This is a genomic window from Streptomyces sp. DSM 110735, assembly GCF_016482685.1.
GTDB lineage: Bacteria > Actinomycetota > Actinomycetes > Streptomycetales > Streptomycetaceae > Streptomyces.
Window position 1 is genome coordinate 570278 of record NZ_JACYHF010000001.1, and the last position, 42334, is coordinate 612611.

Here is a 42334-nt window from a genome sequence, read left to right on the forward strand (position 1 = left end):
GACGCCCGCGATCTGCACGCGGGCCGCGTCGACCCCACCCGCTACCGGGGTCTGGTCTTCCCCGGCCACGACGAGTACTGGTCGGTGCCGATGCGCCGGGCCGTGGAGAACGCCCGCGACCACGGCACCTCGCTGGTCTTCCTGTCCGCCAACACCATGTACTGGCAGGTGGAGTTGGCGCCCTCCGCGTCCGGTGTCCCGGACCGGCTGCTGACCTGCCGCAAGCGCAAGGGTCCCGGAAAGCCGGTGCTCTGGCGCGAGGTCGACCGACCCGAACAGCAGCTCATCGGCATCCAGTACGCGGGGCGCGTCCCCGAACCCAGCCCCCTGATCGTCCGCAACGCCGACCACTGGCTGTGGGAGGCGACCGGCGCCCGCGAGGGCGACGGCATCGAGGGACTGGTCGCGGGCGAGGCGGACCGCTACTTCCCGCGCACCGCCCTCCCCGACAACGAGGAGCGCATCCTCCTCGCGCACTCCCCCTACCTCGACGGCGACGGCGTGAAGCGCCACCAGGAGACCTCCCTCTACCGCGCCCCCTCCGGCGCCTGGGTGTTCGCCTCCGGCACCTTCGCCTGGTCCCCGGCGCTGGACCGCCCCGGCCATGTGGACCCCCGCATCCAGCGGGCCACCGCCAACCTCCTGGACCGCATCTGCAAACGCGACTGACCACCCGGACGACACCCGCTGCGCCGTATACGGGAGAATCGAGGCAGTTGGACAGAACCACGGGGAGGAACCGTGTCCGGATTCGTAGAAAAGCCCGAGCCGACCGAGGTTCCGGGTCTGGTGCACCTGCACACCGGCAAGGTGCGCGACCTGTACCAGAACGAGGCGGGCGACCTCGTGATGGTCGCCAGTGACCGCATCTCCGCCTACGACTGGGTGCTGCCCAGCGAGATCCCCGACAAGGGCCGCGTCCTGACCCGGCTCTCCCTGTGGTGGTTCGACCAGCTCCGCGACCTGGCGCCCCACCACGTGATCAGCACCGAGCTGCCCGAGGGCGCCCCCGCCGACTGGGAGGGACGCACTCTGGTCTGCAAGTCGCTGCGCATGGTCCCGGTCGAGTGCGTGGCCCGCGGCTACCTCACCGGCTCGGGTCTCGCGGAGTACAAGGAGTCCCGCACGGTGTGCGGACTCGCCCTGCCCGAGGGTCTGGAGGACGGCTCGGAGCTGCCCGGACCCATCTTCACCCCGGCCACCAAGGCGGAGGTCGGCGAGCACGACGAGAACGTCTCCTACGAGGAGGTCGCCCGTCAGGTCGGCGCCGAGACCGCCGCCCAGCTCCGCCAGGCCACCCTCGCCGTGTACTCCCGCGCCCGCGACATCGCCCGCGAGCGGGGCATCGTCCTCGCGGACACCAAGTTCGAGTTCGGCTTCGACGGGGACACCCTCGTTCTCGCGGACGAGGTGCTGACCCCGGACTCCTCCCGCTTCTGGCCGGCCGACCAGTGGCAGCCGGGCCGCGCCCAGCCGTCGTACGACAAGCAGTTCGTGCGCGACTGGCTGACCGGACCCGACTCCGGCTGGGACCGCACGAGCGAGCAGCCCCCGCCCGCGCTGCCCGAGGAGGTCGTGGCGGCGACCCGCGCCAAGTACATCGAGGCGTACGAGCGCCTGACCGGCACCCGCTGGTAACGCGAGAAGCCCCCGGTGAGAACCGGGGGCTTCTTCATGGAGCGGACGACGAGGCTCGAACTCGCGACCTCAACCTTGGCAAGGTTGCGCTCTACCAACTGAGCTACGTCCGCAGTGCGCCGTGGCGCGGAGCCAACTATACCCAACCCCGCTCCCGTGCGAGACGCACCGCCGCGTGCCGGTTCTCCGCGCCGAGCTTGGTGACCGCCGAGGAGAGATAGTTCCGCACGGTCCCCGGCGACAGCGCGGCACGGTCCGCGATCTCCGCGACCGGCGCCCCGTCGGCCGCCAGCTCCAGCACCTCCGCCTCCCGCGCCGTCAGCGGGGAGTCCCCGGCGGAGATCGCGTCGGCGGCCAACTCCGGGTCGACGTACCGCTGTCCGGCGTGCACGGTACGGATGATCTCCGCGAGCCGCTGGGCGCTCACCGTCTTCGGCACGAACCCGCGCACTCCGGCGGCGAGCGCCCGCTTCAGATGCCCGGGGCGCCCGTGTCCGGTGACGATCAGCACCCGGCAGCCCGGCAGTTCGGTGCGCAGTGATGTGGCGACCCTCACACCGTCGGCGCCCGGCATCTGCAGGTCCAGCACCGCCACGTCGGGCCGGTGCGCCCGCGCCATGGCCAGCGCCTCGGGACCGCTCGCCGCCTCCGCGACCACCAGCAGATCGTCCTCAAGGGAGAGCAGGGCGGCCAGCGCGCCCCGGATCAGATGCTCGTCGTCGGCCAGCAGCAGCCGTACCGGTCCGTTCACGGGGCGACCTCGCTCACGTGCCGTACCTCCGCCGCCGGGACCGTACGGCACAGCGGCACCTCGGCCACCAGCCGGAACCGGTTCCCGTCCACCGGTCCCGCCTCCAGCGCGCCGCCCACGGCAGCCAGCCGCTCGCGCAGCCCGGCGAGCCCCGAGCCGCCGCTCGCGGACGGCTCGCCCACGCCGTCGTTCTCCACCGTCAGCACCGCGCGCCCCTCGCCCACTCGCACCGCGACGGCGCAGCGCCGCGCGTCCCCGTGCCGCAGCACGTTGGTGGCCGCCTCGCGCACCACCCAGCCGAGCGCCGACTGCACGGACGCGGGCAGCTCCGCCGTCTCCGCACGCACCTCGCAAGTGATCCCGGCGGCGGTCAACACCCCCTGTGCACCGGCGAGTTCGACGGCGAGGTCGGCTTCGCGGTAGCCGCGTACGACCTCGCGGACCTCGCGCTGCGACTCCTGCGCGATCCGCTGCACCTCGATCATCTGCTCCACCGCCTCCGGCCGTCCGCGCCGGGCGAGTTGGACCGCCAGCTCGCTCTTCAGGGAGATCACCGAGAGGTTCCGCCCCAGCACGTCGTGCAGATCCCGCCCGAACCGCAGCCGCTCCTCCGCGACCGCGAGCCGCGCCTCGGTCTCCCGGGCCCGCTCCGCCTCCCAGAGCACGGAGAGCGTCCAGGCGCCGCACCGGCACGCGGCCAGCGGGAAGAGGGCGCCGAAGACGGCCACCAGAGCGGTGCCGAGGATGCCGGTGCCGTCCGGGTGGGCGAGCCCGAACACCGCCGTGAGCAGCACGGTGAGCACCGCCGCCACCCGCAGATAGGCCCGCACCGGCATCACCATGCCGTACAGCAGCCCGAACGGCATGAGGGCGGCGCCGAGCGAGAGCTTGACCGCCACCGGCTCGGCGCCGTCCAGCGCGGCCAGCGCCAGGGTCAGCGCGAGCGTCACGAAGAGCAGCGCCCAGGAGACCCACAGCGCCCGCCCCGGCAGCTCGCCGCGCCCGAGGTAGTGGTCGAGCGCGGGGCGGGTGAGCCGGTTGGCGTCCGCGCACTGGAGCGCGCCCGCCACGAGGAGCAGCGCGCCCAGGACGAGCGGCACCGGCGTGTGGCGCACCCCGAGGACGACGGGCTGCAGCATCCACACCAGCGCGAGCAGCCACGGCGTCAGGTACCACATGACGACGGTCGTCAGCTCGACCCGCTCCGCCTTGCTCCGCTCCCGCCAGTGCCGTTGCCGCAGTCGCCGCGCGTGCCCGAGCATCCCCGCTCCCCCCCCCAAGTCACCGGCGCGGTTCCCAGCGGAACCACCGGTGTACAGCAAACACGGCCACGACGACCCAGGCCAGCGCGCCCGCGACAGCCGTCCCCGCCTGGTACGCGCTCATCGAACCGGTCAGACCGCCGCTCACCAGCCGCAGCGCCGGGGAGAGCGGCAGGAACGCGCAGACCCGGGCGAGTCCGTCGGGCATCACCTCGGCGGGGAACATGATCCCGGAGCCGATCATCGAGACGAACACCAGCGGCAGCGCGGTGACCTGGGCGCTCTCCACGCTCCGGGTGAAGGAGGCGGTCAGCGCTGCCAGCGCGGCGCTCAGCACCAGCCCCGCGAGGACCCCCAGCACCGTCAGATACGGCGCCTTCGGCGGTCCGGTGCGCAGCAGTACCGCGCAGCCCGCGCACAGCAGCAGCGCCTGGGCGAGACCGAGACTCACGGCGGGCACGGCGGTGCCGGTGAGGATCTCGGCGTCGGACAGCTCGCCCGTGCGCAGCCGCTTGAGGACGAGTTCCTCGCGGCGGGCGACGTAGGCGTTGACGAGCGCGGTGTAGACGGCGAACAGGAAGGTGAAGCCGAGAGCGGCGGTCAGCATGACCGCGCCGATCGTGAGCCCCGCCTGCCTCAGGTGCATCGTGTTCACCGCCCCGCGCAGGCTGAACGGCACGGTGAGCGGCACGATCAGCGCGGTGAGCACGACACCCCGATTGCGTCCGAGGAGGGCGAGTTCGGCCCGCGCGAGCGCGGTGAGCCGCTGAGCGGACGAAGGGCTCCGGTGCTCCGCCGCCGTGATGACCGTCCCGCTCATGCCGCCGCCTCCCGCTCTCCGGCGATCCCGAGGAACGCCTCTTCCAGTGAGGCGGGGCGCACGTCCAGTCCGTGCAGGTCGACCCGGTTCCGTTCCGCCCAGGTCAGCACCCCGGTGGCGGCGCGCTGGAGTTCACGGGTGCTCAGCCGGACGGTCCGTCCGCTGACCTCGTGTCCGCACACGCCGAGTTCGTCCAGCGGCGGCAGATCACCGGGGAACCAGCCCTCGGGCAACCGGAAGGAGATGCGCGCGGGCCGGTCCGCGGTGACCTCCGCCGGGGTGCCCGAGGCGGCGATCCGCCCCTCGTGCAGGATCGCGAGCCGGTCGGCCAGGTCCTCGGCCTCGTGCAGATAGTGCGTGGTGAGCAGCACGGTGGTGCCCGCGTCGCGCAGGGCGCGCACCAACTCCCAGGTGTCCCGGCGCCCTTCGGCGTCCAGCCCGGTCGTCGGCTCGTCCAGGAACAGCACCTCGGGATCGCCGAGCAGGGCGAGCGCCAGGTCGAGGCGGCGCCGCTCGCCGCCGGAGAGCTGCTTGATCCGTACGCCGCTCTTCCCGGCGAGCCCGACCCGCTCCAGCACCTCCGCCTCCGGTCGCGCCCCGCTGGTGCAGCCCGCCCACAGGCGGGCGGTCTCCGCGACGGTGAGATCGGTGGGGAAGCCGCCCTCCTGGAGCATGACCCCGGTGCGGGGACGTACGGCGGCACGCTCGCGGTGCGGATCACGACCGAACACCCGCACCCGGCCGCCCGCCGGACGGGCCAGCCCCTCCAGCAGCTCGACGGTCGAGGTCTTGCCCGCGCCGTTGGTGCCGAGCAGGGCGAAGATCTCCCCGCGGTCCACGGAGAAGGTGACGCCCCGCACCGCCTCGAATCCGGTGCCGTAGACGCGCCGCAGGTCGGTGACCTCGATCACGTGCTCTTGCTCGTCGCTGTCCATGAGTTCAGCGTCCCGGCGACGGGCGCGGATCGGCAGTGCGCGCTGTCATCACCGGGGATGACAAATGTCAGAAGGGCGAGGGCATACGAAAAGACCCCGGTCCAGTGGACCGAGGTCTTTTTCCCGAGCGGACGACGAGGCTCGAACTCGCGACCTCAACCTTGGCAAGGTTGCGCTCTACCAACTGAGCTACGTCCGCACTGCTCCCGACCGGCTCCCACCGATCGGTGCGAGCACCAGCCTACCTGATCCAAAAGGATGCTTGTGACCGGTGCCAGAGCGGGTGACAGGAATCGCACACTGCGCCTCCCCCCTGGAAGGGGGGTGTTCTACTACTGAACTACACCCGCACGGTCCTCGGGATTCGGCTTTTCGGCCTTGCCCCTCGGCGTGCTCCAGACATTAGCCGATCGGCAGGGGGGTAGCGCAAGTCGGTTCCCCCTGCGGACAGGTGAGCGACTCTCAGGGCCCGGTGGCCGGGCCCCGAGGAACCGCCACGGCTCACTGGGCGGCGCTGAACGCCTCGTAGACCTTCTTGGGGATGCGGCCGCGCGCGGGCACGTCCATCTTGTTCGCCTGCGCCCAGGCGCGGACCGCCGACGGGTCGGGGGCGACCTCGGTCTGCTTGTACGCCTTGCCCGAGCGGGCGCGCTTGCGGCCGGCCTCCACGTAGGGCGCGAGCGCCTTGCGCAGTTTCCTGGCGTTGGTTTCGTTCAGGTCGATCTCGTACGACCTGCCGTCGAGCCCGAAGGCGATCGTTTCCGCCGCTTCCGAGCCGTCGATGTCGTCAAACAGAGTGACCACGACTTTTTGCGCCACGAATATCGGTCCCTTCGTGCGGCACGTTGATACGGCTCACCGGCTACGACATGCCGAGTATCCGCTATTGCCAATTCATTTGTACAGCGCTCGGCAATGAAAGGGGAAGACCCACTAAAACCGCCCGCGTGTCCGCCTTCAATAGATGTCGCGCACGGACTGGAGAACTTTCCCAGAAATTTTCGCGGGCGCACGTCTTCGACACCCGATCGTGATGCGGGTCACGTACTTTCCTCCAACTCTACTCGCGTAGAAATTTTGTACGGGTAGTCTGAAGGAACCTGCTCAGCACCACACACCGGGAGTGCCAGTGGCACGCGTCGTAGTCGACGTCATGCTCAAGCCGGAGATCCTCGACCCCCAGGGCCAGGCGGTCCAGCGTGCGCTGCCGCGTCTGGGTTTCGAAGGGATCTCGGACGTCCGCCAGGGAAAGCGATTCGAGCTGGAAGTAGCGGGACCGGTCGACGAGGCCGCGCTCGCCCGCATCCATGATCTTGCGGAATCCTTCCTCGCCAACACCGTGATCGAGGACTTCACCGTCAAGGTGGAAGAAGTCGCGGGAGCGGCGGAGTGACCGCTCGTATTGGTGTCGTCACATTTCCGGGAAGCCTCGACGACCGTGACACCCGGCGCGCGATCACGCTCGCCGGTGCCGAACCGGTCGCGCTGTGGCACAAGGACAAGGACCTGAAGCAGGTCGACGCCGTGGTGCTGCCCGGCGGTTTCTCCTACGGCGACTATCTGCGCGCCGGGGCGATCTCCCGCTTCTCGCCGGTGATGGAGTCCGTCATCGAGCAGGCGAAGGCCGGACTTCCGGTCCTCGGTATCTGCAACGGCTTCCAGATCCTCACCGAGGCGCATCTGCTGCCCGGCGGGATGCTCGGCAACGACCACCTCCACTTCATCTGCCGCGACCAGAAGCTGCGGGTGGAGAACGCGGAGACCTCGTGGACCGGCGACTACCGCCAGGGCCAGGAGATCCACATCCCGCTGAAGAACATGGACGGGCGGTACGTCGCCGACGCGTACACGCTCGACCGACTGGAGGCGGAGGGCCGGGTCGTCTTCCGCTACCTGGACGTCAACCCCAACGGCTCGCTGCGCGACATCGCCGGCATCACCAACGAGGCCGGGAACGTCGTCGGCCTCATGCCGCACCCCGAGCACGCCGTCGAGCCGCTGATCGGAACCGGCCGCACCGACGGTCTTCCGTTCTTCACCTCGATCCTCAAGAAGCTGGTCAACGCATGAGCCGGACGCCTCTGGACACGGTCGAACACGCGACCGCCACCCCTGACGTCGAGCTGCCCTGGGCCGAACTGGGCTTGAAGAAGGACGAGTACGAGCGCGTGGTCGAGATCCTCGGCCGCCGCCCGACCGGCGCCGAGCTGGCCATGTACTCGGTGATGTGGTCCGAGCACTGCTCGTACAAGTCCTCCAAGGTCCATCTGCGCCAGTTCGGCGAGAAGGCGCCCCAGTCGGACGCCATGCTCGTCGGCATCGGTGAGAACGCCGGTGTGGTGGACGTCGGCCAGGGCTACGCGGTCACCTTCAAGGTCGAGTCGCACAACCACCCCTCCTACGTCGAGCCGTACCAGGGCGCCGCGACCGGCGTCGGCGGCATCGTGCGCGACATCATCGCCATGGGCGCCCGCCCGGTCGCGGTCGTGGACCCGCTGCGCTTCGGCGCCGCCGACCACCCCGACACCAAGCGCGTGCTGCCCGGCGTGGTCGCCGGAATCGGCGGCTACGGCAACTGCCTGGGTCTGCCCAACATCGGCGGCGAGGTCGTCTTCGACGCCTGCTACCAGGGCAACCCGTTGGTCAACGCCGGTGCCATCGGCGTCATGCGGCACGAGGACATCCACCTCGCCAAGGCGTCCGGCGCGGGCAACAAGGTCATCCTCTACGGCGCCCGGACCGGCGGCGACGGCATCGGCGGCGCGTCGATCCTGGCGTCCGAGACCTTCGACGACGCCAAGCCGTCGAAGCGTCCCGCGGTGCAGGTCGGTGACCCCTTCCAGGAGAAGCTGCTCATCGAGTGCACCCTGGAGGCGTTTAAGGAGAAGCTCGTCGTCGGCATCCAGGACCTCGGCGCGGCGGGTCTGTCCTGCGCGACGAGCGAGCTGGCGTCCAACGGCTCCGGCGGCATGCGCGTCACCCTGGACGACGTACCGCTGCGCGACTCCACGCTCTCGCCCGAGGAGATCCTCATGAGCGAGTCGCAGGAACGCATGTGCGCGGTGGTCGAGCCCGAGAAGGTCGACCGCTTCCTGGAGATCTGCGAGAAGTGGGACGTCATCGCCACCGTCATCGGTGAGGTCACCGACGGCGACCGGCTGGAGATCTTCTGGCACGGCGGCAAGATCGTCGATGTCGACCCGCGCACCGTCGCCCACGACGGTCCGGTCTACGAGCGTCCCTACGCCCGCCCCGACTGGCAGGACGCCCTCCAGGCCGACGACGCGAACAAGCTGCCCCGCCCGGCCACCCCCGAGGAGCTGCGCGCGCAGGTCCTGAAGCTGGTCGCGTCGCCCAACCAGGCGTCGAAGAAGTGGATCACCTCGCAGTACGACCACTTCGTGCAGGGCAACACCGTCCTCGCCCAGCCGGAGGACTCCGGCATGATCCGCGTGGACGAGGAGACCGGACTCGGCGTCGCCATCGCGACCGACGGCAACGGGCGCTACGCCAAGCTCGACCCGTACACCGGCGCGCAGTTGGCGCTCGCGGAGGCGTACCGGAACGTGGCGACGACCGGCGCCAAGCCGCTTGCCGTCTCCGACTGCCTGAACTTCGGCTCGCCCGAGGACCCGGCGGTGATGTGGCAGTTCGCGGAGGCCGTGCGCGGTCTCGCCGACGGCTGCCTCCAGCTCGGCACCCCGGTGACCGGCGGCAACGTCTCCCTCTACAACCAGACCGGCGAGGCGGCGATCCACCCGACCCCGGTGGTCGCGGTCCTCGGCGTCATCGACGACGTCGCCCGGCGCACCCCGGTCGCCTTCCAGGAGGAGGGCCAGCTCCTCTACCTCCTTGGCGACACCTCCGAGGAGTTCGGCGGCTCGGCGTGGTCCCAGGTCGTCCACGACCACCTCGGCGGGCTGCCCCCGAAGGTCGACCTGGAGCGGGAGCGGCTGCTGGCCGAGATCCTGATCTCCGCCTCCCGCGACGGCATGATCGACTCCGCGCACGACCTCTCCGACGGCGGTCTGTTCCAGGCCGTGGTCGAGTCGGCGCTGCTCGGGGGGAAGGGTGCGCGGCTGATCGTCCCGGACGGTCTGGACGCGTTCACCTTCCTCCTCTCCGAGTCCGCGGGGCGCGCGCTGGTCGCCGTACCGCGCTCGGAGGAGCTGCGCTTCACCGACATGTGCGGCGCGCGGGGGCTTCCGGCCACGCGCATCGGTGTCGTGGACGGCGACTCGGTGGAGATCCAGGGCGAGTTCGCCCTCTCCCTGGCGGAGCTGCGCGAGGCGCACGAGAACACGATTCCGGCGCTGCTGGCGTAGGGACCCGGAGGTGACGGAGGAGGCTCCCCGCCCGAGGGCGCGGGGAGCCTCCTTGTTCCTACGGGGTCACGGTTCCTACGGGGGCACGCCGCCCGGGCGCCCGTCGGCTCGGGTGCCGCATAGGCTCACCGCCATGCCCCCGGCCAAGAAACGCCCCCGCAGGTACGACCCCGCCAAGACCCGCGCGGCGGTCCTCGCCCAGCTCGGTCATGTGCGGGACGCCGTACGGGACCTCGACTCCGAGCCGGTGCGTGCGCTGACGGCGACGGTCGCCGCGTCTCTCTCCGAGGTCGGGCACGCCGTAGCCCGCTCGACCGGCGCGAAGCCGACGCTCACCCCGGCGGAGTGGTTCCTGGCACCGGGAGCGCGGCCGGGTGCGTCGGATTCCCCGTTGGCGGAGGTAGAGGCACGCCTCCGCGACCTCCTCGACACCCACCCCGCCGGACACCCCGTGGACGTCGGCTCCGGTGTCATGACCCTCGACGACTTCCTCGTCACCCGGCTCGTCGACCTGGTCCTGTGCGCCGACGACCTCACCACCCGCGGTCTCGACGTCCCCCTCGACCGCCAGGCTCTCGCCGCCGCCACCCGCGTCCTCGCCGACACCCTCGCCCTGAAGTCCCCCGGCGCCTCCACCGAGGTCCGCGTACCCCCCTACGCCGTCGTCCAGTGCGTCCCGGGTCCCCGCCACACCCGAGGCACCCCGCCCAACGTCGTGGAAACGGCTCCCCTGACCTGGCTCCGCCTGGCCACCGGACGCCTGACCTGGCCAGACGCCCTCGCCCGCGCCGAGGTGAGCGCGAGCGGAGAGCGCGCGGACCTCTCGGGACTGCTCCCACTGCTGCCGTAGCGGCAGCCCGCGCTCGCCGGGCCGTGGCGGAAGTCCGCGCCAGGCGAATGGTGGAGATCCGCGCCCGTCGGGCCGTCGCGGAATCCGCGCTTGCCCAGCCGTGGCGGAAGCCCATGCCGGGTCGGACCGTGAGGCTGCCCGGCTGCGGTGGAGCCGTGCGTGGGCCCACTGCTGTGGGGCTCCGCCCGCCTGGCCGTAGTGCAAGCCCGGGTCGCTGGCCGTTTCGCGAGCCGCGCAGGTGCGGCTGTGGCGGACGCCGCGCCTCTTGGGCTTGGGGGAATCCGCGCCTGACCAGCCGCAGCGGAAGCCGTGCCGTCGGGCGCTGGCGGAACCTCCCGCTCGTCGGGGTGTGAGGGGCTGCGCCGGTCGAGTCGTCGCGGCTCCCGCCCCGTGTCCAATGCGCGCCGGCCTGCGCCAGCCGGACCGCACCGGAGGCATGCGCCCGCCGGGCCGTAGTGAACCCCGGCTCGCTCGCCGTAGCGGAAGCCCGCACCCGCTCAGCCGCGGCAGCCCCCCCGCCCCCGAGCCGTAGCGCAAGCCCGAGCACCGTCGGTCCGCGGCGGAACCGTGGCCACCCCGGGCGGGGACCCGCGCTCACCCGTCCGCCGCGGAACCTCCAGCCGTCCGCCCGCGTCGAACCGGTATGTATCGGCACAAGCAGCGCATGCATCTGACAGCGGTCGCCGTGCTCGTCCCGCTGGCGGTGGGGTGTGGGACCGAGGGGGCGGGGAGCGGGTCGGTGGGACCCGAGCAGCCGGTGACCGGGGTGGAGTGGCGGGTGGACAGCATCACCGCGTCCAACGCCACGCTCCGCGCCCCCGCCGGAGCCCGGTTGCGGGTGGAGGAGGACGGGAGCGCGGGCGGGAACCTCGGGTGCAACAGCTTCGGCGCCCGGGCGACCGTGCGGGACGACCGGATCGCGTTCGGGGCGCTGCGGACGACCAAGATCGCCTGTGACCGCCCCCGGATGACCTTCGAGCGGGCGCTCGCCGCCGCGCTCGACCGGCAGACCCTCACCGCACGCACCGAGGACGGGAAACTCACGCTCACCAGCGGTCACGGGGAGCGCGTGAACCTCACCCGGATCACGCCCGATTGATGTGCGACACCTCACTCGGGACACCCCGGCGGAGCCGCCCCGGACGCCCCGAAGCACCCCGCCGCGCCGGAAGTCGTCCGATACGCACCGCTGTGACCAGGCGAAACGGAAAAAGCACCAAGGTGATCGCGCGTCCGGGTTCGGCAGCCACTACGTATCCCCAATTCGGAGCAACGGTCGGGCTCGCCTACACTCGGAGCCGTGCCACGTGGTGACGGTCGACTCAATCACGATCTGCTTCCCGGCGAGAAGGGCCCCCAGGACGCTTGCGGCGTCTTCGGTGTCTGGGCGCCTGGCGAAGAGGTCGCAAAGCTCACGTACTTCGGGCTCTACGCCCTCCAGCACCGGGGTCAGGAATCCGCGGGAATCGCGGTCAGCAACGGCTCCCAGATCCTCGTCTTCAAGGACATGGGCCTGGTCTCCCAGGTCTTCGACGAAACCTCGCTCGGTTCGCTCCAGGGTCACATCGCGGTCGGACACGCCCGCTACTCGACCACCGGCGCCTCCGTGTGGGAGAACGCCCAGCCGACGTTCCGCGCCACCGCGCACGGTTCGATCGCGCTCGGCCACAACGGCAACCTGGTCAACACCGCGCAGTTGGCGGAGATGGTCGCCGACCTGCCCAAGGACACCAACGGCCGCTCCACCCGGGTCGCGGCCACCAACGACACCGACCTGCTGACGGCGCTGCTCGCCGCCCAGGTCGACGAGGACGGCAAGCCGCTCACCATCGAGGAGGCGGCACACCGCATCCTCCCGCAGGTGAAGGGCGCCTTCAGCCTCGTCTTCATGGACGAGCACACGCTGTACGCCGCCCGCGACCCGCAGGGCATCCGCCCGCTGGTCCTCGGCCGCCTGGAGCGCGGCTGGGTCGTCGCCTCCGAGTCCGCCGCCCTCGACATCTGCGGCGCCGCTTACGTCCGCGAGATCGAGCCGGGCGAGTTCATCGCCATCGACGAGAACGGTCTGCGCACCTCCCGATTCGCGGAAGCGAAGCCCAAGGGCTGTGTCTTCGAGTACGTCTACCTGGCGCGCCCGGACACCGACATCGCCGGGCGGAACGTCTACCTCTCCCGCGTGGAGATGGGCCGCCGCCTCGCCAAGGAGGCGCCGGTCGAGGCCGACCTGGTCATAGCCACGCCGGAGTCCGGAACCCCGGCCGCCATCGGATACGCGGAAGCCTCCGGCATCCCCTTCGGCAACGGTCTGGTGAAGAACGCCTACGTGGGCCGCACCTTCATCCAGCCCTCGCAGACCATCCGCCAGCTCGGCATCCGGCTGAAGCTGAACCCGCTCAAGGAAGTCATCAAGGGCAAGCGCCTGGTCGTCGTCGACGACTCGATCGTGCGCGGCAACACCCAGCGGGCCCTGGTGCGCATGCTGCGCGAGGCGGGCGCCGCCGAGGTCCACATCCGGATCTCCTCGCCGCCCGTGAAGTGGCCCTGCTTCTTCGGCATCGACTTCGCCACCCGCGCCGAGCTGATCGCCAACGGCATGACCATCGAGGAGATCGGCACCAGCCTGGGCGCCGACTCGCTCGCGTACATCTCCATCGACGGCATGATCGACGCGACCACCATCGCGAAGCCGAACCTGTGCCGCGCCTGCTTCGACGGCGAGTACCCGATGGAGCTGCCCGACCCGGAGCTGCTCGGCAAGCAGTTGCTGGAGACCGAGCTGGCGGCAGGAACCGCCGCCACCGCCGCGGCCGACGCCATCCGGCGTCCCTGAGCTGCGCCGTCAGAGCCGTACGACAGGAAAGTTCTCTCAAGTCATGTCCTCTGAGACCACGGGTGCCAGCTACGCGAGCGCGGGCGTCGACATCGAGGCGGGCGACCGCGCGGTCGAGCTGATGAAGGAATGGGTCAAGCGGACGCGGCGCCCCGAGGTCCTCGGCGGCCTCGGCGGCTTCGCCGGGCTCTTCGACGCCTCCGCCCTCAAGCGCTACGAGCGCCCGCTGCTCGCCTCCGCGACCGACGGCGTCGGCACCAAGGTCGACATAGCCCGGCGCCTCGGCGTGTACGACACCATCGGTCACGACCTGGTCGCCATGGTCATGGACGACATCGTGGTGTGCGGCGCCGAGCCGTTGTTCATGACCGACTACATCTGCGTCGGCAAGGTCCACCCCGAGCGGGTCGCGGCGATCGTCAAGGGCATCGCGGAGGGCTGTGTGCTCGCCGGGTGCGCCCTGGTGGGCGGCGAGACGGCCGAGCACCCGGGTCTGCTGGGCGCGGACGACTTCGACGTCGCCGGTGCCGGTACGGGCGTGGTGGAGGCCGACCGGCTGCTCGGCCCGGACCGTATCCGCGAGGGTGACGCCGTGATCGCCATGGCGTCCTCCGGTCTTCACTCCAACGGGTACTCCCTGGTCCGCCACGTCCTCCTGGAGCGCGCCGGACTCGCCCTGGAGACGGAGGTCGCGGAGCTGGGCCGCACGCTCGGGGAGGAGCTGCTGGTGCCCACGAAGATCTACTCGCTGGACTGCCTCGCGCTCACCCGCACCACCGAGGTGCACGCCTTCTCGCACATCACCGGCGGCGGTCTCGCGGCGAACCTGGCCCGGGTGATCCCGGACGGGCTGCACGCCACCGTGGACCGCTCCACCTGGACCCCGGGCGCGATCTTCGACCTCGTCGGCCGCACGGGCGACGTGGAGCGCCTGGAGCTGGAGAAGACGCTGAACATGGGCGTCGGCATGATGGCGGTCGTACCCGCCGAGTCCGTCGAGGCGGCGCTGACCACGCTCGCGGACCGCGGCGTGGACGCCTGGGTGGCCGGAGAGATCACCGCCCGGGACAGCCGTACCTCGGGCGCCGAGCTGACCGGGGACTACGCGCGCTAGAACACCTGTAGGGCGGGCTCCCCGCAGGGCGCCCGCCCTCTGTGGTGCGCGGACCGCACCGACCGTTTCACCGGCAGCACAGAAGCCGGTCGGTGGCAGTGCCACCGACCGGCTTGATGCTCAGTGCAAGGTCAAGCGCCGCGACGGTGTTGTGAGGGACCGTCGTCCTCGTCCTCGTCGTCGTCCTCATAGAGGTCGGCGTAACGGGAGTAGAGGTCGTCCTCGTCATCTTCATCGTCCTCGAACGGCTCGCCGTTCGGCGGCTGGCTCGAAGTCGATGCGCCCAGTTCACTGGCCAGCCGTGACAGGTCAGTCCCACCGCTGTTGTACTTCAGCTGGCGGGCGACCTTTGTCTGCTTGGCCTTGGCCCGGCCGCGCCCCATGGCTCGACCCCCTCGGTGACGGGGCTCAACGGCCCCAGAGTCTGACACGCGTTCATGATCTGGAACGGACTCTCCGCAGAGATGCCGGTCCGTAGGGCTTCCACGGTACCTGAGCCCGCGCCCATACGGTACGTCGCCCGCAGCACGCGCGTGTGCACAGGACCCTCGAGGAGCCCTGTCCTCGCTGGTCAACGGCGATTTTAACCACTTATCGGGGGACGACCCGCCGGTGGAAGTGAGAGTTCTCTCCAAGTTGCCTCCGGCGGGTACCGCCCGCCCGTGCGGCCGGGCACCCGGCCCGGGACCCGCACGGGCGCGAATCGGCCGGTACGGAGCCCCCGTGGGTCAGCGCGTCGCGCGGGCGTCCGCCATGCGCCGCTCGGCGATCCGGTCGGCCGCGGCGGCCGGCGGAATGCCGTCTTCCTTTGCGGTCGCGAAGATCTCCAGCGTGGTGTCGAAGATCTTCGCCGCCTTCGCCCGGCACCGCTCGAAGTCGAACCCGTGCAGTTCGTCCGCCACCTGGATCACCCCGCCCGCGTTCACCACGTAGTCGGGGGCGTAGAGGATGCCCCGGTCCGCGATGTCCTTCTCCACGCCCGGGTGCGCGAGCTGGTTGTTGGCCGCGCCGCAGACCACCTTGGCGGTCAGCACCGGCACGGTCAGGTCGTCCAGGGCGCCGCCGAGCGCGCAGGGGGCGTAGATGTCGAGCCCCTCGACGCGGATCAGCTCGTCCGTGCTCGCCACCGCCGTCACCCCCTCGGGGTACTGCGCGAGGATCCCGCGTACCGCGTCCGGGCGTACGTCCGTGAGCACCACCTCGGCGCCCTCGGCGCGCAGATGGCCCACCAGATGCCGGCCCACCTTGCCGACGCCCGCGACGCCGACCCGGCGCCCGCGCAGCGAGGGGTCGCCCCACACGTGCTGCGCGGAGGCGCGCATGCCCTGGTAGACGCCGAAGGCGGTGAGCACGGAGGAGTCGCCCGCGCCGCCGTTCTCCGGGGAGCGGCCGGTGGTCCAGCGGCAGGCGCGGGCCACCACGTCCATGTCCGCGACATAGGTGCCGACGTCGCACGCGGTCACGTAGCGCCCGCCGAGCGAGGCGACCATGCGGCCGTAGGCGAGCAGCAGCTCCTCGCTCTTGTCGCGCTCGGGGTCCCCGATGATCACGGCCTTGCCGCCGCCGTGGTCGAGACCGGCCATCGCGTTCTTGTACGACATCCCGCGCGCGAGGTTGAGCGCGTCGGCGACGGCGTCCGCCTCGGTGGCGTACGGGTGGAAGCGGGTGCCGCCGAGGGCGGGGCCGAGGGCGGTGGAGTGGAGGGCGATGACGGCCTTGAGGCCGCTGGCGCGGTCCTGGCAGAGCACGACCTGCTCATGGCCGCCCTGGTCCGAGTGGAAGAGGGTCCGCAGGACGTCGGTGGATGCGCCGGTTGCGTAGGTCACGGTGGTGACTCCTGTGCGTGTAGCGGCGGGCGGGACCGGGGTGGTCCCTGGGGTTTCCCCACACTTTTGGCCGTGGGGGTGGGTGGCGGGGTGGTGCCACGCGGCCGTTGGGCCGCAAGGCTGAGCGTAGAGCCTGCTCGCGGCCCGTATCCGGGGTACGCCGGGGATCACTCTTCCGTGCCCGCGCGGCTGCCCGTCGTGGCACGATGCGCAGTGGTTCCGAGCCGGACCCGGCGGGGGTTTCGAGCCGGGCGCGAGGGGGAGGGAGGGAGCGTGCCCAAGGTGTCCTCCGTGGTCGTCCCCTATGCCGCGTACCTGCGCGTGTACGAGCCGCTGGCCGCCTTCCCGGAGCCCGAGCGCACCCACTGGGCGCGGTACGCCCGACGGCGCGAGCGTCCCACGTACCAGGACGAGCTGCGCCGCTCGCTGGCCGACCTGCTGCCGACGCCGCCGGTCGCGGTGCCGGTGCACGAGAGCGCGGACGCCTTCGTGACCGAGGTGGACGGCGTCCTGTGTGTCTGCCCCTGGCGCACCCGGCTGCGCGGCTGGCAGGCGCTGGCCGCTCTGGGCGAGGAACTGCCCCGGACGGTGCTGGACGCGGTCCTGCCCCCGCTCGTGCGCGAGCAGGCCGCCCAGGACTACGAGCGCTGGCTCGTCCGCAACCCCGAGGCGCGCCCCTGGATCCGCACCGCGACCTGGCAGGTGCCGCTCAACTGGTTCGTGCTCGTCGGCGACGAGGAGCGGCGCTTCGAGAAGGGCACCGGCGAGGTGCCCCCGCTGCTGCGCTACCGCACGCCGATGGTGCAGGCGCGGCGGCGCGTGGCGCGGGCGCTGCGCACCCTGAAGGACGCCGTCGAGGAGGGCCCGCTGATCGACGGGCTGGTGGACGTCGGCCGCTGGCTGGAGGAGTTCCACCCCCGCTCTCTGGTGGAGCTGGACTACGGCGGTCTGGTCCACGCGGTGCCCGCAGGGGCGCTCGAGGACGACCACTCGGCGGCGGACGTGGCCGCGGGCATCGACGCGCTGCGCCGGGGCGACGGTCCGGCCGCGGGGCGGGTCTACGGTCGCCTGGTGCGGCGCTGGCGTGCGGTGCGGGACCTGCGGTCCGCGAACTGATCGCGGTATCCGTACATCTGGGCGAACTGATCGCCGTGTCCGTACGTACTCCTTGATGACGGCGCATCCCGAACAGGCGAGAAGTGACGCAGATCACGGTCGAAATGGCCTCGAACAGCGTACGGTCTGTGGACTTGACTCATCTGACGGGATGTTGGTCCCGATCCGGGCTTTTCCCATCAAGGGTGATGGACGGCACTTACGCGGCTCTTGCGTCTCTTGCCGCTCCTCATGCCAAAATAGGACAAGGAGCCCGGGGAGGGCTCCGTCTGTCCATCTGTGCTCCACTATGGGCGGAATCTCAGCATTGCACGCTTTGGGGGGTCCGGTGCCTCCTGATCGCCGAAGTGACTGATCGTCACATCGGCGTGACTGTCCGCTATGGCATGGTCCATCGGCTTCCGTCGCTGATGAACACCTGGGAGGGCAATTCCATCGGTTTGGCCGACGCGGCTGGACAGATGGTGTAGTTGTAGTGCCGAGGACAAGCCGTTCGTCCTATAACCGACTCGACTCGCGTCCGCCATTTCGGGCAACGCGGGTCAAGGTGCAGAATTTAGAGGAAAGAACCGAGAACGTCGGTTCTCCCGAGGAGGCCGCTCATGACCGCTCGCACCCCTGATGCCGAGCCGCTGCTGACCCCGGCTGAGGTCGCCACCATGTTCCGTGTCGACCCCAAGACGGTCACGCGGTGGGCGAAGGCCGGCAAGCTCACGTCGATCCGCACGCTCGGCGGGCACCGCCGCTACCGCGAGGCGGAGGTCCGCGCCCTGCTCGCGGGCATCCCGCAGCAGCGCAGCGAGGCCTGAACAACTCCATAACCGGGCAGAACGACCGAACCCCAACTGGTCGGGGCGCCCGAACCCTAGCTCTGAACGACGCGGGACCTGCCCCAACAGGCCCCCCGCCCAAGCCGATTCACATGCTTGAGTAAGTGGCACAGGGTGCGTCGTAGATCGCGCTGGACTCCGCCGGGTCCAGCGCGATCTTTTTTGTGCCCTTGAGCGGACCTTCCTGATCCTCCGTGAGCGCCCTTGTCGGGGTTGTGTCGGAGTCTGGGGAGGAGTGTGGGAAGCGCCGTGCGGGACCCGTGAGGCAGGTGCAATTGCACATATTAAATTGACCCGTTGTAGGACACCGGTAAGAACCCCACTTTCAAAAAATCATGCCGTGACTCCCGTCACAGGGCAGGCGTCTTGTTGCCACCGGCATGTGTGCGCTATTGGGATCGCGCGCCCCATCAGCCCTTGTGGGAACGGGTGTTGGGGTTCTCGTCCGGTTCCTCGGTGGGGGCGTCGCTGTGCGCGTCCGGGTGCGCGTCCGTGTCCATGGCGAGGCGCTGGAGGCGGTGGCAGACGGGACAGTGCCGGGTGGCGTGCCGATAGCCGGAGGCGGCCGACAGATGCGCCCTCAGGAGCGCCCGCGTCGCGTGCCTGGCCGATGCCGCCATCCGTCACCTCCGGAGGCCGCACGGGAAAGACGGCCTGCCTTCTGGGTACCGAGCCCGGCACGTGCCGTCAAGAGCGCCGGGAACGACGAAAGGGCCCCCTCGCGGGGGCCCTTCCTCACTGCGGTCCTGACGGGATTTGAACCCGCGGCCTCCACCTTGACAGGGTGGCGAGCACTCCAAACTGCTCCACAGGACCATCTCTCGCGGCACTCGCTGCTGCGTTGTGCTGCGAGAAGGACTGTACACGAGGGTGGATGTCCTGGTCGAACTCACCCTCTGTGCGCGGCTCGTCACGCCATGGCTACGGCGCCAGGGCGTCGATCGCCTTCACGATCCGCTTGTCCGAGACGGGGTACGCCGTGCCCAGCGCGTGGGCGAAGTAGCTGACCCGCAGCTCCTCGATCATCCAGCGGACGTCCAGCACCTGCCGGGGCACCGGCCGCCCCTGCGGGAGCTGCTCGAGCAGCCAGGCGTACTCGTCGCGCATCTCCTGGACCTTCTCCATGCGGGAGGTGTCCCGCTGGACGTTCGTCGGCATCTGCTGCAGACGCCGGTCGGCGGCCACCAGGTACCGCATGAGGTCCGGCAGCCGCTTCAGCCCCGCCCAGGTCACGAAGCCGGGCTTCACCAGGGCGTCCAACTGCTGCCGTACGTCCGTCAGGTTGGCGAGCAGCACCGGGCTCTTCACCGACTTCAGCCGCCGCTCGGCCGCCTGCCACGCCGCGAGCACCTGCTGGACCTGGCCGACCGCGCGCACGGTGGTGTCCACGATGTCGGCGCGCACCTTGTCGTAGAGCTTGCGGTACGACTCCTCGTCCCACACCGGGCCGCCGAAGTCCGCGATCAGCTTGTCGGCGGCGGCCATCGCGCAGTCGTCGAAGAGTGCCTGCACGGAGCCGTGCGGGTTGGCGGAGAGCGCCAGCTTCTGGGCGTTCGTCAGCTTGTCGGAGGCGAACTTGGCCGGGTTGACCGGGATGTTGCGCAGGATGAGCCGGCGCGTGCCCTTCCACATCGCCTCGGCCTGCTCCTCCTCGGTGTCGAAGAGGCGCACGGAGACCGTGTCGCCGTCGTCCACCAGGGCGGGATACGCCTTGACCGGCTGTCCGGCCCGCCTGGTCTCGAAGACACGGGTGAGCGAGCCGATCGTCCAGTCGGTCAGACCCGAGCGCTCCAGCGACTCCCCGCCCTGCCGGGAGGCGGTGGCCGCGGCTGCCTGCGAGAGCGCCTGGCGGGCCTTCGGACGCAGTTGGAGCTTCAGCGCCTCCAGATCCTTGTCCTCGGCCAGTTTGCGGCGCCGCTCGTCGACGATCCGGAAGGTGACCTTCAGATGCTCGGGCACCTTGGACCAGTCGAAGTCGGCGGCTTCGAAGGGCACGCCGACCATGCGCTTCAGCTCGCGCGCCATGGTGGTCGTCAGCGGTTCCTGGAGGGGGACCGCCCGCTCCAGGAACTTCTTGGCGTAGTTGGGCGCGGGGACGTAGTTGCGGCGGATCGGCTTGGGCAGCGTGCGGATCAGCTCGGTGACGACCTCCTCGCGCAGACCCGGGATCTGCCAGTCGAAGCCCTCGTCGGTGACCTGGTTGAGCACCTGGAGCGGGATGTGCACGGTCACGCCGTCGGCGTCCGCGCCCGGCTCGAACTGGTACGTCACCCGGAACTTGAGGTTTCCCTGGTGCCAGGTGTCGGGGTAGTCGTCCTTGGTGACCGCCTCCGCCGACTCCCGGATGAGCATCTCGCGCTCGAAGTCGAGGAAGTCGGGCTGCTCGTGCCGCTTGCGCTTCCACCAGGAGTCGAAGTGGGCGCCGGAGACGACGTGTTCGGGCACGCGCTGGTCGTAGAAGTCGAAGAGCGTGTCGTCGTCCACCACGATGTCCCGGCGGCGGGCGCGGTGTTCCAGCTCCTCGACCTCGCTGAGGAGCTTGCGGTTGTCGGCGAAGAACTTGTGGTGCGTGCGCCAGTCGCCCTCGACCAGCGCGTTGCGAATGAAAAGTTCGCGGGACAGCTCGGGGTCGATCCGGCCGTAGTTCACCTTGCGCTGGGCGACGATCGGGACGCCGTACAGCGTCACCTTCTCGTACGCCATCACGGCGGCTTGATCCTTCTCCCAGTGCGGTTCGCTGTACGTCCGCTTCAGGAGGTGCCCGGCGAGCGGCTCGACCCACTCGGGCTCGATCTTGGCGTTGACGCGCGCCCAGAGGCGGGAGGTCTCCACGAGTTCGGCCGACATCAGGAACTTCGGCTGCTTCTTGAAGAGCGAGGAGCCGGGGAAGACCGCGAACTTGGCGTTGCGGGCGCCCAGGTACTCGTTCTTGTTGCCGTCCTTCACGTCCTTCATGCCGACGTGGGAGAGGAGCCCCGCGAGGAGGGAGACATGGATGCGGTCGGCGGGGGCGTCCTCCTCGCCTATGCGGATGTCCATCTGCTTGGCGACGGTGCGGAGCTGGGTGTAGATGTCCTGCCACTCGCGGATGCGCAGGAAGTTCAGGTACTCCTGCTTGCACATCCGGCGGAAGGACGAGGAGCCGCGCTCCTTCTGCTGCTCGCGGACGTACCGCCACAGGTTGAGGTAGGCGAGGAAGTCGCTGGTCTCGTCCTTGAAGCGGGCGTGCTGCTGGTCGGCCTGGGTCTGCTTGTCGGCGGGGCGCTCGCGCGGGTCCTGGATGGACAGGGCGGCGGCGATGACCATGACCTCGCGGACACAGCCGTTCCGCGCGGCTTCCAGGACCATGCGGGCAAGGCGTGGGTCGACCGGCAACTGGGCGAGCTTGCGACCGGTGTCGGTGAGGCGCCTGCGGGGGTCCTTCTGCGCGGGGTCGAGGGCGCCGAGTTCCTGGAGGAGCTGTACGCCGTCGCGGATGTTGCGGTGGTCCGGCGGGTCGATGAAGGGGAACTTCTCGATCTCGCCGAGGCCGGCCGCGGTCATCTGGAGGATGACGGAGGCGAGGTTGGTGCGCAGGATCTCGGCGTCCGTGAACTCCGGGCGGCTCTCGAAGTCGTCCTCGGAGTACAGCCGGATGCAGATGCCGTCGGAGGTACGGCCGCAGCGGCCCTTGCGCTGGTTGGCGCTGGCCTGCGAGATCGCCTCGATGGGCAGCCGCTGGACCTTGGTGCGGTGGCTGTAGCGGCTGATGCGGGCGAAGCCGGGGTCGATGACGAACTTGATGCCGGGGACGGTCAGCGAGGTCTCGGCGACGTTGGTCGCGAGCACGATCCGGCGGCCGGTGTGCGGCTGGAAGACGCGGTGCTGCTCGGCGTGCGAGAGGCGTGCGTACAGCGGCAGCACCTCGGTGAATCTGTACTTCTTCTTCTCCAGCGCGTCGGCGGTGTCCCGGATCTCGCGCTCGCCGGAGAGGAAGACGAGGATGTCGCCCTTGCCCTCGGCCATCAGCTCCTCGACGGCGTCGGTGATCGCGGTGATCTGGTCGCGGTCGGCGTCGGAGGAGTCCTCCTCCAGGAGTGGCCGGTAGCGCACCTCGACGGGGTACGTCCGCCCGCTCACCTCGATGATCGGGGCGTCGCCGAAGTGGCGGGAGAAGCGCTCGGGGTCGATGGTGGCCGAGGTGATGACGACCTTGAGGTCGGGGCGCCTCGGCAGCAACTGGGCGAGATAGCCCAGCAGGAAGTCGATGTTGAGGGACCGCTCGTGCGCCTCGTCGATGATGATCGTGTCGTAGGCGCGCAGCTCGCGGTCGGTCTGGATCTCCGCGAGGAGGATGCCGTCCGTCATCAGCTTCACGAAGGTGGCGTCCGGGTTCACCTGGTCGGTGAAGCGGACCTTCCAGCCGACGGCTTCGCCGAGCGGGGTCTTCAGCTCCTCCGCGACGCGCTCGGCCACCGTCCGGGCGGCGATGCGGCGGGGCTGGGTGTGCCCGATCATGCCGCGCACGCCCCGGCCCAGCTCCATACAGATCTTGGGGATCTGGGTGGTCTTTCCGGAGCCGGTCTCACCGGCGACGATGACGACCTGGTGATCGCGGATGGCGGCCGCGATCTCGTCCTTCTTCTGGCTGACCGGCAGTTGTTCGGGATAGGTGACGGCGGGCACACGGGAGCGCCGGGCGTCCATGCGGGAGGCGGCCGTGCCGATCTCGCCCTCGATCTCGGCGAGGACGGCGGCGCGGGCCTCCGGCTTACGGATCTTGCGCGCGCCCTCGAGCCTGCGTCCGAGCCGGTGCGCGTCGCGCAGCGACAGCTCGGTCAGTCGGGAGGCGAGGGCGCCCGGGGCGGGGGCGGGATGCGTAGACATACGCGGTCCAGGATCTCACCTCGGGGAAACAGCGCGCGAACGATTTGCCGCCCAGGCGCCCGGGGCGCCCCGGCTCCTGTCGCCGGGGTCGAGCGGAGGACGGGTCCGCGCACGGGCCCGTCCTCCTGGTTCGGCAGGTGCGCCGCCCGGCTCAGCAGCTTCGCTGTCCGGACCTGAACCCGGACCCGTACCCGTCCCGGTAGCCGTTCTGGTAGTCCCAGCGGGGATCGATCGGCAGCGACCGGACCGGGAACTGACGGTGGCCGTCGTTCCAGCGATGGCAGGTGCGCTGACCGTCCCGGAACCCGGACCTGAATCCGTCCCGGAAGCCGTCCTGGTAGTCCCTGGGCGAAGCCGGGAATCGGGTCGCCGTCCCGGTCTGTGTGGTGGCGGGGGTCGCCGAGGCGACCTGCTGGAAGGACACCGGAGCGAGAACGACGGCTGCGGCTACGAACATCGAGCTGAACACAGCCGTCCGCTGTCTTTTCGTGACGGGCATGGGCGCTCCCTCGGGGTGATTCCGACGAATGGCCGTATTTCACTGTGGCCCCGGTCCGGGGACCCCGCAACCGCGTGCCATGACAACTCCACGGCATACGAAAACACCCCCGCCGGAGACTCCGGAGGGGGTGTCGGCCCTGGTGAGGGCGGTTGTGGCTGGGGCCGGGGTCGAACCGGCGACCTATCGCTTTTCAGGCGATCGCTCGTACCAACTGAGCTACCCAGCCACGAGGTTTCACGTGAAACCTCAGCGGTCCTGACGGGATTTGAACCCGCGGCCTCCACCTTGACAGGGTGGCGAGCACTCCAAACTGCTCCACAGGACCAGGCGCTGTGTACGACAGTGTCGCACACGGTTGCGGGTCTTCCCAACGTGATTCCCACCCGCTGTGAGGTGCGCATCTGTTGGGCTGACGTCGCTGGAGAAGCGTATCAGAGCACGGGGGGTGCTCCGAAAACGTGCCGGGAGCGCGAGAGGACGCCGGGACACGCTGGAAAACGTGGGGAAACGCCGGGGAACGCGAAAACCCGCCCTGGATCAGGACGGGTTTCGTGACAACTCTGCTGTGGTGCCCCCAACGGGATTCGAACCCGTGCTACCGCCTTGAAAGGGCGGCGTCCTAGGCCGCTAGACGATGAGGGCTATCGGCCCGCCGTGGGCGCTTCGCAGCGCGTCGGGGACGTGAGCAGCATAGGGGATGTCCAGTGGTATCGGCAAAACGCTTTACGGCGAGGAGCGAGGGCGACGGGCACCTCACTTCTTGGCCAGATGGCGGCTGACCTCGGCCGTCGTCCGTCCCAGACCGCCGAGTTCGATCTCGTCCCACGCCTGGAGCCTGCGGGTGTCGCGGTCCAGGTAGAGGATCGACGCCTCGACCGGCGCCGGGTACTGCCCCTCGACCGCGCGCAGCCCGCTGCCGCCGGTCGAGCCCTCGCGGCGCAGCCGGGTGCCCAGCGGCAGGATCTTCGATCCCTCGGTGTGCAGATGACCGCAGAGCACGAGCGGCACGGTGCCGTCCGTCTCCTGTGCCGCCACCGGCTCGTGCGCCACCGCGATGTCCACCGGCGTGCCCTTGGCCCGCTGGTCCCGCAGCGCCGAGGCGAGCCGCGCCCCCGCGAGACGCTCGGCCGCGTCGCCGCCGGTCGGCCGGGAGCGGTCGGGCGTGAACTGGGGGTCGCCCATGCCCGCGAACCGCACTCCGCCGGCCGTCGCGGCGCGGCCGTCGTCCAGGACGTGCACGTTCTTCATGTGCTCCAGATAGCGCTGGGTCGCTTGGGAGTCGTGGTTGCCCCTGACCCACACATAGGGCACGCCCAGATCCTCGATCGGGTCCAGGAAGCCGTTCTCCGCCGCCGTGCCGTGGTCCATGGTGTCGCCGGAATCCACGATGACGCTCACCTTGTACTGGGTCACCAGCGACTCGATGATCTTCCAGCTCGCCGGGTTGAGGTGGATGTCCGACACGTGCAGCACCCGGATCGTGGAGGGGTCGGGCTGGTAGGCGGGGAGCGTGGACGCGACGTCGTACAGCTTCGTCACGTTCGTCACCAGGCGGGCCAGCTCCTTCTGGTACACGTCGAACTCGCTGACGATGCTGCGCGCGTTGCCCACCACCGACGGCGCCGAGGAGAGCAGCCCGGAGAAGCGGGGCTCCAGTACCGAGCGCGGGTTCCAGGTGGCGTAGGCGGAGATGCCCGAGGCGGCGAGCAGGGCGAGGGCCAGTCCGCCGGCCGCGAGCGCGCGACGGGGCCTGCGGTAGACGGCGAGGCCGAGGACCGTGGCGCCGGTGACGACGGCGACCGTGGAGCGCAGCGCGAGGTCGAGCGTGCCGTGCTCGATGTCGTCGGTGACCTCCTGCTGGAGTCCCGAGAGCCGCTCCGGGTGGTCCACCAGCGCCTGGGCGCGCACCGGGTCCAGTTGGTCCACGTCGACGTCCAGGCGGAGCGGGGCGACATGGCTGTCGAGGGTGAGCGCGCCCAGCGGCGAGACGTTGATCTTCGTGCCGCCGCTGAGGGAGGGACGCAGCGCCATGGTGGTGTCCATCGGGCCGACCGGGGCGCGGACGTTGCCGACGACCAGGAGCCCCAGCCAGGCGCCGGTGAGCACGACCGTGACGAGCCCGAGCGCCCGCAGCCAGGGGCGGCGCCGGGCGGCGAGGGCGAGGAAGGGGAGGCGGCGGTCTTCTGTTGTCCGGTTCCGGCGGCGGAGCGGGGCGGCGGGGACGCGGGGCATTGGGGCCGTATGCCCAGCGGCGCCACGGGATATGCGGGACGCCGGGCGACGCCCCGGTCCGGCTCGGCGCCGACCGGGACCCCGGCTCACGCCCCGGTTCAGCCCCAGCCCAGCTCGTGCAGCCGGGCGTCCTCGATGCCGAAGTGGTGGGCGACCTCGTGCACGACCGTGACGGCCACCTCGTGCACCACGTCCTCCTGCGACGCGCAGTACCGCAGGGTCGGGCCCATGTAGATCGAGATGCGGTCGGGGAGGACCCCGGCGTACCACTCACCGCGCTCGGTGAGCGGGGTGCCCTCGTAGAGTCCGAGCAGTTCCGGGTCGTGGGCGGGCGGCTCGTCCTCCACGAAGACGGCCACGTTGTCCATGACCCGCGTCAGTTCCGGCGGGATCCGGTCCAGGGCCTCGCTCACCAGCTCTTCGAACCTGTCGCGTGTCATCTCCAGCACACCGCCATTGTCGGGGACGGACGGCCGGTTCGGCGGGTAAGGGTGAGCGGGCTCGAACAACGGGCGTGTCCTCTTGCGGGCGGCGGGAGTTGGAGAGGTCGACTCCTTCCCTTGTTCCGGAGGTGGCCGCCGTGCGCCCCAAGTACGTACCCGTCCGTCTGGTCGTCACGGTGCTGGCCGCCGCCGCTGCCACTGGCTGCGTGCGCGTGGGGGAGGACGCGGGACCGTCCCGGCCCGAGCACTCGGCGGGGCAACGCCACGGCGGTGTGCCGGGCGGCGCCCCGGTCGCGGGCGGCGGCGGGCAGGGGTACGAGGAGGCGGCGGGGGACGACAAGCACGGGCACGGCGGCAAGAAGAAGCCGGGCGAGTCGGCCTCGGCGTCCGCCAGCGCCTCCGGCAAGCACGACCGCTCGGCGGCGCCGTCGAAGCCGGGTCAGACCGTGCACCCGGGCGAGCCCGCCCCGACCAACGTGCCGCCGACCCCGCCCGCCAGCTCCGCCCCGCCGGAGCCGCCCGCCTCCAGCCCGCCCCCGCCGGAGTCGCCGACCCCGCCCGCCGAGCCGTCCTCCTCGGCGCACGAGGACCCGGGACCGCAGTTGGTCGAGCGGGTGCCGGTTCCGGCGGTCGCGGTGGCGGCGTAGAACGCGGTCGCGGGGGTGGGCGGGAGGCGGTCTCGGCGGGGGCGCGGAAGGCGGTCGCAGTGGGGGCGTGGAAGGCGCCCCGTGCGCGGCTTTTCGGGGTCGCGCAGGGCCCTCACGAGCGGGTTTGCCTTCGGGGGTGGGGGGTGCGTATGGTGGTAGATCGTTTGATCCCATTTGCCCGGCGCCATCGCAGAGCGCGCCGTGTGGCGCGTACTCTCCTTTGCCGTGACGGACCGCATTGAGGCGGTTGTGTTGTGCGAATCACGGAGTTGACGGGCGCGTGCCGAGAGACTCCGGAAGGTTTCGCATTCGCATGTCCGTTTCCAGTACTGACCAGTTCGTCGCGCCCGAGAGCCCCGAGAACGAGGCCGCTCTCGTCGACGAGACGAACGAGGTCACCGGTGTCGTCGAGATCGACGACACCACCGACACCCCCCAGATCACCTTCGCCGACCTCGGTCTGCCCGAGGGCATCGTGCGCAAGCTCGCGCAGAACGGCGTCACCACGCCGTTCCCGATCCAGGCAGCGACCATCCCGGACGCCCTGGCCGGCAAGGACATCCTCGGCCGTGGCCGCACCGGCTCCGGCAAGACCCTCTCCTTCGGTCTGCCCACCCTGGCCACGCTGGCCGGTGGCCGCACCGAGAAGAAGCGTCCGCGCGCCGTCATCATGACGCCGACCCGCGAGCTGGCGATGCAGGTCGCCGACGCCCTCCAGCCCTACGGCGACGTCCTCGGTCTGAAGATGAAGGTCGTCTGCGGCGGTACCTCGATGGGCAACCAGATCTACGCCCTGGAGCGCGGCGTCGACGTCCTCGTCGCCACCCCGGGCCGCCTGCGCGACATCATCAACCGCGGCGCCTGCTCGCTCGAGGACGTCCAGATCGCCGTCCTCGACGAGGCCGACCAGATGTCCGACCTGGGCTTCCTGCCCGAGGTCACCGAGCTGCTCGACCAGGTCCCGGCGGGCGGTCAGCGGATGCTGTTCTCCGCCACCATGGAGAACGAGATCTCCACGCTGGTCAAGCGCTACCTGAACAACCCGGTCACGCACGAGGTCGACAGCGCCCAGGGCAACGTCACGACCATGTCGCACCACATCCTCATCGTGAAGCCCAAGGACAAGGCGCCGGTCACCGCCGCGATCGCCTCCCGCAAGGGCCGTACGATCATCTTCGTGCGCACCCAGCTCGGTGCCGACCGCGTCGCCGAGCAGCTCCGCGAGTCCGGTGTGAAGGCCGACGCCCTGCACGGCGGCATGACCCAGGGCGCGCGCACCCGCACCCTGGCCGACTTCAAGGACGGTTACGTCAACGTCCTGGTCGCCACCGACGTCGCCGCGCGCGGTATCCACGTCGACGGCATCGACCTGGTCCTGAACGTCGACCCCGCGGGCGACCACAAGGACTACCTGCACCGTGCGGGGCGTACCGCCCGCGCGGGCCGCACCGGCACCGTCGTCTCCCTGTCGCTGCCGCACCAGCGCCGTCAGATCTTCCGTCTGATGGAGGACGCGGGCGTCGACGCCGGGCGTCACATCATCCAGGGCGGCGACGCCTTCGACCCGGAGGTCGCCGAGATCACCGGCGCCCGCTCCATGACCGAGGTCCAGGCCGAGTCGGCGGGCAACGCCGCGCAGCAGGCCGAGCGCGAGGTCGCCCAGCTCACCAAGGAGCTGGAGCGCGCCCAGCGCCGCGCCGCCGAGCTGCGCGACGAGGCCGACCGCCTCGTGGCCCGGGTCGCCCGCGACCGCGGCGAGGACCCGGAGGCCGCCGTCGCCGAGGCGCAGGCGTCCGCCGAGCAGGCCGTCGCCGAGGCGTCCGTCGAGGCCGAGCGTCCGGCTCCGCGCGAGACCGAGCGCCGTGACGACCGCGGTGGGCGTTCCTTCGACCGCGACCGCCGTGACGACCGCGGTGGCCGTGGGTTCGAGCGCCGTGACGACCGTGGCGGTCGTGGCGGTTTCGAGCGCCGCGACGACCGGGGTGGCCGTGGCTTCGAGCGCCGCGATGACCGCGGTGGCCGGGGTTTCGACCGTGACCGCAACGACCGTGGCGGTTTCGAGCGCCGCGACGACCGCGGTGGCCGTACCTTCGAGCGCCGTGACGACCGTCGTGACGACCGTGGCGGCCGTGGCGGTTTCGAGCGCCGTGACGACCGTGGTGGCCGTTCCTTCGACCGCGACCGTGGCAACGGCGGCGGCTCCTTCGAGCGCCGTGACGACCGCGGTGGCCGTGGCTTCGAGCGCCGTGACGACCGTGGCGGCTTCCGCCGCGACGAGCGCACCGGTCACCGGGGCAGCGACCGCCCGTTCAACCGCGAGCGCCGCGACGACCGTCCCGGCTTCCGCACCGGCGGCCACGACCGCCCGTACGGCCGCCGCGACGACCACCGGGGCAACACCGGCGGCTCCTCCTCCTTCGGCCGCCGCGACGACAAGCCCCGCTGGAAGCGCAACGGCTGACGGCACGTGAGCCGAGCCCAGCCAGGCTGGGCCGAGCTGCCGAAGGGCCCGTACGGATTCGTTCCGTACGGGCCCTTCGGCGTACCCCGGCGCGGTGTGGGCCGCCGTACCCCGCGCGGTGTTCCTCGCCCGGCAAAGCACTGGTCATGAATCTGTCAGGAACGCATGTACGATCAGGCGACTTCCGAGGGGCTGCGCCAGGCCGGGGGGCCGGGACCGTCATGAGCGGCACGCATGTCCTCTCGTCGATTCCGGGGAGGGCTCGCCTTGGTCCGTCATGCTTCCGTACACCGTTCCCGCGCCAGACGCGCGGCCGTGGTCTCGGCCGCCGCCGTCGCGCTCGCCGCGGGCCTGACTCCGCTGCTGCCGTCGGCCTCCGCGACCGGCGCGCCGACCGAGACGGTGGTACCGGCGACACTGCGCGGTACCTATCCGTCGACCGCGCTGCTGACGCCCTCGACGCGCCAGGGCCACGACGGCGTCGGCGCCCAGGGTGTCCTCCACCGCCTCGAAGGCGGCAGCGATCTGTGGTGGACGCCGTTCGACGGCGGCGAACCGGTCCGGGTGCCCGGGCGGCAGGGGCTGTTCGCCCAGGCGACCGGCACCGACGTCGTCTACTTCCACTCCGCGGACCGGACCGACTTCCGGGACCTGGCCACGGGTATTGAACGGTCCGTCCGGATGCCGGAAGGGCTTGGCTACCAGAGCGCCTACGACAACCTGCTGATCGCCTTCCGCCCGGCCACCGGCGCGGACGGCACCTCCACGCACGAGGTGCATCTGCTGACCCCCGGGGCCGACGACACGGCCCGGGACGTGACAGTGACCGGTGGCCCGGCGGCCCTCGACCTCGGCCCGACGGTGGGAGCGGACGCCCAGAGCGTCTTCTTCCGCGCGACCCTGGACGGCACCCTTCGCATCGCCGCCGTCGACCGCGAGACCGGCCGCGTGGAGAGCTGGACCCAGCCGCTCCCCACCGCCTACTCGGGTCTGGTGATCTCACCGGACCATGTCGCCGTGGTCGCTCCGGACAGGGCGAAGGTCCTGGTGCTGCCGCGCGGCGAGCTGTCCGCCACCCCGGCCGAGGTCACCGTGGCCGGTGCCGCCGACGGACCGAACGTGGCCCGCGACGTGGCGCTCGTCGGCGACTGGCTGGTGAGTGGGAGCACCCGCGTCCAGGCCCAGCCGCTCGCGGGCGGCGAGCCGGTCACGCTGATGGCGCAGTCGTCGTCCCAGGGCACCGGGGTCGGCCCCGGCGGCACGGCGGTCCGGGTGGGGCGTACCGGCGCCGATGACTGGGGCATCCAGCGCATCCGCGCCGGAGCCGACGGCAGGCCGGTCGTCACCATGGTCAAGCCGCTGCCGAAACCGCCGTACCCCGTCCAGGGTCTGTCGCTCGATCAGGGACGGCTCGCCGTCGCCGACTACGGCACCGTCTCCGGGGCGAACGGCGGCCGGATCGTCCGTGCGCGCACCGTCGCCGCCGCCGGTACCCCCGAGTTCGGGGAGGCATCGGTCCTGCTGGACTCCAGCGCCAACGTCCCCCATTGCGCGTCCCCCGATTGCGCCCCGCTCCACGGCACCCCCGACGGTCGCGTCGTCTGGCAGATCCCCGGCACCAACGGCAGCGCCGACCTCATCCGCGTCACCGGTGGGCAGGGGTCGGCCTTCTGGCAGCGCGGCGTGGAGAAGGGCGGCCGCGTCACCGACGTCTCCGGCCGCTACGTCCTCTACACGGGCCCCACCCACCAGGACGTCTACGAGATCGACAACGACGGCAAGCCCGCCGTCACCCGCACCCCCACCGCCGCTGCCCTCTCCGGCGATCTGCTGTGGACCCCGGGCTCGGCGCCGGGGTCCGTCACGGCGTACAGCCTGTCGGCGAAGAAGATCACCGAGACCGTCACCCTCGACTCCGGCTGCGTCCCCACCGAACTCCAGGCGCTGGGCCGCTGGCTGTACTGGGCGTGCGACGGCAGGGCCGGTGTGCACGACCGCACGACGGGCCGCTCCGTGCCCGTCCCCGCCGACGAGGCCGAGCTGGGCGACGGCTACGTCGTCACGCACGAGCGGAGCACCGGGAAGCTCACGCTCACCTCCTTCGCCGACGGCACGCCTGTCAGCCGGGTCATCGGCGAACTGCCGGACACCGGCGCCTCCCAGCGGGACGTGCGCTGGACGGTCGACGAGTCCGGCGCCGACGTCGCCTGGGTGGACGGCCAGGAGCGGGTGCACCTCGTCCCGTCCGGCGTGCCCCAGCAGCCGCTGCGGCTGCTCGCCCCGGCGGAGAGCCCGGCGTCGGTCCCGGCCACCGAACCCGACACGGTCCCGAGGACGCTGACCTCCCTGCTGCTGTCCAAGCCGGCCTCGGGATGGCGCCTCACCGTGCGCGCGAAGACGACGGGCAAGGTCGTGGACACGGCGAGCGGTGGTGCCGCCCGGGGTGTGTTGGACGTCGGCTGGCACGGCGTGCCCCGGGACGCACACGGTGGGGCGGCACGGCTGCCGGTCGGCTCGTACGACTGGACGGTGATCGTAGACCCGGCCGACGGGACCGGACAGCCGCTTCAGGTGAGCGGCACGGTCCGGCTGGCCGACGGCACCCCGGTGCGCCACGATCACGTGGGCCTCGACGGCGTGGGCGACCTGCTCACCCTCAACTCCTCAGGGAGCCTCACCTTCCAGAAGGGCACGGGCAAGGGCGCCTTCTCCGGGAAGGTGTCGGGCGGCGGCTGGTCCACCAAGGCAGCAGCGGTGCCGTTCGGCGATCTGAACGGCGACCACTGCAACGACGTGCTGGTGCGGATGGCGGACGGCTCGCTGCGCGGCTACAAGGTGCCGTGCGGCGACGCGCTCATTCCCTCGTGGTCGTACAAGAAGCTCGGCACCGGCTGGTCGGCGTACAACGCGCTGACCTCGCCCGGCGACCTCACCGGGGACGCGCGGGCCGATCTGCTCGGCCGCAAGGCGTCCACCGGCGATGTGTATCTCTTCGCCGCGAAGAGCGACGGGACGCTCGCGGCCGGCAAGAAGATCGGTTCGGCCTGGAAGGGCTACACGAAGGTCGTCGGCGCCGGAGACCTGAACGGCGACGGCATCGGCGACGTCCTGGCCCGCGACAAGGCGGGCACCCTGTGGCGCTACAACGGCACAGGCACCGGGAAGCTCAAGGCGCGAGCCAAGGTCTTCTCGAACTGGGGCGGTTCGTACAACGCGATCGTCGGCGTCGGCGACATCACCGGGGACGGCAGGAGCGACCTGGTGGTGCGGGACACCTCGGGCGTGCTCTACCGCAACAACGGTGACGGGAAGGGCGGGTTCGGCAGCCGCGTGAAGATCGGCAGCGGCTGGGGCGGCTACAAGGGTCTCTTCTAGTAGGAGTGGGTCCCGTGCGGGCCCTTCGCGTTACCCCGTGGTTTCCGATCGTTTCCGGCCATCGCGTGACGCATGTCACGTCGGCGGGCAGGGAATTGCTGGGGGCATGACAGACGATACGAAGACCGGGGGCGAGCCGGTTCTCTCCGACGAGGAGCGGCTCGCTCAGCTCGGTTATACGCAGGTGCTGGCGCGGCGGATGTCGGCGTTCTCGAACTACGCCGTGTCCTTCACGATCATCTCGGTGCTGTCCGGGTGTCTCACGCTGTACCTCTTCGGCATGGTGACGGGCGGACCGGCGGTGATCACTTGGGGGTGGGTGGCGGTCGGTCTGATGACGCTGTTCGTCGGGCTGTCGATGGCCGAGATCTGTTCCGCGTATCCCACCTCGGCGGGGCTGTACTTCTGGGCGCACCGGCTGGCGCCGGAGCGGTCGGCGGCGGCGTGGGCGTGGTTCACGGGCTGGTTCAACGTGCTGGGGCAGGTCGCGGTGACCGCCGGCATCGACTTCGGCGCGGCGTCCTTCCTCGGCGCCTGGCTGAACCTCCAGTTCGGCTTCGAGGTGACCCCCGGTCGCACGGTCCTCCTCTTCGCCGCGATCCTCCTGCTGCACGGCCTGCTGAACACCTTCGGCGTGCGCATCGTCGCGCTGCTCAACAGCGTCAGCGTGTGGTGGCACGTGGTGGGGGTGGCGGTCATCGTCGGCGCCCTCGCGATCCTGCCGGACCACCACCAGTCGGCGTCCTTCGTCTTCACGAAGTTCGTCAACGAGACCGGCTGGGGCAGCTCCTTCTACGTCGTCCTGCTCGGTCTGCTGATGGCGCAGTACACCTTCACCGGCTACGACGCCTCCGCCCACATGACCGAGGAGACCCACGACGCGGCGACGGCGGGACCGAAGGGCATCGTCCGCTCGATCTGGACCTCCTGGATCGCGGGCTTCGTCCTGCTCCTCGGCTTCACCTTCGCGATCCAGTCGTACGACAAGGCGCTTCAGTCCCCGACCGGCGCGCCCCCGGCGCAGATCCTCCTCGACGCCCTCGGCGCCACGACCGGCAAGCTCCTCCTCCTGGTCGTCATCGGCGCCCAGCTCTTCTGCGGGATGGCGTCCGTGACGGCCAACAGCCGCATGATCTACGCCTTCTCCCGCGACGGCGCGCTGCCCTTCTCCCGCGTCTGGCACACGGTCAGCCCCCGCACCCGTACCCCGGTCGCGGCGGTCTGGCTGGCGGCGCTCGGCGCCCTGGCGCTCGGTCTGCCGTACCTCATCAACTCCACGGCGTACGCCGCCGTGACGTCCATCGCGGTCATCGGTCTCTACATCGCCTACGTCATCCCGACGCTGCTGCGCGTCCGCAAGGGCGACGCCTTCTCCCGCGGTCCCTGGCACCTGGGCCGCTGGTCCCGCCCCATCGGCGTCGTCTCGGTCACCTGGGTCGTCCTGATCACGATCCTCTTCATGCTCCCCCAGGTCTCCCCCGTCACCTGGGAGACCTTCAACTACGCCCCGATCGCCGTCCTGGTGGTCCTCGGCTTCGCCGCCACCTGGTGGCTCGCCTCGGCCCGCCACTGGTTCCTGGCCCGGTCCAAGGAGTGACCGACGCGGCCGTGTCCCCGATACCCGATCGGAGACACGGCCACCTCCCGCTATGCTCGGACAGGCAACATCGCCCGGGGCCCTTAGCTCAATTGGCAGAGCAGTGGACTTTTAATCCATTGGTTGTGGGTTCGAGTCCCACAGGGCCTACGCGTACGCCCCCGGATCGGAGACAGACCGATCCGGGGGCGTTGTGTTTTCCGGGGGCGGGTGGGGCGCGTGGGGCGCCTCCGTGCGCGGTGCACCCTCGCCCCGTGCGGAATGCACGCTCCCGTACAAAACACCCCCGTATGCAGGGTTCACGTATACAACCCCGCTCTTTGCGGGCAAGAGCGCGCTTTCGGTCCGGGGTGCGGGGGATTCGGACGTTGTGGGGGTGCGGGGTGCCGTCGCGACGAGGGGCGCTTTACGCTTTGCGGTTGAATGGCTTCGTAAGGTGACGATGCGTGCTGTTCCAGCGGACGGGCGGGTTGCGTTCATGTCGGAGTACGGCAAGGCCGGGGTCGACTACTCGGTGCTCGACCGGGTCAAACGGGCGGCGGTGGAGCGGGCGGCTGCCACGAGCGGGCTGCTGGCGGCGGCCGGGGCACGGGAGTTGGCGGGATCGCGGGGCGCGACGGCGTACGTCGTCGAGGTGGGCGGGCTGACGCTCGCCGTGGTGACGGAGGGGCTCGGCACCAAGTCGATCATCGCGGAGGACTATCTCGCCGCGTCCGGGGAGAGCCGGTTCGCCGACGTCGCCGTGGACGCGGTCGCCGCCATCGTCAACGACGTGGTCTCCGTCGGCGCCAACCCGCTGGTGGTGACGGCGTACTTCGCGACCGGGGACGCCGCCTGGTACACCGACGAGCGCAAGTCGCTCGAACTGCTGGCCGGTTGGCAGAAGGCGTGCGAGCAGGCGGGCGCGACCTGGGGCGGCGGGGAGTCGCCCGCGCTGCCGGGGCTGCTCACCGGCGCCGGCATCGAACTGGGCGGCAGCGCCCTCGCGGTGGTGCCACCGGGCAGAGAACCGGTGTTCGGGGACGCCGTACGCCCCGGCGACCGCATCGTGGTCCTGTCCAGCTCGGGGCTGCACACCAACGGCGCCTCGCTCGCCCGGCACGTCGCGGCCGGACTCCCCGAGGGGCTGCTGACGCGGCTGCCCGGCGGCCGTACGCTCGGCGCCGCCCTGCTGGACCCCTCGGTGCTGTACCCGGCCTTCGTCCGCGCGCTCCTGGACTCTCCGGTCCGCCCGCACTTCCTGAACCCGATCACCGGCCACGGCCTGCTGAAGATGATGCGCCCGGCCGCCGAGGTGCGCTACGTCCTGGACGTGCTCCCCGAGGTGCCCGAGGTGCTGGCGTTCCTCGCGGAGCGCAGCGGCATGGACCCGGCGGAGGCGTACTCCACGCTCAACATGGGCTTCGGATACGTCGCCGTGGTGCCGGAGGACGACGCCGACCGCACCGTGGAGATCGCGCGCGCCGCCGGATACGAGGCGTTCGTCGGCGGCGAGGTCGTCGAGGGTCCGAAGTCCGTCTCCGTGCCCTCGCTCGGCATCGAGTACGGCGGCGACGAACTGCGCATCAGCTAGGCCGTGTCCGTCCGCGTCCGGACGGCACCGCACACCCGACAGGGATCCCAGGGGGGACGTACATGACGACCGGTAACGAGCCTTGCTTATCGGGGGAGCCGACCCGCTCCCTCTCGCCCTACGACACCGAGGCGCCCGGCCTCCTCCATCTCGCCCTGCTCGCCGCCGACCACGCCGACGTGTGCGTGGTGGGCCGGCTGACCGCCGCCCCGGACTCGGCCGCCTGCGTACTCGAAGTGGCCGCCGAAGGAGGGGGTTTCCCGCCCGGAGCGCGCCCCGTGGTGCTCCGCGGCACCATGGCGTACGGCGCCGACGCGCCGGGCGGGCGCACCGGCTGGCTGCCCCTGCGGGGGATCCGGGTCACCGGCGCGCCCGGCGGGTCGTACGACCTGTCCGCACTGGACGAGCCGCGGCGGATCGCGACGCTCGACGCGGCCGGGCTGGACGCGGTGGAGGCACTGGCCGGAGGAGATCCCCCGCTCGCCCCTCCGCAGCGCGAGCGGATACGCGCCGCGCAGACCGAGGCGCTCGTCCCCCTCGCGAAGGGCTGCGGCGACCTCGCGCGCACGCTCGTGACCGAACCGGTGGAGGACGTACCCGCGCTGCGGCGGCTCCAGGAGAACTGCCGCGACCTGTACGGACGGCTGGAGCCGGAACGGGCTCTCGCCTGGGCGCTGGAGGAACTGGGGGAGCTGGCCCAGGCGATGCGGCGGGGGGAGTCCACGGTGCGCCTGGAGGAGGAGCTGGGGCAGGTCCTCGCGTGGTCGCTGTGCCTGGCGAACATCACGCGCACGGACGCCGCGCACGCCTTCGCGAAGTCCTACTCCACCGAGCTGGAGCGCCAGATGCGCAAGCACGGCGCCGTCCGCCCCTACCGTCGGCAGGTGCTGCCGTGCTGAGCGTGGGTCTGCCCAAGGGGCGTCTGCTGCCGCGCTCGGAGGCCGCGGTGGCGGTCTTCCGGGAGGGCGCGGGATTCCATGACGGCACGAGCGGCGGCGGCAGCGCCGGGGAACCGCTTCTCGACGCCCGCTTCCTGCGGATGCCCGACCTCCCCGGACTCGTCGCCGAGGGGCTGCTCGACGCCGGGATCGCGGGCGAGGAGTGGCTGGTCGAGAGCGGCGCGGACGTGGTGCGGGTGGCGCCGCTGTGCTGGTACCACGTACGGATCTGCGCGCTCGGCCGCCCGGACCGCGCGCCGGACGCCGACGGTACGGAACCGGTGCGTGTCGTCTCCGAATACGCCCGCGTCGCACGGCACTTCGCCCGCGCCCGCTGGGGAGAGGGGCACACCCAGCGCACCGTACGGGGCTCGGTGGAGCACTACCTGCCCGACCTGGCCGACGTCGCCGTCGAGTGTGTCGAGACGGGCGAGAGCATGCGGCGCCGGGGGCTGGTGGTGCTGGAGACCCTGTTCGAGGCGGACGTGTGGCTGATCTGCTCCCGCGCCGCCGCCGACGAGGAGACCCTGACCCGGCTGAGGCGCTGGGCCGAGGTCATCGCCGCCCCGGCGCCGGACGACGGCCCGGCACACCGGCGCCCCGCCCTCTCCGCCCAAGTCCCTTCGGAACAGCCCCTGTCGGACCGGTTCGCCGCGCCCGCCCTCGACGGAAGGCGCTGACATGGCTCTCTCCACCACCGCCCTGCGCGACCTCCCGCCGCATCTGCGCCTGCTCGCCTGGCCCGCCCTCAACCGCCGCCCCGGGCTGCCGGGAGTGGCCGTCCGGGCACCGGCGGAACTCGCCGCCGCCGCGCCCTCGCTGACCTGCTACAGCGGCGAGGTCGGCATCACGCTGCCCGCCCACACGGTCCGCCCGGAGGCCCTGCTCACCGCGCCCCCGGCCACGACCGCCCTCGCCGAGCCCCTGCGCCTGGTGAGCACGCTCGCCCTGTGGGACGAGGTGGTCCGGGAGAGCGGGGTCTACCCCGGCAACATCTACCTCGCCTCCGAGCGGTCGGTGGCCCTGCTGCTGAGCACGGCCCACCCGGACGGCGGCGAGAGCCCGCGCCCCGTCCCGCTCCCCGAACTCCTGGAGCAACTGCACGCCCTCGAACTGCTCTACCGCTTCCCCGTCGCCTACAAGTTCCGCGGCGCCCACGGCCGCGAACGCCAGTGCCGGATCAACGGCTGGGGGCGCCTGCTGTTCCGGCTGCTCGCCGCCGCGCCCGGCGATCCGTACGGCATCGCCGCCGCCCGCGCCCGGCTGTCCGGGCACGTCGCGGCGTACCGGGACGCCTACCGGCGCGGGGTGGACGCCGCCCGCGCGGCCGAGGACGGCTCGGGCGAGCGGATCTGGGCCGGTATCCACGCCGAACAACCGATCCCCGTGCTCATCTGACCGGTGAGCCGCGAGAGTGAAGGAGACCGAGTGGCACACGGAACACGGAACCCCGCCGGGCTGTCCGCGATCGGCTTCGGCGCCTGGGAGGCGGGCGGCGGCGGCACCTGGGGCCCGAACGAGTCGACCGACCGGGTGGTGGCCGTCGTGCACGCGGCCTTCGACGCGGGCGTGAACTGGATCGACACCGCCGAGGTGTACGGCGGGGGCGGCGGCTCCGAGCGCGTGGTGGGGGAGGCGCTGGCCGGGCGGCCCGGGGTCAGGGTGTGCACCAAGGTGGCACCCGAGCAGGAGGACCACTACAGCGACAAGGGCATGCGGGGCGCCCTGGAGGCGTCCCTGACCCGGCTCGGCCGGGACCGCGCGGACGTGTACCTCCTGCACTGGCCGGCCGACTCGGTCCCGGTGCGTGGGCCGTGGGAGACCCTGGTCCGGCTCAGGGCCGAGGGGCTCGTCGGGGCGATCGGGCTGTCCAACTTCCCGCTCGCCGAGGTCGAGGAGTGCGCGGCCACCGGGGAGCTGGACTATCTCCAGATCCAGGCGTCCCTGCTGCACCGCGAGGAGCTGGCGGAGTTCGGCCCGCTGTGCGTGCGGCACGGCGTCGGCGTCATGACGTACGGCCCCCTGGCGTACGGCCTGCTCACCGACGGGCTCGACCCGGACGCGGAGTTCGACGACTGGCGGGGCGGTGTGGTCGGCGCCGACGATTTCTTCTGCGTCGAGAACCACGCCCGCTTCTTCGCGCCCCCCGCCCGCGCCCGGCACCGCCGCACCGTGAGCGCGCTGCGCCCCGTGGCGGAGCGGTACGCGGGCACCTCGCTGGCCCGTATGGCACTGACCTGGCTGCTGGCGCAGGAGGCGGTGACCTGCGCGGTGGTCGGCACCCGCAACCCGGCGCACGCCGTGGACAACGCCGCCGCCGCGCACGGGAGCCTCACCCCGGACACGCTCCGGCGGATCGAGGAGGCGCTCGCAACCCCGCGGGACACAGGCGCCCCGGCGGAACACCCGTGACGTCACCGCTCCCGGCCGCGACGGCCCTGCGCTCCACCTGGGCGGAACTGCCCCCGGCGGTGCGGCACGGGACCGAGCGGCGCCTCGGCACCACCGTGACCGGGGCGGTGAGCCAGAACGGCGGCTTCACCGACGGGGTCGCCGCCCGGCTCCGGCTGGCCGACGGCACGAGGGCCTTCGTCAAGGCGCTCCCGACCGGCCACGAACTCACCCCGGACTACCGGATGGAGGCGCGGATCGCGGGCGCGCTGCCCGGCGCGGTCCCCGCCTCCCGGCTCCGGTTCAGCCTGGAGGTCGAGGGCTGGATCGTCCTCGTCTACGACGACGTCGAGGGCCGCCATCCCGACCTCGGCAGCCCGGTTGACCTGGCGGCGGTCCTCGCCTGCGTGGAACGCATGACCGAGGTGCTCACACCCAACCCGCTGCCGTGGGCCGTGCCGATCACCACCCCGCTCGGCCCGCTGCTGCACGGCTGGCGCACCTTCCGGCGCGAGGGTCCGCCCGGCGACCTCGGGTCCTGGGCGCTGCGGCACCTGGACCGCCTCGCCGAGCTGGAGAGTCACTGGACGGACGCCACCTCGGGCGACACCCTGCTCCACGCCGACCTGCGCCACGACAACCTGCTGCTCACCCCGGACGGCACCGCCGTCGCCGTGGACTGGGCCTGGGCGTGCGTCGGGGCCGACTGGGTGGAGCTGGTCTACCTCCTCCCGGCGGTCGCGGCGGCGGGCGGCGACCCCGAGGAGATCGCGACCGGCCATCCGCTCACCCGCCGGGCCGACCCGGCGGCCGTCGACGCCTTCCTGTGCGCGCTCACCGGGTTCTACGTCCACAGCGGGCGGCAGCCGTCGCCGTACTGGTCCCCGCATCTGCGCGCGCACGAGGCGTACTACGGCAGACTGTGCGGCACCTGGCTGGCCCGGCGCCTCGGCTGGCCGTGACGGTCAACTCCCGGTTCCGGTAACCGACTTCGCGGCAGGAGTGGAGCAGCGGTCATGAGACACGGACACCCGGTGGTCGCCTTCGACCTCGACGGCACCCTGCTGCGCTCCACGACCGCCTCGCTGGTCCTGGCCGACGCCATGGGGCACCGTCCGGCCGTCGAGGAGCTGGAGCGTCTCTACGGCGCGTACGAGATCGACAACCACGAGTTCGCGACCCGTGAGGCGGTCCTCTTCACCGGGGCGACGCCCGCGCAGATCCGGGGGCATCTGCGGAGCGCCCCCTGGATCGGCGGCGTACGGGAGACCCTGACCGCCCTCGCCGACTCCGGTCGCACCTTGCTTCTGGCGACGCTGGCCTGGCGGTTCGCGGCCGAGGAGCTGGAGTACCGGCCGTTCTTCGCCGAGGTCTGCGGTGCGGGGATGGAGCTGACGGAGGGCGGGGTGCTCTCCGGGCGGGTCGCCCAGCACATCGACGAGGAGGGCAAGCTGGCCTTCGTCGCGCGCTGGTGCGAGGCGCACGGCGTGGGGCTCGACGAGATCGCCGTGGTGGGCGATTCGCGCTCCGACGTCCCCCTGTTCCGCGCGGCGGGCACGTCCATCGCGCTCAACGCCACCGCCGACGCCCGCGCGGTGGCGGACCACGCCCTCGACACGGAGGACCTGCGGGACATCCTGCCGCTGCTCGACGGGGCGGTGTGACGCACGGGCGGTGCGACGCCGCTCGGCGGGCCGCGAAAGCTCGAAATGCGAGGCATTTTGGTGTCGGCGGATTGTGGTAGCCGCGGGCGACCAAAATGCGGAATGGCAATGCGTGGGTACTGTCGGTATTTGTGACCACAGCGGGGTCGCTAGTTTATGCGCCAAGTGAAACGGTGGTCCTGGGGGCTTGCGGGGGACCTGTCGCTATTTCCGGTGACGGCGACGAGGGTAGATATTTCCTGGCCTGCGCCTTGAGTTGACGCGACCTACGGGTGGGACCAGCATGGGGAACTGAGCCGCTTGTCCGGCGTGCCTGAATCCGATGAGCGGCACCCATTTCCCTGGTTCGGGTCAACTCTCCGATGCATTCTGTGTGCGTATCGGACTCACCCCCGCAGGAGAAAGAGAAATCCATGAGAAAAGGAATTGTGGCAGCCGCGATAACCGCGACGCTGTCGGCAGGGGCGGCCGTTTTCGCCTTTCCCGCGAACCCCGCTGCCGCGGCCCCCTCGGCAACGTGCAGCCTGCAGAACGGGACGGTGCGGGGAAGCGGCTTCACCCCCGACCAGTCGTACAACGTCACGCGCGGTGGACAAACTATTTCTCGCGTCTCCGCGGGGTCGAACGGCGATGTCCAGGTAGGCGTCACCGGCGGTGGCCCCATCGCCGTGGGCGGCACGCAGTGCTCGTCCTCCGGGTCGGAAGCCGGCGGGAACGCCTCGCAGTCCGCCGCGGCGGCCGCGGCGACCGCGAAGGGTACGGCGGCGGCGCAGCAGGCGGTGCGCAACGGAGCCTCCCAGCAGCAGGCGGTCGCCATCGGACGGCAGACGGCCCAAGCGGAGGCGCAGCGGCTCGGGTTGCCGCCCACCGTGGTGAACCAGGTCACCAACAACACGACCAACATCGTCAACAACACGATCAACGGCGGCACCGGCAACACGATCGGTGGCACCCAGATCGGCGGCCAGGGCAACACCCAGGGCGGAACCCAGGGCGGCACCGGCAACACCCAGGGCGGGACGCAGGGCGGCACTGGTAACACTCAGGGCGGGACCCAGGGTGGCGAGACCGGAAATACCCAGGGCGGGACGCAGGGTGGCGGGACCGGCAACACGCAGGGTGGGACCCAGGGTGGCGGGACCGGAAATACCCAGGGCGGGACCCAGGGTGGCGGGACCGGAAATACCCAGGGTGGAACTCAGGGTGGCGGAACTGGCAACACTCAGGGTGGAACTCAGGGTGGCGGGACCGGGAACACTCAGGGTGGAACTCAGGGTGGCGGGACCGGAAATACCCAGGGTGGAACTCAGGGTGGCGGAACTGGCAACACTCAGGGTGGAACTCAGGG

34 protein-coding genes, 8 tRNA genes and 1 pseudogene (1 of these 43 only partly in view) are annotated in these 42334 nt (G+C 71.2%); 24 read left to right on the plus strand and 19 right to left on the minus strand.

Translation table 11 applies throughout. The features are described 5' to 3' along the window. Positions 1-669: the final stretch of a N,N-dimethylformamidase beta subunit family domain-containing protein gene (locus IF655_RS02605; RefSeq protein WP_199581767.1), read on the plus strand. 834 nt of this gene lie to the left of the window's left edge; 669 of the gene's 1503 nt are visible here — the last part of the coding sequence; its start codon lies beyond the left edge, outside the window; the stop codon is at positions 667-669. 72 nt (positions 670-741) lie between these two features. Then, positions 742-1638 carry a phosphoribosylaminoimidazolesuccinocarboxamide synthase gene (locus IF655_RS02610; RefSeq protein ID WP_199581769.1) on the plus strand — a complete coding sequence of 299 codons (897 nt, stop codon included), beginning with the start codon at positions 742-744 and terminating at the stop codon, positions 1636-1638. Positions 1639-1675: 37 nt separating this feature from the next. Here IF655_RS02610 and IF655_RS02615 read toward each other — a convergent pair. The 8 genes from IF655_RS02615 to IF655_RS02650 form a co-directional block, all read right to left on the minus strand. After that, positions 1676-1751: transfer RNA gene (locus IF655_RS02615), tRNA-Gly, on the minus strand. A 23-nt stretch (positions 1752-1774) separates the two neighbouring features. Then, entirely contained in the window at positions 1775-2389 is a 615-nt protein-coding gene (locus IF655_RS02620) for a response regulator transcription factor (protein ID WP_199581771.1), read from the minus strand. Then, positions 2386-3651 (minus strand): sensor histidine kinase, encoded by a 1266-nt coding sequence (locus tag IF655_RS02625; RefSeq protein ID WP_199581773.1) that lies wholly within the window; start codon positions 3649-3651, stop codon positions 2386-2388. The genes IF655_RS02620 and IF655_RS02625 overlap by 4 nt, the downstream gene beginning before the upstream one ends. Before the next feature lie 19 nt (positions 3652-3670). Further along, complete coding sequence (locus IF655_RS02630) at positions 3671-4471, minus strand: ABC transporter permease (protein WP_199581775.1); 801 nt, start codon at positions 4469-4471, stop codon at positions 3671-3673. Beyond that, the gene (locus IF655_RS02635) at positions 4468-5406 is read right to left on the minus strand and encodes an ABC transporter ATP-binding protein (RefSeq protein WP_199581777.1); all 939 of its coding nucleotides are present in this window, start codon (positions 5404-5406) and stop codon (positions 4468-4470) included. The genes IF655_RS02630 and IF655_RS02635 overlap by 4 nt, the downstream gene beginning before the upstream one ends. 126 nt (positions 5407-5532) lie before the next feature. After that, positions 5533-5605, minus strand: a tRNA-Gly gene (locus tag IF655_RS02640). A gap of 79 nt (positions 5606-5684) precedes the next feature. Beyond that, positions 5685-5756 (minus strand) — tRNA-Gly (locus IF655_RS02645). Between the two features lie 151 nt (positions 5757-5907). Further along, positions 5908-6225 (minus strand): Lsr2 family protein, encoded by a 318-nt coding sequence (locus IF655_RS02650; RefSeq protein WP_199581778.1) that lies wholly within the window; start codon positions 6223-6225, stop codon positions 5908-5910. A gap of 310 nt (positions 6226-6535) precedes the next feature. On the opposite strand from IF655_RS02650, the gene purS reads away from it, so the two are divergent. The 7 genes from purS (at position 6536) to purM (ending at position 14525) form a co-directional block, all read left to right on the plus strand. Next, complete coding sequence (gene purS, locus IF655_RS02655) at positions 6536-6799, plus strand: phosphoribosylformylglycinamidine synthase subunit PurS (RefSeq protein WP_199581780.1); 264 nt, start codon at positions 6536-6538, stop codon at positions 6797-6799. Further along, positions 6796-7476 carry a phosphoribosylformylglycinamidine synthase subunit PurQ gene (gene purQ / locus IF655_RS02660; RefSeq protein ID WP_199581782.1) on the plus strand — a complete coding sequence of 227 codons (681 nt, stop codon included), beginning with the start codon at positions 6796-6798 and terminating at the stop codon, positions 7474-7476. Before purS ends, purQ begins: the two co-directional genes overlap by 4 nt. Continuing rightward, positions 7473-9731 (plus strand): phosphoribosylformylglycinamidine synthase subunit PurL, encoded by a 2259-nt coding sequence (gene purL, locus IF655_RS02665; RefSeq protein WP_199581784.1) that lies wholly within the window; start codon positions 7473-7475, stop codon positions 9729-9731. Before purQ ends, purL begins: the two co-directional genes overlap by 4 nt. Before the next feature lie 133 nt (positions 9732-9864). Beyond that, complete coding sequence (locus tag IF655_RS02670; protein WP_199581786.1) at positions 9865-10581, plus strand: sterol carrier family protein; 717 nt, start codon at positions 9865-9867, stop codon at positions 10579-10581. A gap of 664 nt (positions 10582-11245) precedes the next feature. Beyond that, a complete protein-coding gene (locus tag IF655_RS02675) occupies positions 11246-11680 on the plus strand; it encodes an META domain-containing protein (RefSeq protein WP_242488488.1) in 435 nt (144 codons plus the stop codon). A gap of 201 nt (positions 11681-11881) precedes the next feature. Further along, positions 11882-13411, plus strand: a complete 1530-nt coding sequence (gene purF / locus IF655_RS02680; RefSeq protein ID WP_199581801.1) for an amidophosphoribosyltransferase — start codon at positions 11882-11884, stop codon at positions 13409-13411. Positions 13412-13454: 43 nt separating this feature from the next. Next, positions 13455-14525, plus strand: a complete 1071-nt coding sequence (gene purM, locus IF655_RS02685; RefSeq protein WP_199581803.1) for a phosphoribosylformylglycinamidine cyclo-ligase — start codon at positions 13455-13457, stop codon at positions 14523-14525. Positions 14526-14656: 131 nt separating this feature from the next. Here purM and IF655_RS02690 read toward each other — a convergent pair whose 3' ends face one another. Continuing rightward, positions 14657-14908 carry a DUF3073 domain-containing protein gene (locus IF655_RS02690; RefSeq protein ID WP_161181528.1) on the minus strand — a complete coding sequence of 84 codons (252 nt, stop codon included), beginning with the start codon at positions 14906-14908 and terminating at the stop codon, positions 14657-14659. Positions 14909-15253: 345 nt separating this feature from the next. Continuing rightward, positions 15254-16351, minus strand: coding sequence for a Glu/Leu/Phe/Val dehydrogenase (locus tag IF655_RS02695; RefSeq protein ID WP_199581805.1), 1098 nt, complete (start codon positions 16349-16351; stop codon positions 15254-15256). A gap of 273 nt (positions 16352-16624) precedes the next feature. Between IF655_RS02695 and IF655_RS02700 the strand changes: the two genes are divergently transcribed. After that, on the plus strand, positions 16625-17467 hold the full coding sequence (locus IF655_RS02700) for a hypothetical protein (RefSeq protein ID WP_199581807.1): 843 nt from the start codon (positions 16625-16627) through the stop codon (positions 17465-17467). Positions 17468-18069: 602 nt separating this feature from the next. Continuing rightward, positions 18070-18276 (plus strand): developmental transcriptional regulator BldC, encoded by a 207-nt coding sequence (gene bldC / locus IF655_RS02705; protein ID WP_003949541.1) that lies wholly within the window; start codon positions 18070-18072, stop codon positions 18274-18276. Positions 18277-18707: 431 nt separating this feature from the next. On the opposite strand, the gene IF655_RS02710 is transcribed toward bldC, so the two are convergent. The 9 genes from IF655_RS02710 to IF655_RS02750 form a co-directional block, all read right to left on the minus strand. Then, complete coding sequence (locus IF655_RS02710) at positions 18708-18917, minus strand: DUF6274 family protein (RefSeq protein ID WP_199581809.1); 210 nt, start codon at positions 18915-18917, stop codon at positions 18708-18710. Between the two features lie 121 nt (positions 18918-19038). Next, positions 19039-19113: transfer RNA gene (locus tag IF655_RS02715), tRNA-Asp, on the minus strand. 105 nt (positions 19114-19218) lie between these two features. Then, a complete protein-coding gene (gene hrpA, locus IF655_RS02720; RefSeq protein WP_199581811.1) occupies positions 19219-23163 on the minus strand; it encodes an ATP-dependent RNA helicase HrpA in 3945 nt (1314 codons plus the stop codon). A gap of 151 nt (positions 23164-23314) precedes the next feature. Beyond that, complete coding sequence (locus IF655_RS02725) at positions 23315-23662, minus strand: hypothetical protein (RefSeq protein ID WP_199581812.1); 348 nt, start codon at positions 23660-23662, stop codon at positions 23315-23317. 155 nt (positions 23663-23817) lie between these two features. Next, a tRNA-Phe gene (locus tag IF655_RS02730) sits at positions 23818-23891 on the minus strand. 24 nt (positions 23892-23915) lie between these two features. Further along, positions 23916-23990, minus strand: a tRNA-Asp gene (locus IF655_RS02735). 241 nt (positions 23991-24231) lie between these two features. Next, a tRNA-Glu gene (locus tag IF655_RS02740) sits at positions 24232-24307 on the minus strand. 111 nt (positions 24308-24418) lie between these two features. Further along, on the minus strand, positions 24419-25897 hold the full coding sequence (locus tag IF655_RS02745; protein ID WP_199581814.1) for a metallophosphoesterase: 1479 nt from the start codon (positions 25895-25897) through the stop codon (positions 24419-24421). A 98-nt stretch (positions 25898-25995) separates the two neighbouring features. Beyond that, on the minus strand, positions 25996-26346 hold the full coding sequence (locus IF655_RS02750) for a metallopeptidase family protein (RefSeq protein WP_199581816.1): 351 nt from the start codon (positions 26344-26346) through the stop codon (positions 25996-25998). Between the two features lie 131 nt (positions 26347-26477). Between IF655_RS02750 and IF655_RS02755 the strand changes: the two genes are divergently transcribed. From IF655_RS02755 to IF655_RS02815, 13 genes and pseudogenes are all read left to right on the plus strand, one after another. Beyond that, positions 26478-26987, plus strand: a complete 510-nt coding sequence (locus IF655_RS02755) for a hypothetical protein (RefSeq protein WP_199581818.1) — start codon at positions 26478-26480, stop codon at positions 26985-26987. Positions 26988-27300: 313 nt separating this feature from the next. Next, complete coding sequence (locus IF655_RS02760) at positions 27301-29448, plus strand: DEAD/DEAH box helicase (RefSeq protein ID WP_199581819.1); 2148 nt, start codon at positions 27301-27303, stop codon at positions 29446-29448. Positions 29449-29763: 315 nt separating this feature from the next. Beyond that, positions 29764-32823, plus strand: a complete 3060-nt coding sequence (locus IF655_RS02765; RefSeq protein WP_199581821.1) for a VCBS repeat-containing protein — start codon at positions 29764-29766, stop codon at positions 32821-32823. A 106-nt stretch (positions 32824-32929) separates the two neighbouring features. Continuing rightward, positions 32930-34420: an amino acid permease gene (locus IF655_RS02770; RefSeq protein WP_199581822.1), complete on the plus strand. Its 1491-nt coding sequence runs from the start codon at positions 32930-32932 to the stop codon at positions 34418-34420. A gap of 77 nt (positions 34421-34497) precedes the next feature. Next, positions 34498-34570, plus strand: a tRNA-Lys gene (locus IF655_RS02775). A 292-nt stretch (positions 34571-34862) separates the two neighbouring features. Then, entirely contained in the window at positions 34863-35993 is a 1131-nt protein-coding gene (locus IF655_RS02780; RefSeq protein WP_199581823.1) for an AIR synthase-related protein, read from the plus strand. 62 nt (positions 35994-36055) lie between these two features. Next, positions 36056-36892, plus strand: coding sequence for a MazG nucleotide pyrophosphohydrolase domain-containing protein (locus IF655_RS02785; protein WP_199581824.1), 837 nt, complete (start codon positions 36056-36058; stop codon positions 36890-36892). Then, entirely contained in the window at positions 36886-37611 is a 726-nt protein-coding gene (gene hisG, locus IF655_RS02790) for an ATP phosphoribosyltransferase (RefSeq protein WP_199581825.1), read from the plus strand. Before IF655_RS02785 ends, hisG begins: the two co-directional genes overlap by 7 nt. 1 nt (position 37612) lies before the next feature. Beyond that, positions 37613-38329, plus strand: a complete 717-nt coding sequence (locus IF655_RS02795) for a hypothetical protein (RefSeq protein WP_199581826.1) — start codon at positions 37613-37615, stop codon at positions 38327-38329. Positions 38330-38359: 30 nt separating this feature from the next. Next, complete coding sequence (locus IF655_RS02800) at positions 38360-39343, plus strand: aldo/keto reductase (protein ID WP_199581827.1); 984 nt, start codon at positions 38360-38362, stop codon at positions 39341-39343. Continuing rightward, positions 39340-40284 carry a phosphotransferase gene (locus IF655_RS02805; protein WP_199581828.1) on the plus strand — a complete coding sequence of 315 codons (945 nt, stop codon included), beginning with the start codon at positions 39340-39342 and terminating at the stop codon, positions 40282-40284. The genes IF655_RS02800 and IF655_RS02805 overlap by 4 nt, the downstream gene beginning before the upstream one ends. Before the next feature lie 54 nt (positions 40285-40338). Continuing rightward, positions 40339-40986, plus strand: coding sequence for an HAD family phosphatase (locus IF655_RS02810; RefSeq protein WP_199581829.1), 648 nt, complete (start codon positions 40339-40341; stop codon positions 40984-40986). A gap of 413 nt (positions 40987-41399) precedes the next feature. Then, positions 41400-42334, plus strand: a pseudogene (locus IF655_RS02815) (hypothetical protein); the annotation flags it as partial.

What these genes read in the sequence shown, in the direction of transcription:
- IF655_RS02625 (WP_199581773.1), bottom strand. Translation starts at nt 3,651, where the DNA reads ATGCTCGGGCACGCGCGGCGACTGCGGCAACGGCACTGGCGGGAGCGG.
- IF655_RS02635 (WP_199581777.1), bottom strand. Translation starts at nt 5,406, where the DNA reads ATGGACAGCGACGAGCAAGAGCACGTGATCGAGGTCACCGACCTGCGG.
- IF655_RS02770 (WP_199581822.1), top strand. Translation starts at nt 32,930, where the DNA reads ATGACAGACGATACGAAGACCGGGGGCGAGCCGGTTCTCTCCGACGAG.
- IF655_RS02760 (WP_199581819.1), top strand. Translation starts at nt 27,301, where the DNA reads ATGTCCGTTTCCAGTACTGACCAGTTCGTCGCGCCCGAGAGCCCCGAG.
- bldC (WP_003949541.1), top strand. Translation starts at nt 18,070, where the DNA reads ATGACCGCTCGCACCCCTGATGCCGAGCCGCTGCTGACCCCGGCTGAG.
- IF655_RS02810 (WP_199581829.1), top strand. Translation starts at nt 40,339, where the DNA reads ATGAGACACGGACACCCGGTGGTCGCCTTCGACCTCGACGGCACCCTG.
- IF655_RS02630 (WP_199581775.1), bottom strand. Translation starts at nt 4,471, where the DNA reads ATGAGCGGGACGGTCATCACGGCGGCGGAGCACCGGAGCCCTTCGTCC.
- IF655_RS02785 (WP_199581824.1), top strand. Translation starts at nt 36,056, where the DNA reads ATGACGACCGGTAACGAGCCTTGCTTATCGGGGGAGCCGACCCGCTCC.
- hrpA (WP_199581811.1), bottom strand. Translation starts at nt 23,163, where the DNA reads ATGTCTACGCATCCCGCCCCCGCCCCGGGCGCCCTCGCCTCCCGACTG.
- purM (WP_199581803.1), top strand. Translation starts at nt 13,455, where the DNA reads ATGTCCTCTGAGACCACGGGTGCCAGCTACGCGAGCGCGGGCGTCGAC.
- IF655_RS02670 (WP_199581786.1), top strand. Translation starts at nt 9,865, where the DNA reads ATGCCCCCGGCCAAGAAACGCCCCCGCAGGTACGACCCCGCCAAGACC.
- IF655_RS02675 (WP_242488488.1), top strand. Translation starts at nt 11,246, where the DNA reads ATGCATCTGACAGCGGTCGCCGTGCTCGTCCCGCTGGCGGTGGGGTGT.
- IF655_RS02725 (WP_199581812.1), bottom strand. Translation starts at nt 23,662, where the DNA reads ATGCCCGTCACGAAAAGACAGCGGACGGCTGTGTTCAGCTCGATGTTC.
- IF655_RS02795 (WP_199581826.1), top strand. Translation starts at nt 37,613, where the DNA reads ATGGCTCTCTCCACCACCGCCCTGCGCGACCTCCCGCCGCATCTGCGC.
- IF655_RS02710 (WP_199581809.1), bottom strand. Translation starts at nt 18,917, where the DNA reads ATGGCGGCATCGGCCAGGCACGCGACGCGGGCGCTCCTGAGGGCGCAT.
- IF655_RS02745 (WP_199581814.1), bottom strand. Translation starts at nt 25,897, where the DNA reads ATGCCCCGCGTCCCCGCCGCCCCGCTCCGCCGCCGGAACCGGACAACA.
- IF655_RS02690 (WP_161181528.1), bottom strand. Translation starts at nt 14,908, where the DNA reads ATGGGGCGCGGCCGGGCCAAGGCCAAGCAGACAAAGGTCGCCCGCCAG.
- IF655_RS02780 (WP_199581823.1), top strand. Translation starts at nt 34,863, where the DNA reads ATGCGTGCTGTTCCAGCGGACGGGCGGGTTGCGTTCATGTCGGAGTAC.
- purL (WP_199581784.1), top strand. Translation starts at nt 7,473, where the DNA reads ATGAGCCGGACGCCTCTGGACACGGTCGAACACGCGACCGCCACCCCT.